The 44,990-nt window shown below is 69.5% G+C and carries 52 protein-coding genes and 1 riboswitch; of the genes, 3 read left to right on the top strand and 49 right to left on the bottom strand.

Features of this window, described 5'->3' with window-relative positions:
- From ACPXBU_RS18960 to thiE, 5 genes are all read right to left on the bottom strand, one after another.
- On the bottom strand, nucleotides 1-736 hold a 736-nt coding region (locus ACPXBU_RS18960), incomplete at its 3' end, for a thiamine phosphate synthase (protein WP_425759020.1).
- A 125-nt stretch (nucleotides 737-861) separates the two neighbouring features.
- Nucleotides 862-1,641, bottom strand: a complete 780-nt coding sequence (locus tag ACPXBU_RS18965; protein WP_393370298.1) for a thiazole synthase — start codon at nucleotides 1,639-1,641, stop codon at nucleotides 862-864.
- Nucleotides 1,638-1,838 (bottom strand): sulfur carrier protein ThiS, encoded by a 201-nt coding sequence (gene thiS, locus ACPXBU_RS18970; protein ID WP_393370297.1) that lies wholly within the window; start codon nucleotides 1,836-1,838, stop codon nucleotides 1,638-1,640. Before thiS ends, ACPXBU_RS18965 begins: the two co-directional genes overlap by 4 nt.
- A complete protein-coding gene (gene thiO, locus ACPXBU_RS18975) occupies nucleotides 1,829-2,989 on the bottom strand; it encodes a glycine oxidase ThiO (protein ID WP_425759008.1) in 1,161 nt (386 codons plus the stop codon). The genes thiS and thiO overlap by 10 nt, the downstream gene beginning before the upstream one ends.
- On the bottom strand, nucleotides 2,983-3,609 hold the full coding sequence (gene thiE / locus ACPXBU_RS18980) for a thiamine phosphate synthase (RefSeq protein ID WP_425759009.1): 627 nt from the start codon (nucleotides 3,607-3,609) through the stop codon (nucleotides 2,983-2,985). Before thiE ends, thiO begins: the two co-directional genes overlap by 7 nt.
- Nucleotides 3,604-3,713, bottom strand: a riboswitch (TPP riboswitch). It overlaps the preceding gene by 6 nt.
- A 311-nt stretch (nucleotides 3,714-4,024) precedes the next feature.
- Between thiE and ACPXBU_RS18985 the strand changes: the two genes are divergently transcribed.
- Nucleotides 4,025-9,868, top strand: a complete 5,844-nt coding sequence (locus ACPXBU_RS18985; RefSeq protein WP_425759010.1) for a ThuA domain-containing protein — start codon at nucleotides 4,025-4,027, stop codon at nucleotides 9,866-9,868.
- 66 nt (nucleotides 9,869-9,934) lie between these two features.
- Nucleotides 9,935-10,480, top strand: coding sequence for a hypothetical protein (locus tag ACPXBU_RS18990; RefSeq protein ID WP_425759011.1), 546 nt, complete (start codon nucleotides 9,935-9,937; stop codon nucleotides 10,478-10,480).
- A 251-nt stretch (nucleotides 10,481-10,731) separates the two neighbouring features.
- Here ACPXBU_RS18990 and ACPXBU_RS18995 read toward each other — a convergent pair whose 3' ends face one another.
- The 3 genes from ACPXBU_RS18995 to ACPXBU_RS19005 are packed head-to-tail and all read right to left on the bottom strand — an operon-like array spanning nucleotide 10,732 to nucleotide 14,056.
- Nucleotides 10,732-11,694, bottom strand: coding sequence for an aldo/keto reductase (locus ACPXBU_RS18995; protein WP_425759012.1), 963 nt, complete (start codon nucleotides 11,692-11,694; stop codon nucleotides 10,732-10,734).
- A gap of 36 nt (nucleotides 11,695-11,730) precedes the next feature.
- A complete protein-coding gene (locus ACPXBU_RS19000; RefSeq protein WP_393370281.1) occupies nucleotides 11,731-13,410 on the bottom strand; it encodes an ABC-F family ATP-binding cassette domain-containing protein in 1,680 nt (559 codons plus the stop codon).
- A 40-nt stretch (nucleotides 13,411-13,450) separates the two neighbouring features.
- Entirely contained in the window at nucleotides 13,451-14,056 is a 606-nt protein-coding gene (locus ACPXBU_RS19005; RefSeq protein WP_393370278.1) for a class I SAM-dependent methyltransferase, read from the bottom strand.
- A gap of 103 nt (nucleotides 14,057-14,159) precedes the next feature.
- Here ACPXBU_RS19005 and ACPXBU_RS19010 point away from each other — a divergent pair, with 103 nt between their 5' ends.
- Nucleotides 14,160-15,230 carry a hypothetical protein gene (locus ACPXBU_RS19010; RefSeq protein ID WP_425759013.1) on the top strand — a complete coding sequence of 357 codons (1,071 nt, stop codon included), beginning with the start codon at nucleotides 14,160-14,162 and terminating at the stop codon, nucleotides 15,228-15,230.
- Between the two features lie 22 nt (nucleotides 15,231-15,252).
- On the opposite strand, the gene truA is transcribed toward ACPXBU_RS19010, so the two are convergent.
- The 41 genes from truA to ACPXBU_RS19215 all read right to left on the bottom strand — a co-directional run bounded on the left by truA (nucleotide 15,253) and on the right by ACPXBU_RS19215 (nucleotide 44,800).
- Nucleotides 15,253-16,083, bottom strand: coding sequence for a tRNA pseudouridine(38-40) synthase TruA (truA, locus tag ACPXBU_RS19015; RefSeq protein WP_425759014.1), 831 nt, complete (start codon nucleotides 16,081-16,083; stop codon nucleotides 15,253-15,255).
- Between the two features lie 69 nt (nucleotides 16,084-16,152).
- Nucleotides 16,153-16,713 (bottom strand): 50S ribosomal protein L17, encoded by a 561-nt coding sequence (gene rplQ / locus ACPXBU_RS19020; protein ID WP_393370270.1) that lies wholly within the window; start codon nucleotides 16,711-16,713, stop codon nucleotides 16,153-16,155.
- Nucleotides 16,714-16,747: 34 nt separating this feature from the next.
- Nucleotides 16,748-17,770, bottom strand: a complete 1,023-nt coding sequence (locus tag ACPXBU_RS19025; RefSeq protein WP_007465227.1) for a DNA-directed RNA polymerase subunit alpha — start codon at nucleotides 17,768-17,770, stop codon at nucleotides 16,748-16,750.
- Between the two features lie 98 nt (nucleotides 17,771-17,868).
- Nucleotides 17,869-18,495, bottom strand: coding sequence for a 30S ribosomal protein S4 (gene rpsD / locus ACPXBU_RS19030; RefSeq protein WP_030489600.1), 627 nt, complete (start codon nucleotides 18,493-18,495; stop codon nucleotides 17,869-17,871).
- A gap of 13 nt (nucleotides 18,496-18,508) precedes the next feature.
- A complete protein-coding gene (gene rpsK, locus ACPXBU_RS19035) occupies nucleotides 18,509-18,916 on the bottom strand; it encodes a 30S ribosomal protein S11 (protein ID WP_030329919.1) in 408 nt (135 codons plus the stop codon).
- 87 nt (nucleotides 18,917-19,003) lie between these two features.
- Nucleotides 19,004-19,384, bottom strand: a complete 381-nt coding sequence (gene rpsM, locus ACPXBU_RS19040) for a 30S ribosomal protein S13 (RefSeq protein WP_088950226.1) — start codon at nucleotides 19,382-19,384, stop codon at nucleotides 19,004-19,006.
- A gap of 267 nt (nucleotides 19,385-19,651) precedes the next feature.
- On the bottom strand, nucleotides 19,652-19,765 hold the full coding sequence (gene rpmJ / locus ACPXBU_RS19045; protein WP_088952025.1) for a 50S ribosomal protein L36: 114 nt from the start codon (nucleotides 19,763-19,765) through the stop codon (nucleotides 19,652-19,654).
- A gap of 89 nt (nucleotides 19,766-19,854) precedes the next feature.
- Nucleotides 19,855-20,076: a translation initiation factor IF-1 gene (gene infA / locus ACPXBU_RS19050; RefSeq protein WP_007073013.1), complete on the bottom strand. Its 222-nt coding sequence runs from the start codon at nucleotides 20,074-20,076 to the stop codon at nucleotides 19,855-19,857.
- A gap of 173 nt (nucleotides 20,077-20,249) precedes the next feature.
- A complete protein-coding gene (locus ACPXBU_RS19055; RefSeq protein WP_425759015.1) occupies nucleotides 20,250-20,411 on the bottom strand; it encodes a hypothetical protein in 162 nt (53 codons plus the stop codon).
- 91 nt (nucleotides 20,412-20,502) lie between these two features.
- A complete protein-coding gene (locus tag ACPXBU_RS19060) occupies nucleotides 20,503-21,054 on the bottom strand; it encodes a DUF1707 SHOCT-like domain-containing protein (RefSeq protein ID WP_393370266.1) in 552 nt (183 codons plus the stop codon).
- Between the two features lie 124 nt (nucleotides 21,055-21,178).
- Nucleotides 21,179-22,030, bottom strand: coding sequence for a type I methionyl aminopeptidase (gene map, locus ACPXBU_RS19065; protein ID WP_393370263.1), 852 nt, complete (start codon nucleotides 22,028-22,030; stop codon nucleotides 21,179-21,181).
- Between the two features lie 87 nt (nucleotides 22,031-22,117).
- Complete coding sequence (locus tag ACPXBU_RS19070; protein WP_007465256.1) at nucleotides 22,118-22,771, bottom strand: adenylate kinase; 654 nt, start codon at nucleotides 22,769-22,771, stop codon at nucleotides 22,118-22,120.
- Nucleotides 22,772-24,100 (bottom strand): preprotein translocase subunit SecY, encoded by a 1,329-nt coding sequence (gene secY, locus ACPXBU_RS19075; RefSeq protein WP_393370260.1) that lies wholly within the window; start codon nucleotides 24,098-24,100, stop codon nucleotides 22,772-22,774.
- A 234-nt stretch (nucleotides 24,101-24,334) separates the two neighbouring features.
- The gene (rplO, locus tag ACPXBU_RS19080; protein WP_088950230.1) at nucleotides 24,335-24,778 is read right to left on the bottom strand and encodes a 50S ribosomal protein L15; all 444 of its coding nucleotides are present in this window, start codon (nucleotides 24,776-24,778) and stop codon (nucleotides 24,335-24,337) included.
- A complete protein-coding gene (gene rpmD, locus ACPXBU_RS19085) occupies nucleotides 24,778-24,960 on the bottom strand; it encodes a 50S ribosomal protein L30 (RefSeq protein WP_007465262.1) in 183 nt (60 codons plus the stop codon). Before rpmD ends, rplO begins: the two co-directional genes overlap by 1 nt.
- A complete protein-coding gene (gene rpsE, locus ACPXBU_RS19090; RefSeq protein WP_007465263.1) occupies nucleotides 24,960-25,574 on the bottom strand; it encodes a 30S ribosomal protein S5 in 615 nt (204 codons plus the stop codon). Before rpsE ends, rpmD begins: the two co-directional genes overlap by 1 nt.
- 33 nt (nucleotides 25,575-25,607) lie before the next feature.
- Nucleotides 25,608-25,997 (bottom strand): 50S ribosomal protein L18, encoded by a 390-nt coding sequence (gene rplR / locus ACPXBU_RS19095; RefSeq protein WP_357080808.1) that lies wholly within the window; start codon nucleotides 25,995-25,997, stop codon nucleotides 25,608-25,610.
- Nucleotides 25,994-26,536, bottom strand: a complete 543-nt coding sequence (rplF, locus tag ACPXBU_RS19100) for a 50S ribosomal protein L6 (RefSeq protein WP_266246314.1) — start codon at nucleotides 26,534-26,536, stop codon at nucleotides 25,994-25,996. Before rplF ends, rplR begins: the two co-directional genes overlap by 4 nt.
- Nucleotides 26,537-26,552: 16 nt before the next feature.
- Entirely contained in the window at nucleotides 26,553-26,960 is a 408-nt protein-coding gene (gene rpsH / locus ACPXBU_RS19105; RefSeq protein WP_007465270.1) for a 30S ribosomal protein S8, read from the bottom strand.
- Between the two features lie 116 nt (nucleotides 26,961-27,076).
- Nucleotides 27,077-27,262 carry a type Z 30S ribosomal protein S14 gene (locus tag ACPXBU_RS19110; protein ID WP_007465272.1) on the bottom strand — a complete coding sequence of 62 codons (186 nt, stop codon included), beginning with the start codon at nucleotides 27,260-27,262 and terminating at the stop codon, nucleotides 27,077-27,079.
- A 1-nt stretch (nucleotide 27,263) separates the two neighbouring features.
- Nucleotides 27,264-27,830, bottom strand: coding sequence for a 50S ribosomal protein L5 (rplE, locus tag ACPXBU_RS19115; RefSeq protein WP_110563094.1), 567 nt, complete (start codon nucleotides 27,828-27,830; stop codon nucleotides 27,264-27,266).
- Nucleotides 27,830-28,150 (bottom strand): 50S ribosomal protein L24, encoded by a 321-nt coding sequence (gene rplX, locus ACPXBU_RS19120; protein ID WP_172899047.1) that lies wholly within the window; start codon nucleotides 28,148-28,150, stop codon nucleotides 27,830-27,832. The genes rplE and rplX overlap by 1 nt, the downstream gene beginning before the upstream one ends.
- The gene (gene rplN, locus ACPXBU_RS19125) at nucleotides 28,147-28,515 is read right to left on the bottom strand and encodes a 50S ribosomal protein L14 (protein ID WP_007465279.1); all 369 of its coding nucleotides are present in this window, start codon (nucleotides 28,513-28,515) and stop codon (nucleotides 28,147-28,149) included. The genes rplX and rplN overlap by 4 nt, the downstream gene beginning before the upstream one ends.
- 97 nt (nucleotides 28,516-28,612) lie before the next feature.
- Nucleotides 28,613-28,891 carry a 30S ribosomal protein S17 gene (gene rpsQ / locus ACPXBU_RS19130; protein WP_030489590.1) on the bottom strand — a complete coding sequence of 93 codons (279 nt, stop codon included), beginning with the start codon at nucleotides 28,889-28,891 and terminating at the stop codon, nucleotides 28,613-28,615.
- Nucleotides 28,888-29,124, bottom strand: a complete 237-nt coding sequence (gene rpmC, locus ACPXBU_RS19135) for a 50S ribosomal protein L29 (protein ID WP_007465283.1) — start codon at nucleotides 29,122-29,124, stop codon at nucleotides 28,888-28,890. The genes rpsQ and rpmC overlap by 4 nt, the downstream gene beginning before the upstream one ends.
- A complete protein-coding gene (rplP, locus tag ACPXBU_RS19140) occupies nucleotides 29,124-29,549 on the bottom strand; it encodes a 50S ribosomal protein L16 (protein ID WP_053653940.1) in 426 nt (141 codons plus the stop codon). Before rplP ends, rpmC begins: the two co-directional genes overlap by 1 nt.
- Nucleotides 29,550-29,552: 3 nt before the next feature.
- Entirely contained in the window at nucleotides 29,553-30,422 is an 870-nt protein-coding gene (rpsC, locus tag ACPXBU_RS19145; RefSeq protein WP_007465294.1) for a 30S ribosomal protein S3, read from the bottom strand.
- Nucleotides 30,422-30,880 (bottom strand): 50S ribosomal protein L22, encoded by a 459-nt coding sequence (gene rplV / locus ACPXBU_RS19150; protein ID WP_007465297.1) that lies wholly within the window; start codon nucleotides 30,878-30,880, stop codon nucleotides 30,422-30,424. Before rplV ends, rpsC begins: the two co-directional genes overlap by 1 nt.
- Before the next feature lie 41 nt (nucleotides 30,881-30,921).
- On the bottom strand, nucleotides 30,922-31,203 hold the full coding sequence (rpsS, locus tag ACPXBU_RS19155; RefSeq protein ID WP_007465299.1) for a 30S ribosomal protein S19: 282 nt from the start codon (nucleotides 31,201-31,203) through the stop codon (nucleotides 30,922-30,924).
- Between the two features lie 12 nt (nucleotides 31,204-31,215).
- Entirely contained in the window at nucleotides 31,216-32,055 is an 840-nt protein-coding gene (rplB, locus tag ACPXBU_RS19160) for a 50S ribosomal protein L2 (protein WP_110563095.1), read from the bottom strand.
- A 12-nt stretch (nucleotides 32,056-32,067) separates the two neighbouring features.
- Nucleotides 32,068-32,370 carry a 50S ribosomal protein L23 gene (gene rplW, locus ACPXBU_RS19165; RefSeq protein ID WP_007465304.1) on the bottom strand — a complete coding sequence of 101 codons (303 nt, stop codon included), beginning with the start codon at nucleotides 32,368-32,370 and terminating at the stop codon, nucleotides 32,068-32,070.
- Nucleotides 32,367-33,017 (bottom strand): 50S ribosomal protein L4, encoded by a 651-nt coding sequence (gene rplD / locus ACPXBU_RS19170; protein WP_110563096.1) that lies wholly within the window; start codon nucleotides 33,015-33,017, stop codon nucleotides 32,367-32,369. The genes rplW and rplD overlap by 4 nt, the downstream gene beginning before the upstream one ends.
- The gene (gene rplC, locus ACPXBU_RS19175; protein WP_184178725.1) at nucleotides 33,014-33,679 is read right to left on the bottom strand and encodes a 50S ribosomal protein L3; all 666 of its coding nucleotides are present in this window, start codon (nucleotides 33,677-33,679) and stop codon (nucleotides 33,014-33,016) included. The genes rplD and rplC overlap by 4 nt, the downstream gene beginning before the upstream one ends.
- A gap of 11 nt (nucleotides 33,680-33,690) precedes the next feature.
- Nucleotides 33,691-33,999 carry a 30S ribosomal protein S10 gene (gene rpsJ, locus ACPXBU_RS19180; RefSeq protein ID WP_007073037.1) on the bottom strand — a complete coding sequence of 103 codons (309 nt, stop codon included), beginning with the start codon at nucleotides 33,997-33,999 and terminating at the stop codon, nucleotides 33,691-33,693.
- A gap of 349 nt (nucleotides 34,000-34,348) precedes the next feature.
- The gene (gene tuf / locus ACPXBU_RS19185) at nucleotides 34,349-35,542 is read right to left on the bottom strand and encodes an elongation factor Tu (protein ID WP_393370254.1); all 1,194 of its coding nucleotides are present in this window, start codon (nucleotides 35,540-35,542) and stop codon (nucleotides 34,349-34,351) included.
- 212 nt (nucleotides 35,543-35,754) lie between these two features.
- Nucleotides 35,755-37,851, bottom strand: a complete 2,097-nt coding sequence (gene fusA, locus ACPXBU_RS19190; protein ID WP_030489584.1) for an elongation factor G — start codon at nucleotides 37,849-37,851, stop codon at nucleotides 35,755-35,757.
- 74 nt (nucleotides 37,852-37,925) lie between these two features.
- On the bottom strand, nucleotides 37,926-38,396 hold the full coding sequence (rpsG, locus tag ACPXBU_RS19195; RefSeq protein WP_030489583.1) for a 30S ribosomal protein S7: 471 nt from the start codon (nucleotides 38,394-38,396) through the stop codon (nucleotides 37,926-37,928).
- A 1-nt stretch (nucleotide 38,397) separates the two neighbouring features.
- Nucleotides 38,398-38,772, bottom strand: a complete 375-nt coding sequence (rpsL, locus tag ACPXBU_RS19200) for a 30S ribosomal protein S12 (RefSeq protein WP_007465318.1) — start codon at nucleotides 38,770-38,772, stop codon at nucleotides 38,398-38,400.
- 509 nt (nucleotides 38,773-39,281) lie between these two features.
- Nucleotides 39,282-39,662, bottom strand: coding sequence for a hypothetical protein (locus ACPXBU_RS19205; protein ID WP_393370466.1), 381 nt, complete (start codon nucleotides 39,660-39,662; stop codon nucleotides 39,282-39,284).
- Between the two features lie 788 nt (nucleotides 39,663-40,450).
- Nucleotides 40,451-40,819 (bottom strand): hypothetical protein, encoded by a 369-nt coding sequence (locus ACPXBU_RS19210; protein ID WP_393370250.1) that lies wholly within the window; start codon nucleotides 40,817-40,819, stop codon nucleotides 40,451-40,453.
- A gap of 93 nt (nucleotides 40,820-40,912) precedes the next feature.
- Nucleotides 40,913-44,800: a DNA-directed RNA polymerase subunit beta' gene (locus ACPXBU_RS19215; protein WP_357253581.1), complete on the bottom strand. Its 3,888-nt coding sequence runs from the start codon at nucleotides 44,798-44,800 to the stop codon at nucleotides 40,913-40,915.
- Between the last annotated feature and the right edge of the window lie 190 nt (nucleotides 44,801-44,990).

Genomic DNA, 44,990 nt, shown 5'->3' on the forward strand with positions numbered 1-44,990 from the left:
CGTTTGTGGTTGCGGTTGAGGGCTGCGGCCGACCGTGCCCACTCCGGGCGGTCAGGCTTGATCCCTGCATGGGCACGGTCGGCCGCAGCCCCGCGCGTGGAGACCTGGGTGAGCCCGCGCCGGGTTTTGGGAGCTTGGGGGTGACCGCCTCGACATAAGCGCTGGTGAGGGCGGTGGCTGTTTCGGTCGGGTCTTTGGCTCGCATCAGTGCGCCCAGCACTGCCACCCCTGCGGCTCCTGCTTGGACGCAGGCGGTTACCTGTTCCGGGGTTTCCACTCCGCCTAGCGCCAGCAGTGGCACGGGGCTGATCCTGATCAGCTTGCGCAGCCCTTCGGTGCCCAGGGGTGGGCCGTAACCCGGTTTCGTTCTGGTGGGGTGGATTGGGGAGACGGTGGCGTAGTGCTCGGTGGTCAGGCGGTTCAGCTCGGTTTCGTCGTGGCAGGAGCGGCCGACCAGGCGGTGGGTCGGCGGCGGGTACGGGCCGGCGGCGGGCAGGTGGACGGCGTCGCCGCCGAGCGGGTCGGGACCGGCCACGACGAGGGTTCCGCCGACGTCGACGAGGATCGCGCGCAGGGCGACGGCGAGGGCGGCGCGCTCGACGCGGGGCAGGTCCTTCTCCCGCAGCACCACCCAGCGCACTCCCCCAGCCACGGCACCCGCGACAACCCGCTCGAGCCCGCCGCGAGCGACACGCCGATCGCTGAGAACGACAACCCCCGACGGCACGGTCCCCAACGAGATCTTGGAAGGAATGTGCCCCTCCAGGGGCGGTTTGCTTCCAAGATCTCCCGGCGGCGGCGCGCCTCCCGGCGGCGGCGCGCCTCCCGGCGGCAGCGCGCCTCCGGGTGGCAGCGGCGCGGTCACAGGTCGGGTCTTCCCTCGTCGGGGGTGGAGGCGAGCGCGTGGAAGCGGCGCTCGATCCGGCCCGCGCCGGCCGCCAGCCGCCCGGCCTCGACCGCGTACCGCATCGCGGTGGCCATCGCCACCGGGTCCGCGGCCCGGGTCACCGCGCTGGCCAGCAGCACCCCGTCGCAGCCCAACTCCATGGCCAGGGCCGCGTCGGAGGCGGTGCCGATGCCGGCGTCGAGGATCACCGGCACGTCGACGCACTGCCGGATGAGCCGGATGTGGTGCGGGTTGCCGACGCCGAGCCCCGAACCGATCGGGGAGCCGGCCGGCATCACCGCGGCACAACCCACGTCGGCGAGTCGGCGGGCGAGCACCGGGTCGTCGCTCGTGTACGGCAGCACGGTGAAGCCGTCGGCGACCAGCTCCTCGGCGGCGCGGAGCAACTCCACCCCGTCGGGCAGCAGGGTCCGCTCGTCGCCGATCACCTCGAGCTTGACCCAGTCGGTGTCGAACGCGTCCCGGGCCAGCCGGGCCACCTTCACCGCCTCGGTCGCGGTGTGGCAGCCGGCGGTGTTGGGCAGCAGCCGTACCCCGCAGCGGTCCAGCAGGTCCAGCAGCCCGCCAGCCGTGCCCGGCGCGGTGTCCACCCGGCGCAGGGCAACTGTGACCAGCTCGGTGCCGGACGCCCGGATCGCCTGCTCCAGCACGTGCAGGTTGGCGGCGCCGCCGGTGCCGAGGATCAGCCGCGAGGTGAACGTCTGCCCACCCAGCTCGAACGACACGCCCCTCACCCGCCCTGCGCCGCGGTGAGCACCTCGACGCGGTCCCCGTCGCGCAGCGCCGTGGTCGCCCAGCCCGCTCGGGGCACCACCTCGCCGTTGACCGCGACGGCCACCCCACGCGGTTGCGGGGCGACGGCACCGACCAGGTCGGCCACCGACATCTCACCCGGGACGCTTCGTCCGGCCCCGTTGACCGTCAACTCCACTGGTCCCCCTTCATCGTCGGTCCGGGCCCGCCGCCGGCAGCCGCGCCGGCGAACCGGTCCGGCCGGAAGGACGCGAGCAGCGGATCGGGTACGCCTGTGCACACCAGGTCGGCGATCAGGTCGGCGGTGACCGGGGTGAGCACGATGCCGTGCCGGTGGTGACCGGTGGCGGCCAGCACGTCCGGTCGGTCGGGCAGCGGCCCGAGGATGGGCGCGTTGTCCGGGGTTCCGGGGCGCAGCCCGGCGACCGCCTCGACCAGGTCGTACTCGGCCAGCTCGGGCAGCAGGTCGACGCCGGCGCGGAGCAGACGTTGCACGGCGCCGGCGGTGACGGTGGTGTCCGAGCGTTCCTCGACAGTCGCGCCGAGCACGACCTCGCCGTCGGGTCGGGGCACCAGGTAGACGGGTTCGCCGTCGGCGTACCCCCGGATCACGTGCCGGAAGCCCGGCGCGACGCCGCCGGGCGCGCGGAGCCGGAGGATCTGGCCCTTCACCGGCCGCACGGGCAGGCCGGTGAGCGCGGCGGCCCCGCAGCCCGTGGCGACCACGGTGATTCGTGCGTCCACGTCGGACAGGTCGGCGACCGCCTGCGGCACCAGCATCGCGCCGGCCCGCCGCGCGGCCGTGCGCAGCGCCGGCACCAGCAGTCGGGGGTCGACCTGGTGGTCGGTGGGCGCGAGCGCGCCGCCGCGCACCCGCGGGGCGAGCGCCGGCTCGCGGTCGCGCAGCTCGCTGGGGCGCAGTGGGGTCACCGGCAGACCCAACCCCTGCTGGTACGCCCAGAGCCGACGCGCCTCGGCCAGGTCGTCGGCGGTCAACCCGACCAGCAGGGTGCCCTCGGTCCGGTAGCCGATGTCGGCGCCTGCCGCTTCGGCCAGCTCGTCGGCGAACGTGGGCCAGCGGGCGGCGGACGCCAGCAGCAGCTCGGTCAGCCGGTGCTCACCGAAGTACGCCTCGGCGACCGGGGCGAGCATGCCGGCGGCCACCGCCGACGCCCCCGAGCCGGGCGCCGGATCGTGCACCACCACCCGCAGCCCACGGGCGGCGCAGCGCCAGGCGATCGCCAGCCCGATCGGCCCCGCCCCGACCACCGCCACGTCCGGCCGGGCCCGGTCGTCCGACGACGCCGACTCCGACCGGCCGGTCAGCACGTCAGGGCCTCGATCAGCGTGGCGGTCGCCCGAGCCGGATCGGCGGCGGCGGACACCGCCCCGACCACCGCCACCCCGTACGCCCCGGCGGCCCGCAGCTCCGGCACCCGGGCCGCGGTCACGCCACCGATCGCGATGACCGGCACGTCGACGGCGTCGGCCACGGCGCGGACCCCGGCCGGCCCGATCGGGTCCGGCAGGCCGGACTTGGTGCTGGTCGGGTGGCAGGGGCCGACGCCCAGGTAGTCGGCTCCCGCCGCGACGGCCTCGTTCGCTGTCTCCGGTGCGCGGGCGGTTGCTCCCAGCACGCCGGTGGGGCCGAGCACCCGACGGGCGGCGGCGACCGGGAGGTCGTGCGCTCCGATGTGCCCGCCGGCCGCGCCCACCGCAAGCGCCACGTGCAGCCGGTCGTTGACCAGGCAGGTCGCGTCGTACGACACGCAGAGCGCCAACACCCGCCGGGCCAGGTCGTACGCCTCGCGGTCGGTGGCGGAGTCCTCGACCCGGACCTGCACCACCAGGTCGGCGCGGGCCACCGCGAGGGCGGCCCGGACCACGGTGAGCGGGTCCCGACCGGGTCGGGTGTCGGTGATCAGATGCAGTCGCCCCAGGGACGGCACGGCAACTCTCCTCCCTGCGCCGGCATTATCCGGATCAGGTTCGACGGTCGGGGGCTGTCAGCCCCCCTCTCAGCCCGGTACACCGGGCTCCCGTGGGTTACTTGCGTGTCACCGTACGACAGATCCGTCGGTCTGCCAAGGCGAGGTTCGGCGGCGGCCGGCGGGTCGGAACGCACCGTATCGAGCTAGATCTGTGGGGTGGTTCCTGCGGTCCTGTTCGGAATGTCGCCTGCCGTTGCAGAACCGTTACCCGCCCGCATCTTGCCGGACATCGAGCCAGTCGAATTAATTTGTTTAGCGATTCGACAAAATGTCGGTGGGGGCACCTTGGCAGGGTGTGACCACCGGCTCCATCAGGGACGGCCTTCGGCGAGCCGACTCCCGCGATCTCCGTCACTACGACACAGGAGGCGGCGTGTCCCGTTCTCGTCGTGCCCGCGTACCAATCACCGCAACCCTCATCTCCCTGGCCCTCGCCTCGACGACCCTGTTCAGCACGCCCGCGCAGGCAGCGCCGGCCGCCGCACAGGTCCCCCCACGGGAGGCAGCGGCCGGAACCCCGGTCACCCAGGTGGCGCCGAAGGCGCCCCAGAAGGCCGCCGACGATCCCTTCTCGGTCCTGGTCTTCTCCAAGACCGCCGGCTTCCGGCACGACTCCATCCCCACCGGTGTCGCCGCCATCCAACAGCTCGGCGCCACAAACGGTTTCACCGTGGACACCTCCGAGGACGGCGCCGCGTTCAGCGACGCCAACCTCGCGAAGTACAAGGCCGTGATCTGGCTCTCCACCACCGGTGACGTCCTCAACGCCGAGCAGCAGGCGGCGTTCGAGCGCTACGTGAAGGCCGGCGGCGGTTACGTCGGCATCCACGCCGCGTCGGACACCGAGTACAGCTGGGCCTGGTACGGCGACCTGGTCGGCGCGTACTTCGCCAACCACCCGCAGAACCAGCAGGCCACGGTCAAGGTGGAAGACCACGCCCACCCGTCCACCGCCGAACTGCCGGACCGCTGGTCCCGGTTCGACGAGTGGTACAACTTCCAGACCAACCCGCGGCCGGACGTGCACGTGCTGGCCAGCCTGGACGAGAAGAGCTACACCCCGGGCGCGGGCGCGATGGGCGCCGACCACCCGACCTCCTGGTGTCAGGACTTCGACGGCGGTCGCTCCTGGTACACCGGCGGTGGGCACACCCGGGAGTCGTACGCCGAGCCCGAGTTCCTGTCCCACCTGCTCGGCGGCATCCGGACCGCGGCCGGTGTCCAGGACGCCGACTGCGGCGCCACGAAGACCTCGAACTTCGAGAAGGTCTCCCTGGACAGCAACACCAGCAACCCGATGGAGCTCGACATCGCCCCCGACGGGCGGGTCTTCTACATCGAGCGCGACGGCCGGGTGCAGATCATCAAGCCGGACACCGGCAACACCGTCACCGCCGTCGACCTGGACGTCTTCACCGGCAACGAGGACGGTCTGATCGGCATCCGGCTCGACCCGGACTTCGCCACGAACAAGTGGGTGTATCTCTACTACGCCCCGAACGACAACGTCACGCGCAACCTGCTGTCCCGGTTCACGGTGACCGGCGACACCATCGACCTGGCCAGCGAGAAGCAGGTCCTGCGGGTCGACACGCAGCGCAACACCTGCTGCCACGCGGGTGGCAGCATGACGTTCGACAGCGCCGGCAACCTCTACCTGGCCACCGGTGACAACACCAACCCGTTCGAGTCGAACGCGTACGCGCCGCTCGACGAGCGGCCGGGCCGCCAGGACTACGACTCGCAGCGCACGTCGGCGAACACCAACGACCTGCGCGGCAAGGTGATCCGGATCCACCCGGAGGACGACGGGACGTACACCGTTCCGACGGGCAACCTCTTCGCTCCGGGCACCGAGAAGACCCGTCCCGAGATCTACGCGATGGGCTTCCGCAACCCGTTCCGGATCGGCACCGACCCGAAGACCGACACGCTGTACGTCGGCGACTACGGGCCGGACGCCAACGCGAACAACCCGGACCGGGGCCCCCGCGGTCTGGTCGAGTGGAACATCGTGACCCCCGGCAACTACGGCTGGCCGTACTGCACGGGGACGAACGAGGCCTACAACGACTACACGTTCCCGTCCGGCCCGAGCGGCGCGAAGTTCGACTGCGCCGCGCCGGTGAACAACTCGCCGAACAACACCGGCCTGACCAACCTCCCCCCTGTCGTCCCGGCCACCGTCGACTACGGCTACGCCGGTGACGCGCGGTACCCGGAGATCGGTGGCGGTGGCGCGCCGATGGGCGGCCCCGCCTACCGGTACGACCCCAACCTCAACTCCACCCGCAAGTGGCCGGCGTACTACGACGGCAAGGCGCTGCTCGGCGAGTGGAACCAGAACAAGATGTACACGATGCAGGTGACCGCCGACGGCAAGTCGCTTGTGGACATCAACCAGTTGCTCACCGGGATGAGCATGATCCGGCCGATGGACTTCGAGTTCGGCCCGGACGGCGCGCTGTACCTGATCGAGTGGGGCAGCGGCTTCGGCGGCAACAACGACAACTCCGGCATCTACCGGATCGACTACACCGCCGGTGACCGCGCGCCGATCGCGGCGGCGTCCGCCAACCCCACCTCGGGTCCGGCACCGCTGGCTGTCACCTTCTCCAGCGCCGGCTCCCGGGACCCGGACGGTGGCGCGCTCACCTACGCCTGGGCCTTCGGCGACGGGCAGACCTCCACCGAGGCGAACCCGACGCACACCTACGCGACGGCGGGCAACTACACCGCCCAGCTCACCGTGACCAACCCGAAGGGCCGTACCGCGGTGGCCAACGTGCCGGTCACCGTGGGCAACACCGCACCGACGGTGACGATCGAGTTCCCGCCGGACGGTGGCTTCTTCAACTGGGGCGACCAGGTCAAGTACACGATCAAGGTGACCGACCCCGAGGACGGGGAGATCGACTGCGCCAAGGTGAACCTCCAGGTGCTGCTCGGTCACGACGAGCACGCCCACCCGCTGGAGCAGCACACCGGCTGCACCGGCACCGTCCAGACGTCGCTCGCCTCCGGGCACGGCGCCGAGGCGAACGTCTTCGCGGTCTTCGAGGCCACCTACACCGACGAGGGTGGTGCCGGCGGCGCCGGTGCGCTCACCGGTCGGCAGATCGAGATCCTGCAGCCCAAGCAGAAGCAGGCCGAGTACTTCACCGCCACCGGGCGGACGCCGGTGAGCACCGGCGGCGGAGACGCCGGCGTGCAGCGTGAGGCCGGGGCCGACACCGCGGGTGGCGGCCAGAGCATCGCGTTCATCGAGGACGGTGACTGGTGGTCGGTCGCTCCGGCGGACCTGACCAACATCACCGAGATCCGGTTCCGGGCCGCCTCGGCCGCCGCAGGCGGTCGGATCGAGGTCCACGCGGGTGCTGTCGACGGACCGGTGGTCGCCACGGCAGTCGTGCCGTCGACCGGTGCGTGGCAGACGTACACGGACGTGAGCGCGCCGGTCACCGGTGCCGCGAGCGGCTCGCTGTTCTTCGTGGCCCGCGACCCGAACGGCGGAACGGGTTCGCTGTTCAACGTCAACTGGATGGACTTCGTCGGCCGCGGTGTCACCGAGAACGCGCCGCCGGCGGTCAGTGCCTCGGCCACCCCGGCCACCGGCACCGCGCCGGTCACCGTCGCCTTCGACGGCACGGCCACCGACGCCGAGGGCAACACCCCGCTGACGTACGCCTGGGACTTCGGTGACGGCGGCTCGGCGACCACCCTGGACGCCAGCCACACCTACACCAACCCGGGCACCTTCACGGCCACCCTCACGGTGACCGACAGCTTGGGCGCCAAGGCGTACGCCACGGTGCCGGTGCGGGTGGACGCTCCGGACACGTCCTGCTTCGGGGCGCGCTCGGACGACTTCAACGGCAACAGCCTCGACAAGGCCCGCTGGACCAGCGTGATCCGGGAGAACCAGCTCTACTCGCAGAGTGGCGGCGCGCTGCGGCTGCCCACCGGCGTGGGTGACCTCTACGGGGCTCGCAACGACGCCACGAACCTGGTGCTCCAGGCGGCGCCGACCGGCGCCTGGGAGATGACCACGAAGGTCACCCTCCCGGTGACGGCCAACTACCAGCAGGCCGGCCTGCTGGTGTACGGCGACGACGACAACTACGCCAAGGTCGACCTGCTGTACAACGGCAGCCGGCGGGTGGAGTTCATCCGGGAGACGGCCGCCACGCCGCGCAACGAGGCCGCCGACGCCACCAACGCACCGGCGGGTGACACCGTGTACCTGCGGATCACCAGCGACGGGACGAACCTGACCGCGTCCGCCTCGGGCGACGGGCAGACCTTCACCCCGGTCGGCCGTTCGGCCGCGCTCGCCGGCATCACCAACCCGCGGATCGGCGTCTTCGCCCTCAACGGAGGCACCGAGGCGCCTGTTGTCGACGCCGCGTTCGACTCGTTCCAGGTCACGCCGGACGCTCCGGCCGGCCCGGTCGACCCGTCGGACGAGTTCACCGGCAGCTCGCTGGACAAGTGCCGGTGGGACGCCATCACGCGGGAGGACCCGGCCGGTTACCGGGTCGCCGATGGCGCGCTGCGGATCGACGTGCCCAACGGTGACATCTACGGCACCGACAACACCGGGCCGAAGAACTTCATCCTCCAGACCGCGCCGTCCGGCGACTGGACCCTGGAGACGAAGGTCGACGGCAGCCTGCTGAACGAGCAGTACCAGCAGGCCGGTCTGCTCGTGCAGGCGGACGACGACAACTACGTGAAGTTCGACTTCATCGCGGACAACCAGGCCGGCCAGGCGGTGACGCGGCGGATCGAGTTCCGCAGCGAGATCGCCGGGGTGGTGCAGAACCCGCAGCCCGAGGCCACCAGCCTGACCTCGGCGGTGTGGCACCTGCGGCTGGCCCGCACGGGCAACACGTTCACCGCGTCGTACTCGGCGGACGGGACGACCTGGACCGCGTTGGAGGCACTTACCAACAGCGCGGTCGGGGCCACCCCGAAGGTCGGGCTGTTCACCCTCGGCGCCAACCAGACGGCGTCGAAGACCGCCTCGTTCGACTACTTCCGGCTCAGCACGGAGGTGGCCGACGAGACCGCGCCGGTCACCACCGCGGCGGTTTCCGGCACCCCGACCGACGGGTGGTACACCGGGCCGGTGACGGTCACGCTCACCGGCGCCGACGAGGCTGGCGGTAGCGGTCTCGCCGGTACGGAGTACCAGCTGGACGGGGCGACCGCCTGGACGGCGTACACCGCACCCGTGGCCATCAGCGGTGACGGCGAGCACACGCTGCGGTTCCGCTCGACCGACAAGGCCGGCAACGTGGAGGAGACGAAGACCGTCTCCGCCAAGATCGACGCCACCGCGCCGGTGACCACTGCGACGTTCGCTCCGGCGAACGACGCCGGCTGGCACAACGGGACGATCCCGGTCGTGCTGACCTCGACCGACGCCGGTTCCGGCGTGAAGACGGTGGAGTGGTCGCTGGACGGTGGCACCTGGACGCCGTACACGACTCCGGTCGAGGTGACCGGTGACGGGCAGCACGAGCTGCTGTTCCGCTCGACCGACAAGGCGGGCAACGCCGAGACGCTCAAGTCGGCAGTGCTGCGCATCGACGGCACCAAGCCGACGCTGCTGGTGTCCGGGATCGCCGACGGCCAGCTCTACGGAGACAGCCAGGACGTTCGGGTGTCCTGGCAGGCCGTCGACCCGACCTCGGGCATCGCGACTGTGGTCGGCACGTTGGACGGCCAGGCGTACACGAGCGGCACCCTGCAGGCCATGTACGAGCTGCCGCTCGGCCTGCACGAGCTGACCGTGACCGCGACCGACAAGGCGGGCAACCAGACCACCTCGGCGGTCCGGTTCTTCGTCACCACCTCGTTCCGGGACATGCAGAACCTGCTGGACCGGTTCAAGGCGACGGGTCGACTGTCGGCCAAGGCGCACAAGCAGTTGACGGCGAAGCTCGACGCGGCCCGTCAGGCCGAGGCGGCCGGCAACGACAGCAAGGCGATCAAGCAGTTGACCGCGTTCCGCACGCTCGCCGCCGACGCCACCCTGGTGGCCGAGGCGGAGGTCCGGGACGTCCTCGTCCGGGACACCGACGCGATGATCGTTCGTCTCGGCGGCGCGGCCAGCAAGGCCGGCGTCAAGGCGAACGACGGCGAACCGGTCAAGGGCACCGGGCGGCTCGGTGGCGACGCCACCCGGCTGGCACCCGGTCGCCAGCTCTGATCCGACGAGGCCCCTCCCCGACGCTTCGGCGTCGGGGAGGGGCCTCCCTCATTCGTAGTCGAGGAGATGTCCGTGACGGTTATCCGCAAGGTGTTGGCCGCCGTGTTCGCCGGCCTGGCCCTGACCCTGCTCTCCGCCGCCCCGGCGGCCGCCCGGGCCGACAAACTCAAGCTGACGGTGGCCGGCGACGGGGCGGAGGGGGTCACCATCCAGGCCACCTACGCCGATGGCCGGCGGCTCGACCGGGTGGTGCGCCTGGTGCTCACCGCCACCGGCCCGGACGGGCAGAAGGTCGGGCCGGTGCAGTTGGAGCCGCAGCCCGAGGGGCAGGGCTTCTACAGCAGCGGACCGGTGCTCAGCGCCGGCACCTGGAAGGTGCAGGTGGACTCCCCCGCTCCCCTGCCGGGCAAGGCCACCGCCACGGTGCAGGCCCGTGCCGCGCAGTCTCCGCCGGTGCCCAAGCCGGTGGCGGTCAACAAGCCGGCCGACGGCGGTAGCGGGGCGGGTGCCGGCTGGTGGCCGTTCGCGGCGGCCGGCCTCGTGCTGGTCGCCGCGGCGATGGGGGCGGCCATGCTGTTCGGCCGCCGCCGCACCAACACGCCGAACGACTGACCGACGAACACACCAGCGCCACAACCGGGCCGGGCCGCGACAAGCGGCCCGGCCCGTCGCGGTCCAAGCGGCCCGTGATCGACTCGGCCCGAGCGGCCCGTCGCCGCCCAAACGGCCCGTGATCGACTCGGCGTCCTTGAAGTCGGGCCTTCCAAGGCCGCAGGTGACCCCGACTTCAAGGAACGCGAGTGGATCACCGAGCGGCGCACGCGGCCCTCCCGGACCAGGCCAGCGCACGCGCCGTACCTCGGTCAGAGGATGGCGCGCAGCGCCGCCAGGTCCTCGTCGCTCGGCTCCCAGGTGCCGGCGGCGGCGTTGGCGCGTACCTGCTCGGGCGTGGTGGCGCCGGCGATCACCGAGGTCACCGCCGGCTGGGCGGCCAGCCCACCGATCGCCACCTGGAGCATGGTCAGACCCCGCTCGGCCGCGTACGCCTCGATCGCCTCGATGGTGTCCCAGTCGGCCGCGGCGAGCCGCTCCGCGTACCGGCCACCGCCGGACAGCCGGCTGCCGGCCGGCGGCTGCGCCTCGCGCTTGTACTTGCCGGTGAGCAGCCCGTTGGCGAGTGGGAAGAACGGCAGCATGCCGAGGCCGAACCGCTCGCAGGCCGGGATGATCTCGGTCTCCACCGAGCGCTCCAGCAGGCTGTAGTGGTTCTGCGCGCTGATGAAGCGGGCCCGGCCGTTGGACGAGGCGACCCAGTCCGCGTCGGCGATCTGCCAGCCGGCGAAGTTGGAGTTGCCCAGGTAGCGCACCTTGCCGTCGCGGACCAGATCGTCCAGGGCGGCGAGGGTCTCGTCGATCGGGGTGCCCGGGTCGGGCTCGTGCATCTGGTAGAGGTCGATGTGGTCGGTGCCGAGCCGGCGCAGCGACGCCTCCACCGCGCGGGCGATGTAGCGCCGCGAACCGCGGGCCCCGAAGTCCGGCCCGTTGAGGCCGAACATGTCCATGCCGAACTTGGTGGCCACCACCACGTCGTCGCGGCGCCCCTTGAGGGCCTGCCCGAGCAACTCCTCGGAGCCGCCCTGCGGCTCGCCGTAGATGTCGGCGGTGTCGAACAGGGTGATCCCGGCATCCAGTGCGGCGTCCACCACGGCGCGCGTGCCGTCGAGGTCCAGCTTCCGGCCGAAGTTGTTGCAGCCGATGCCGACCACGGACACCACGAGCCCGGAGTCGCCCAGCCGGCGATAGGTCATGTCAGTCACGCGATCCACCCTATGCCGGTCGGCCGCAGCGGACCCACGGACCGGTCAGCCCACGTCCCAGACCGGCTCCGGGGTCTCCACCACCTCGCTGTCGCCGCGGAACAGCACGAACCGGTCGAAGGATCGGGTGAACCAGCGGTCGTGGGTGACGGCGATGACCGTCCCCTCGAACGCGTTCAGGCCCGCTTCGAGGGCCTCCGCGCTGGCCAGGTCGAGGTTGTCGGTGGGCTCGTCGAGCAGCAGCAGCGTCGCCCCGGACAGTTCCAGCAGCAGCACCAGGAACCGGGCCTGCTGACCGCCGGAGAGCGTGCCGAAGCGCTGGTCGCCCTGCGCGGCCAGCTCGTAGCGGCTGAGCACCCCCATCGCCGCCTGCCGGTCCATCCCGGTGCGGTGCTCGTCGCCCCGCCAGAGGATCTCGACGAGCGTCTTCGACATCAGCTCCGGCCGGTCGTGGGTCTGGGAGAAGTGCCCGGGGCGGACCCGGGCGCCCAGCCGTACCGTGCCGTCGTGCGCCACCGGCGCGAGCGCGCCGGCCCCGTCGACCGGCCCGTTGGCCGGGTCGGGGTCGGTGCCACCCCGGGCCAGCAGCCGCAGGAAGTGCGACTTGCCGGTGCCGTTGGCGCCGAGAACCGCCACCCGATCGCCGTACCAGATCTCCAGGTCGAAGGGGTAGGTCAGGCCGTCGAGTTCGAGCTGCTCGCAGATGACCGAGCGCTTGCCGGTCCGCCCGCCGCTGAGCCGCATCCGGATGTCCTGGTCCTTCGGGGGTACGGGCGGCGGCCCGGCCTCCTCGAACTTGCGCAGCCGGGTCTGCGCGGCCTGGTAGCGCGAGGCCAACCCGTCGTTGTACGCCGCCTTCTGCTTGTACATCAGCATCAGCTCGCGCAGTTTCTGGTGTTCCTCGTCCCAGCGCCGACGCAGCTCGTCGAGGCGGGCGTGCCGGGCCACCCGCGCGGAGTGCCAGCTCGCGAAGCCGCCCGGGTGCACCCAGGCGCTGCCACCTTCGACGGCCACCACCCGGTCGGCGCTCTGGGCCAGCAACTCCCGGTCGTGCGAGACGTAGAGAACCGACTTGGTCGACTCGCGCAGTCGCGCCTCCAGCCAGCGTTTGCCGGGCACGTCGAGGAAGTTGTCCGGCTCGTCGAGCAGCAGCACCTCGTCCGGGCCGCGCAGCAGCAACTCCAACGCGAAGCGCTTCTGCTGGCCGCCGGAGAGGGTACGCACCGGCCGGTCCCGGACGGCGTCCCAGGGCTTGCCGAGCACGATTGTCGCGACGGTGTCGAAGAGCACCTCCGCGTCGTACCCACCGGTTTCGCCCCAGGCGCCGAGCGCGTCGGCGTACGCCAGCTGGGCCTTGCCCGCGGCGTTGCTGAACTTGCCGTGCGCCTCGGCCGCCCGCATGGCCGCCTCGGTCTCGCCGAGCCGGCGGCCGGCGGCCCGCAGCGGCGGCGGGGCCAGGGACAACGCCAGGTCGGCGAGCGTCGACTCGTCGCCGATCATGCCGATGAACTGCCGCATCACGCCGAGGCCACCGGACCGGGCGACCGTGCCGGTGCGCACCGGCAGGTCACCGGCGACCATCCGCAACAGTGTCGTCTTTCCCGCGCCGTTCGGACCGACCAGGGCGACCTTGCTGCCTTCACCCACCCGGAACGACACGTCGGCGAAGAGTTCCCGACCGTCGGGCAGGATGTGCCCGACCGCTGCCACATCCACGTATCCCACGCCGGGATCCTGCCCCAGTGAGGGCGGGAGGGACATCCAATTACCGGGTGACCCGCAGCACCCGGAAGCCCTTCTGGCTGGCGTACCGCTCGACCTGCCAGCTCTGCTCGGTGAGCCAGCGTTGCAGCGAGTCGCCACCGAGGTGGCGGGCGACGACAAGCCAGCCGACGCCGTCCGGTGCGAGTCGGGGCAGCCAGCGCAGCAGCAGCTCGTGCAGCTCGTCCTTGCCGATCCGGATGGGTGGGTTGGACCAGATCTGGGCGAACCGGGTGTCCGCCGGCACCTCGTCCGGGGCGCGAACCCGGATTCGGTCGGCGGCGTCGACCCGGGCCGCGTTGGCCGCGGTCAGCTCGCGGGCGCGGGCGTTGACGTCGACCGCCCAGACCGTGCTCGCCGGTGCCAGGTCGGCCAGCACGCACGCGATCGGGCCGAACCCGCAGCCGAGGTCGAGCAGGTCACCGGCGGTGTCGGCGGCGGGCAACTCGGCCTTGCGCAGGAGTACGCCGGTGCCCGGGTCGAGGCGGCTGGCGGAGAAGACGCCGCCGGCCGAGACGAGCCGGTAGTCGCGGTCGGCGACGGAGAACTCGACCTCGCGCGGCGGAGCGTCGCTGGCGGGCTGAGCGGTGAAGTAGTGGTCGCCGGTCACGCCGGCAATTCTCGCACCGGCCCGGGCCGACCATGACGCGACCCACGCGCACATTTCCCCGATATTACCCCCTAAAGGGACATTCGCTCTTACTCTGGGCGACATGGTGTATCGGTACGAGTCCGATGAGGACGCTTTCGAGGAGTACCCGGAGCCCGGGTCCGACCTGTCGGTGTTCGGCGCCGGTCCGCCCCCGCCGGCCGGGCCCTCTCCGTCCCGCTTCCCCGCGCCGTCGCTGCCCCGGGCGAACCAGCTCGCACTGCCGTCGACGCAACCACCGCCGACGCGTGCCGACATTCCGCCGGCTCCGCCCCGCAGCCAGGTCTACACCTCCGCCACCGCCTCGGAGCCCGGTGCCCGCCGTGGCAGCGGCCGGCTGTGGCAGGTGCTGATCGGCGGCGCGGCCGTCCTGGTGCTGCTCGCACTCTGCGGCCTCGGCGCCGCCGCGCTGCTCGACGAGCGCGACGGGCAACCGGCGGCCGAACCGACATACCAGCCGAACGCCACGCCGACGTCCGCCACGCCGGAACGGCTCGCCCTCGACTCCCGGGAATCCGACCAGGCCCCGCTCACCGCCAAGGAACTCTTCCCCGGCAAGGAGCTGAAACTCACCTCCGGCCAGCCGAGCTACCAGGTGCTCAAGACACAGTCCAGCGGAAGCTGCGCCGTCGCCACCACCGGCGAGGTCGCCGAACTGCTGGCCCTCCTCGGCTGCAACCAGGTCGTCCGGGCCACCCTGCGTACGCCCGACGGCGCCCACCTGGTCACCGCCGGATTGTTCAACCTCACCGACCGGGCCAGCGCGGAACGGGCCCGGGACCGGATCCGCCCACTCCTCGACGAGCGGCAGGGCCGCTTCCGTGGCCTCACCGCCGGCGACGGCGACGGCACCGACGTGCTGGCCAGCGCCCCCGCACGGGTCGGCTGGCAGGTGCGCGGTCACTACCTGGCGTACGCGCTCGTCGTCCGCGCGGACGGGGCGGCGATCAAGGCCGGCGACACCGCGGTCCGCGAGATCCTGTTCGACATGATCGACCTGCACCTCAGCCGGGGCGTCCTGCAACAGCGGGCCGACGGCGGCACCGCCGCCCAGCCGACACCGGAACCCACCACCGCCCAGCCCACACCGGAACCCACAGGCGGCAGCGGCGACGGCGACCTGCCCGGGGAGTGAGCCCCCGCCGCGCCGTCGGCCCTCAGCCCTCGATCGGGACCCGCAGTCGACGGGTGAGGTCGGCCCGGCGGGCGTACTCGGACGGATCGGCGGGGTAGCCGACGGCGACCAGGGTCAGCCCGCGCGCGGGAGCCACCGTCACCTCGCTGGAACGGTCCTGTCGGGTGAGCAGGCTGCCCGGCCACTCGACCGGGCGGCGACCGTCCCCGGCCACCAGCATCGCCCCCACCAGACTGCGCACCATCGCCTGGCAGAACGCGTCGGCCTGCACGGTGGCGACCAGGATGCCGTCCGGATCACGGCGCCAGTCCAGCCTCGTCACCTCGCGCAACGTGGTCGCGTTCTCCTTGCGCCGGCAGTACGCGGCGAAGTCGTGCTCGCCGACCAGGCCGGCCGCGGCGGCGTTCAGCGCGGCCAGGTCGAGCGGCTTCGGCCAGGCCAGCACCTCGTGCCGGCGTAGCGGCTCCGCGCCGAAGGGCGCATCGGTCACCCGGTACTCGTAGCGCCGGAAGGTCGCCGAGAAGCGGGCGTCGAAGTCGGCCGGCACGTCGGTCATCGCGCGGACACGCACGTCGGTCGGGAGCAGCCGGGCCAGGCGTCGCAACAGCCGCCCCTCGTGCTGCCGCCACACGTCGACAGGCAGGTCCAGGTGGCAGACCTGCCCGGTGGCGTGGACTCCCGCGTCGGTTCGCCCGGCGACCGTCAGGCCGGTGACCGTGCCGGCACCGAGGACCAGGTCCAGGGTCTCGACGAGCACACCCGCGACGGTGCGCCGGGTCGGCTGGGCGGCCCAACCGGAGAAGCCCGTGCCGTCGTACGAGACGTCCAGCCGCAGCCGGATCCGCTCGTCCACCTCGTACCTCCTGTTACGGATCGAGCCCGGCACCCCGTGAGGGGTGCCGGGCCCGAACGACGCCCGAAATCAGGCCTTGTTCTCCTCGGTGGCGAGGTCGCTGTCCTCGCGCGCCGCAGCGGTGTCACCGGACGCCGACACCGGCGCCTCGGAGTCCTGGTCGGCCGAGGCCGACTGCGGAGCCTCGTCGGCCGGGGCGAGCGCCTCGACCTTGTCCTGCTGCGCGGCCTTGCGGGCGGCGGTCTTCTTGTTCACCTTGGGCTCGGCGACCTGAAGCTCTTCCACCAGCTCGATGATGGCCATCGGCGCGTTGTCACCCTTGCGCGGACCGGTCTTCACGATCCGGGTGTAACCGCCGGGGCGGTTGGAGTACCGGGGCGCGATCTGGTCGAACAGGGCGTAGACGACGTCCTTGTCCTTGACGACACCCAGCACCCGCCGCCGCGAGGCGAGGTCACCGCGCTTGGCCTTGGTGATGAGCTGCTCGGCCAGCGGGCGCAGCCGCCGGGCCTTCGTCTCGGTGGTCTGGATCTTGCCGTGCTGGAACAGCGCGGTCGCCAGGTTGGCGAGCATCAGCCGCTCGTGCGAGGGGCTGCCGCCGAGGCGGGGGCCCTTGGTGGGCGTGGGCATTTTTGGTGCTCCTCAGTTGTGGCGGCAGCGCGGACTAGAGCTGCTCGGTCTCGCGGTAGTCGTCGGTGTCGTAGTCGGCCTCGCCGAAGGTGTCCACGACGTGCGCCGGGTCGAAGTTCGGAGCCGAGTCCTTCAGCCCGAGACCCATCCCGGCGAGCTTCATCTTGACCTCGTCGATCGACTTCTGACCGAAGTTGCGAATGTCGAGGAGGTCGGCCTCGGTACGCCCGATGAGCTCACCAACGGAGTTGATGCCCTCGCGCTTGAGGCAGTTGTAGGAGCGGACGGTGAGGTCCAGCTCCTCGATCGGCAGGGCCAGGTCCGCCGCCAGCTGGGCGTCCTGCGGGGACGGCCCGATGTCGATGCCCTCGGCGGTCTCGTCCAGCTCCCGGGCGAGCCCGAACAGCTCCACGAGCGTCGAACCGGCGGAGGCCAGCGCGGTACGCGGACCCATCGACGGCTTGGTCTCGACGTCGATGATCAGCCGGTCGAAGTCGGTGCGCTGCTCGACACGGGTCGCCTCGACGCGGTAGGTCACCTTCAGCACCGGCGAGTAGATCGAGTCGACCGGGATCCGGCCGATCTCCGCGCCGGACTGCTTGTTCTGCGCCGCCGTCACGTAGCCCCGGCCCCGCTCGACGGTCAGCTCCATGTCGAGCCGGCCCTTGCCGTTGAGGGTGGCGAGCTTGAGATCCGGGTTGTGCACCGAGACGCCGGCCGGCGGCTGGATGTCGCCCGCGGTCACGTCGCCCGGGCCCTGCTTGCGCAGGTACATGCTGACCGGCTCGTCGTGCTCGGAGCTGACGCACAGCTCCTTGATGTTCATGACGAGCTCGACCACGTCCTCCTTGACACCGGGGATCGTGGTGAACTCGTGCAGGACACCGTCGATCTTGATCGAGGTGACGGCCGCGCCCGGGATCGACGACAGCAGCGTACGCCGCAGCGAGTTACCCAGGGTGTAGCCGAAGCCCGGCTCGAGCGGCTCGATGGCGAACCGCGACCGGGTCTCGTTGATCGACTCCTCGGAGAGGGAGGGTCGCTGGCTGATGAGCATCTTTTCTCTTCTCTTCCGGGGCGCCCGCTATTTGACGCCCACGACACAAACTGTTCCGGTGGCCCGCCCCGAAGGACGGGCCACCGAACGAGCTCGGACTACTTGGAGTAGAGCTCGACGATCAGCTGTTCCTGGACCTGCGTGTCGATGACCTGCCGGGCCGGGAGGGAGTGCACGAGCACCTTCATCTGGCTCGGGATGGCCTCAAGCCACGCCGGAACCGTCTTCGAGCCGGCCTGGGCCTGCGCGACGATGAACGGGGTGAGCTCCTTGCTCTTGCCCCGAACCTCGATGATGTCGTGCTCCTTGACGCGGTACGACGGGATGTCGACCTTCTTGCCGTTCACCGTGAAGTGACCGTGCTTGACCAGCTGGCGGGCCATGTCCCGCGAGTGGGCGTAGCCGGCCCGGTAAACGACGTTGTCCAGCCGCGACTCGAGGATCTGCAGGAGGACCTCACCGGTCTTCGCCTGCTTGCCAACGGCTTCCTCGTAGTAACCGCGGAACTGCTTTTCCAGCACGCCGTAGACACGACGGGCCTTCTGCTTCTCGCGGAGCTGGAGCAGGTACTCCGTCTCCTTCGTGCGGCCGCGGCCGTGCTGCCCGGGCGGGAACGGCCGGGACTCGAACGGGCACTTCGGACCATCGCACTTGCTGCCCTTGAGGAACAGCTTCATCTTCTCCCGCCGGCAACGGCGGCAGTCTGCACCGGTGTAACGAGCCATCTCTCTCTACCTCTCAGACCCGGCGACGCTTCGGCGGACGGCACCCGTTGTGCGGCTGCGGGGTGACGTCGGCGATCTGCCCGACCTCGAGGCCCACGGCCTGCAGCGAACGGATGGCGGTTTCCCGGCCGGAGCCGGGGCCCTTGACGAACACGTCGACCTTGCGCATGCCGTGCTCCATGGCGCGACGCGCGGCAGCCTCGGCGGCCAGCTGCGCGGCGAACGGAGTCGACTTGCGGGAGCCCTTGAAGCCCACCTGGCCAGCGGAGGCCCAGGAGATGACCGCACCGGTCGGGTCCGTGATGGACACGATGGTGTTGTTGAACGTGCTCTTGATGTGCGCCTGCCCGTGGGCGACGTTCTTGCGTTCCTTGCGCCGGACCTTCTTGACAGCGGCTCCGGCACGAGCCTTCGGTGGCATAAGTCTGTGCGCTCCTAGTTGACTTTCCGGATTGGGTTGCGGCCTGACCCACCTCGGTGGCGGCCGACCCCGTCATCCGGTCAAGAACTACTTCTTGCCGGGCTTCTTCTTGCCGGCGACGGTCCGCTTCGGGCCCTTGCGGGTCCGTGCGTTGGTCTTGGTCCGCTGGCCACGCACGGGCAGGCCCCGGCGGTGCCGGATGCCGGCGTAGCAGCCGATCTCAACCTTGCGGCGGATGTCAGCGGCGACCTCGCGGCGCAGGTCGCCTTCAACCTTGTAGTTGCCCTCAATGTGGTCGCGGAGCTGCACGAGCTCCTCGTCCGTGAGGTCCCGAGCGCGCTTGTCCGGCGAGATGCCGGTAGCGGCGAGTGTCTCCTGGGCGCGGGTGCGACCGAGCCCGAAGATGTAGGTGAGCGCGATTTCCATCCGCTTCTCGCGGGGGAGATCCACGCCGACTAGACGTGCCATGTGCGGGCGTACTCCTCGTGATGTGTGGCGGAGGTGTGGACCCGTCCCGTCCCGCTACCGGCCGTCCCGTCTTTCCGACGCGGTGAGCGCCGGCGACCGGGATCGGTCGCTGCCCGAGCGGGCCCCGGCCTCCGACCGGGGGTCAGCCACGAAGGAGTACGACTCGCGTACCGCTCGCGGCTGGGACGAGCATGTGTGATGTGTGTGTCGCTGAGGATCCGCCTGGACCAACGCCACCCGGCCGGTGTTACGGCCGGACGGGCTGAGTCAGCCCTGGCGCTGCTTGTGGCGCGGGTCGCTGCAGATGACCATGACCCGGCCGTGCCGGCGGATAACCCGGCACTTCTGGCAGATCCTCTTGACGCTCGGCTTGACCTTCACGGTTGCCTTACTTCCCATCTGGCCCGGGGCCGCGGTGCGCGACGCCGGACGTCGAAGACGGACACGGGACTTCCCGGCCGCCGTCAGGACTACTTGTAGCGGTAGACGATGCGCCCGCGGGTCAGGTCGTACGGCGAGAGTTCGACGACGACCCGGTCCTCCGGAAGGATGCGGATGTAGTGCTGCCGCATCTTGCCGCTGATGTGAGCCAACACCTTGTGGCCGTTCGCGAGCTCCACCCGGAACATGGCGTTCGGCAGGGGCTCGATGACCCGACCCTCGATCTCAATGGCTCCGTCTTTTTTCGGCATGTCCTCCGCTGTCCTGACGTCGATTGCTCCGGGCGGCCCACAACGTCTTACACGGAAATCTGATCAGAATCAGAAGACCGCGCCAGCCGCGGCTCCAGGTCCCACCGAAGCGCAGGGTGGGCATGCCGGAGTGGACGCTGTGCGCCGATCTGAAAGTGTACGCCGGCCTGCGGTCACCCGCCAAACCGGCCACCCACCAACCGCGCGCCGCCCCACCGGACCCCACCCCCACCCCCGGTCCAGACCCACCCCACCCCGCCCCCGCCGCCGTTGCCGCCGCCGTTGCCGCCGCCGTCGATGCCGCCGTTGCCGCCGTTGCCGCCACCGTTGATCATGAGGTTATTGCCACGACACGCCGGGAGCGGTGGCAATAACCTCATGATCAACAGGGTGGGGGGGCGGGGTGGGGTTGGGGTTGGGTGGGGTTCAGGGGGTTGGTGGGGTGTCTTCTGGTTTGATGGCGCGCTTTGCTTTTTTGCGCTCTCGGCGGCGTTGGCGCTTGATGGCCTCACGCTGGGGCTCCTTCGCGGCCAGCCCGGAAACCGTACGGATCACCAGCACCGCACCCCAGGGCCCCGCCACCCAACCCGGCCAGAAGTAGAGCAGATCCTGGCTGAGCAGCGACGTCATCGCCCAGATGGTCACCACGATGGCGATCACCCGCAGGTACGGGAACCACACCTCAGCCAACCAGCGGGCCGTGACGCCCCTGGTGAAGGCCGGAGCGAGCTGGTCGTCCAGCGGGCCCACGGTCTGCCCGCCGGCCATCGCCAGGCCCGACATCTGCGCCGGCGCCACCGGGGGCAGGTCGGTGAGCAGGGCCTCCAGCTCGGCGTACGTGCGCGCCGCGTAGGCCCGCTGCACCCGCTCGTCGTACTCGTGCAGGTCCAACCGGCCCTCGCCGAGGGCGACCCGCAGCCGGTCGGCAACCACCTCACGGTCCGCGTCCGCGGCCCGCATCTCGTCGCGCCCGTCCATGCCGGCAAGCATGCCACCGCCGCGCCAGTCCCGTCCGACCCGGGAACCCGGTCGATCATGACGTTATAGCCACCGTTCCCGGCGTGTCATGACGACAACCTCATGATCAACGCGCGGCGGGGGGTTAGGGGGTGGTGGAGGCGGCGGGTTGGCGGGCGGTCACCAGGTCGCCCAGTCGGGCGCGGCCTCCGTCGAAGGCCGTGAGCACCCAGACGCCGTCGGGCAGCAGCGCCATCGAGTGCTCGACGTGCGCCGCGATCGAGCCGTCCCGGGTGACGACCGTCCAGCCGTCGGCCAACTCGACGGTACGCGGGGACGCCATCGTGATCATCGGCTCGATGGCCAACGCCATGCCGGGCACCAGACGCGGGCCCTTGCCCGGCCGGCCGTGGTTGAGCACGTGCGGGTCCTGGTGCATCTCGGTGCCGATGCCGTGCCCGCCGTAGCCGTCGACGATGCCGTACCGGCCGCCCTTGCGAACCGCGCTCTCCACCGCGTGCGAGATGTCGGTGAGCCGGCCCTTGCCGCTGGCCGCGCCACGGGCGGCGGCGGCGATGCCGGCCCACATGGCGTCCTCGGCGACGTCGGCCATCTTCAGCAGTGCCGGGTCGACGTCGCCGACCCCGACGGTGATGGCGGAGTCGCCGTGCCAGCCGTCCAGCACCGCACCGCAGTCGATGGAGATCAGATCACCGGCCTGAAGCACCTGCTTCGGCGACGGGATCGCGTGCACGATCTGCTCGTTGACCGAGGAGCAGATCGACGCCGGGAACCCGTGGTAGCCCTTGAACGACGGCACGCCACCCGCCTCGCGGATGGTCGATTCGGCGATGGCGTCCAGATCGGCGGTGCTCACACCGGGGGCGACAGCCTCCCGCATCCGGCGGAGCGCCTCGGCGACCACCAGACCGGCGGCGCGCATCTTCTCGATCTGGTCAGGGGTCTTCAGCTGGATGTCCAGCTGGGGACGACGCATGGAGCGATTACCTTTCGTTGCCGAAGAGCGGGGCACGTCTCGCGTACCCCGCTGTTCGCACTCTATCCGCCGTGGTCGGGCGGGACCTCAGCCGCCGTACGACCGCAGTGCGTCGATGGCCCGGGTGGTGACGTCCTCCACCGGGCCGGTGGCGTCGATCCCGACCAGCTTGCCCTGAGCGCCGTAGTAGTCGACCAGGGGTGCGGTCTTCTCGCTGTACTCACGAAGCCGGGTGGCGATCGTCTCGGGCTTGTCGTCGTCGCGCTGGAACAGCTCGGCGCCACACCTGTCGCAGATGCCGGGCCGGGTGGTGGCGTCGAACTCGACGTGCCAGATCTTGCCGCAGCCGCGGCAGGTACGCCGACCGGACAGCCGCCGGATCACCTCGTCGTCGTCGACAACCAGTTCCAGGACCAGATCCAGCGCGGTGCCCAGGTCGGCGAGGAGCTTGTCCAGGGCGGCCGCCTGCGGAGTGGTCCGCGGGAAGCCGTCGAGCAGGAAGCCCTCGCTGGCGTCGGGCTCGGCCAGCCGGTCCCGGACCATGTTGATGGTGACCTCGTCCGGAACCAGCTCGCCTGCGTCCATGTAGCGCTTCGCCTCGACACCGAGCGGCGTGCCCTGGGTGACGTTCGAGCGGAAGATGTCTCCGGTCGAGATCTTGGGTACCGACAGGTGCGCAGCGACGAACTCAGCCTGCGTGCCCTTACCCGCACCCGGCGGGCCAACCAGAACGAGTCTCATCTACCGCAGGAACCCTTCGTAGTTCCGCTGCATGAGTTGGCTCTCGATCTGCTTCACGGTCTCCAGACCGACGCCGACCATGATGAGCACAGCGGTGCCACCGAACGGGAAGTTCTGGTACTGCTGGCTGTCCAGCCAGATGAAGAAGAAGTTCGGCAGGATCGAGATGACGCCGAGGTAGAGCGCGCCCGGCAGGGTGATCCGGCTGAGGATGAAGTCCAGGTAGTCGGCCGTCGGCTTGCCCGGCCGGATGCCCGGCACGAACCCGCCGTACTTCTTCATGTTGTCCGCGACCTCGGTCGGGTTGAACGTGATCGAGACGTAGAAGTACGTGAAGAAGATGATCAGCAGGAAGTAGACCGAGATGTAGATCGGGCTGTTCGGAGCGACCAGGTTGTTCTGGATCCACGCCTGGACCTTGCCCGGATCGTTCTGGTCGAAGAACTGCAGGGCCAACTGCGGCAGGTAGAGCAGGGACGAGCCGAAGATGACCGGGATCACACCCGCCTGGTTGACCTTCAGCGGGATGTAGGTCGAGGTGCCGCCGTACATCCGCCGGCCGATCATCCGCTTGGCGTACTGCACCGGGATCCGGCGCTGCGCCTGCTCGATGAAGGTGACCGCGGTGATGACCACCAGAACCAGCGCGATGACCAGGGTGAACTTGCCCCAACCCTTGGCGGTCAGGATCTGCCCACCCTCACCGGGCAGCCGGGCCGCGATGGAGGTGAAGATCAGAACGGACATGCCGTTGCCGACGCCCCGGTCGGTGATCAGCTCGCCGAGCCACATGACCATGCCGGTGCCGGCAGTCATGGTGATCACCAGGATGGACAGGGTCAGCCAGTCCGGGATGCCGGTGCCGGTCGGGATGATCGGGAACTGGTCGCACTTGTTCTGGAACAGCTGCCCGGAGCGGGCCAGGGCCACGAAGGCCGAGGCCTGGAGCACACCGAGGCCGAGCGTCAGGTAGCGCGTGTACTGCGTGATCTTCGCCTGGCCGGCCTGGCCCTCCTTGCGGAGCTGCTCCAGCCGCGGGATCACGACGGTCAGCAGCTGCAGGATGATCGACGCGGTGATGTAGGGCATGATGCCCAGCGCGAAGACCGAGAGCTGGAGCAGCGCTCCGCCGGAGAAGAGGTTGAGCAGATTCAGCGGGCCCGTCGTGTCGCCCGAGATGGAGTCGAGGCACTTCTGCACGTTGCCGTACGAGACGCCCGGGCTGGGGAGCGTCGCACCCAGCCGGTAGACCGCGATGATGCCTACTGTGAACAGCAGCTTCTTGCGCAGGTCAGGCGTACGGAACGCACTGAGAAAGGCGGACAGCAACTTCTTCCTCCTGCGCGAGGCGGGCCGCCGGTGAACCCTGGCGGGTGGGTGTGGATCACGAGCGAGTGCCCGCAATCCATGGCTGGGATGGGACTCTAACAGTCCGACCCCGGTCCGGGCAGATGCGCCCGACTACATAAATCGATTCCGATGTTACCGGGCGCGTGAGAGCCCAGGCAGACCATGGCGCCCGCCAGTTGCGCACAACTGGGCGGGCGCCATGGGCGGTACGCCTTACAGCTCGGTGGCGGAGCCACCGGCGGCGGCGATCTTCTCCTTGGCCGACGCACTGAACGCGTGCGCAGACACCTGGAGCGCCACTCCGCCGAGGTCCCCGGTGCCGAGGACCTTGACCGGGTGACCCTTGCGGACCGCGCCGGACTCGACGAGCTCCAGCGGGCCGACCTGACCACCATTCGGGAACAGCTCAGCGAGCCGGTCCAGGTTTACCACCTGGAAGACGACCTTGAACTTGTTCTTGAAGCCCTTCATCTTCGGCAGGCGCATGTGGATGGGCATCTGCCCACCCTCGAACGCCGCCGAGATGTTCTTCCGGGCCTTGGAACCCTTGGTACCGCGACCAGCGGTCTTGCCCTTGGAACCCTCACCGCGACCCACACGGGTCTTCGCGGTCTTGGAACCGGGCGCCGGGCGCAGGTGATGCACCTTGATCGTCATTACTCGACCTCCTCGACCTTCACGAGGTGGCTCACAGTGAAGATCATGCCGCGGATCTCGGGCCGGTCCTCCTTGACCACCACGTCGTTGATCCGCTTGAGACCGAGCGAACGCAGCGACTCACGCTGGTTGTGCTTGGTCCCGATACCGGACCGGAGCTGGGTGACCTTCAGACGTGCCATCAGCGCGCCACCCCCGCACGCGACGCCAGCATGGCGGCCGGCGCGACGTCCTCCACCGGCAGACCACGACGCGCCGCGACCTGCTCGGGGGACTCAAGCCCCTTCAGGGCCGCCACGGTGGCGTGCACGATGTTGATCGGGTTCGACGAGCCGAGGCTCTTCGAGAGCACGTCGTGGATCCCGGCGCACTCCAGCACGGCGCGCACCGGACCGCCGGCGATGACACCCGTACCGGCAGAGGCCGGCTTGAGCAGCACGACGCCAGCGGCGTCCTCACCCGTCACCGGGTGCGGGATCGACTGACCGATCCGCGGGACCTTGAAGAAGTGCTTCTTGGCCTCCTCGACACCCTTGGCGATGGCCGCGGGCACCTCCTTGGCCTTTCCGTAGCCCACGCCGACCGTGCCGTCGCCGTCGCCCACGATCACCAGGGCGGTGAAGCTGAAGCGACGACCACCCTTCACGACCTTGGCGACGCGGTTGATCGCGACGACCCGCTCAAGGTGCGGGGTCTTCTCGACGGGCGCGTTTCCGCGGCCGCCCTCACGGCGGTTGTCGCGGCGACCACCCTCGTTGCCACCGGACCCGCCGCCACGGCGCTGTTGACCTGGCATCAGCAGCCTTCCTTATCTCTCGTGACGGGGTTGTTAGAACTCGAGCCCGGCTTCGCGGGCGGCGTCGGCAAGCGCGGCGACTCGCCCCGCGTACCGGTTACCGCCGCGGTCGAAGACGACCTTGGAGACGCCGGCGGCCTTGGCCCGCTCGGCGAGCAGTGCGCCCACCTTGCCGGCGAGGGCGCTCTTGTCGCCCTCCGTACCGCGCAGCGAGGCGTCCAGGGTCGACGCCGACGCCAGGGTGTGGCCCTTGGTGTCGTCGACGATCTGGGCGACCATGTGCCGCAGCGAACGGGTGACGACCAGGCGCGGACGCTCGGACGTACCGCTGACGTTCTTGCGGACGCGGAAGTGTCGACGCGCACGCCCAACGGCGCGCTTGGCGGCGACACCGCGGCGGCGCTTGAGCAGCGTGGCGCTCACTTCTTACCTGCCTTTCCGGCCTTGCGGCGGATGACCTCGCCCTGGTACTTGACGCCCTTGCCCTTGTACGGCTCCGGCGGGCGGATCTTCCGGATGTTGGCGGCGACCTCACCGACCTGCTGCTTGTCGATGCCAGCCACGTGGAACAGGGTCGGCCGCTCCACCGTGAAGGTGATGCCCGCCGGGGCGGGAACGACCACCGGGTGCGAGAACCCGAGCGCGAACTCGAGGTCCGAGCCCTTGGCGGTGACCCGGTAACCGGTGCCGGCGATCTCCAGGCTCTTGCGGTAGCCCTCGGTGACCCCGACGATCATGTTGGCAACCAGCGTACGGCTCAGGCCGTGGAGCTCCTTGGCCTTGCGCTCGTCGTTCGGCCGGTTGACGTTGAGCTGCCCATCCTCGGCCCGCTCGACCGTGATCGGCTCGGCGAGGGTGTGCTCAAGCTGGCCCTTGGGGCCCTTGACCTTGACGGTCTGCCCGTCGATCGTGATGTCGACGCCGGCTGGTACCGGGATCGACTTACGTCCAATTCGCGACATTTCTACCAGTCTCCCGTTACCAGACGAAGGCGAGGACTTCCCCGCCAACACTCCGCTTGCGGGCCTGCCGGTCGGTCAGCAGCCCCTGGGACGTCGAAATGATCGCCACGCCCAGCCCACCGAGCACCCGCGGGAGCCCGTCCGACTTGGCGTACACCCGGAGACCGGGCTTGGACACGCGCTTGATGCCGGCCAGGCTCCGCTCGCGGTTCTGGCCGTACTTCAGCTCGACGACCAGTCGCTTGCCGACGGCACCCTCCTCGGGCTCCTCGACCGACCAGGTGGCGATGTAACCCTCGGCCTTCAGGACCTCGGCGATGTTCGCCTTGATCTTGGAGTAGGGCATCTTCACCTGATCGTGGTACGCCTGGTTGGCGTTACGCAGACGCGTGAGCATGTCTGCGATCGGGTCGGTCATCGTCATGGATTTCGTCAGCCTTTCTCGCCGGGGTTCCCGGGGCATCAGCCCCGGGCCTACGGCGAAGAGCAATACCTAATCGGTGCAGGAGTTCCCGGCCGACGGCCGGGACGCGGTCGCCCTTACCAGGAAGCCTTGGACACGCCCGGCAGCTCACCGCGGTGAGCCATCTCCCGGATGCAGACCCGGCAGAGCCCGAACTTGCGGTAGACCGCCTTCGGACGCCCGCACCGCTGGCAGCGGGTGTACGCGCGAACCGAGAACTTCGGCTTCGCGGCCGCCTTGATGATCAGCGCCTTCTTGGCCATCTCAGTTCTCCTTGAACGGGAAGCCCAGGAGCTTGAGCAGCGCCCGGCCCTCGTCGTCGGTCGTGGCGGTCGTGACCACCGTGATGTCCATGCCCCGCTGGCGATCGATCCGGTCCTGGTCGATCTCGTGGAACACCGACTGCTCGGTCAGACCGAACGTGTAGTTGCCGTGCCCGTCCAGCTTGCGCCCGTCCAGGCCGCGGAAGTCGCGGATACGCGGCAGCGAGATGGACAGCAGCCGGTCCAGGAACTCCCACATCCGGTCGCCGCGAAGGGTCACCTTCGCACCGATCGGCATGCCCTCGCGCAGCTTGAACTGCGCGATGGACTTGGTCGCCCGCCGCACCTGCGGCTTCTGGCCGGTGATCGTGGCGAGGTCGCGGACCGCGCCGTCGATCAGCTTGGCGTCGCGAGCAGCCTCGCCGACACCCATGTTGACGACGATCTTGACCAGCCGCGGCACCTGCATGGGGTTGCCGTAGCTGCGCTGCTCGCGCAGCTGGGCCACGATCTCGTTGCGGTACCGCTCCTTGAGGCGCGGCAGGGTCTTTTCGGTAGCCGTGGTCATCACAGGTCCTTACCGGTGCTACGCGCGATGCGGACCTTCTGGCCGTTGTCGTCGATCCGGTAACCGACGCGGGTCGGCTTGCCGTCGGAGTCCAGGACCTGCACGTTCGAGACGTGGATCGGGGCCTCCTGAGTGACGATGCCGCCGGTCTTGGCGCCACGCTGGGTGGTGCTGATGCGGGTGTGCTTCTTGACCCGGTTCACGCCCTCGACCAGGACCTTGTCCTGCCGCGGGTAGGCCTGAATGACCTTGCCCTTGGCACCCTTGTCCTTGCCGGCGATGACGACGACCGTGTCGCCCTTCTTGACCTTCACGGTCACAACACCTCCGGCGCGAGGGAAATAATCTTCATGAACCGCTTGTCCCGCAGCTCCCGACCCACCGGGCCGAAGATGCGGGTACCACGCGGGTCCCCGCCGTCCTTGATGATGACGGCGGCGTTCTCGTCGAAGCGGATGTACGAGCCGTCCGGCCGACGCCTCTCCTTGGCCGTGCGAACGACGACCGCCTTGACGACGTCGCCCTTCTTCACACCGGCACCCGGGATGGCGTCCTTGACCGTGGCCACGATGACGTCGCCGATGCTCGCGTAGCGCCGACCCGAGCCACCGAGAACCCGGATGCACAGGATCTCCCGGGCACCCGTGTTGTCGGCGACGCGCAGTCGCGACTCCTGCTGAATCACGTCTATCTCCTATGTCTGCCGGTTCTCCGGCCGCCGTAGCGGCCGGAGCCTGGCGGAACCTACGCCCGACGCAACGCCGGGCGAGCTCGAGCCTTCGCTACTTGGCCTTTTCCAGGATCTCCACGATCCGCCAACGCTTGGTGGCGCTCAGCGGCCGGGTCTCCATGATGAGAACCCGGTCACCGGTGCCAGCGGCGTTCTGCTCGTCGTGCACCTTCAGCTTGGCCGTACGGCGCATGATCTTGCCGTACAGCGCGTGCCGAACCCGGTCCTCGACCTCGACGACGACGGTCTTGTCCATCTTGTCGCTGATCACCAGGCCCTCGCGGACCTTGCGGCGCGACCGCGCGGCGGCGGTGGCGGTCTCTTCGGTCATGATGCAGTCACCTCAGTCGGCGCGGCCGAGAGCCCCAGCTCGCGCTCACGCATGATCGTGTAGATCCGGGCGATCTCCCGACGGATGACCTGCAACCGCCGGTTGTTGTCCAGCTGCCCGGTTGCGGCCTGCACGCGGAGGTTGAACAGCTCCGCCTTGGCCTCCCGCAGCTTCGTGACCAGCTCCTCTTCGGAGAGCTCACGCAGCTCGGTCGCCTTAACGCCCGCTGCCATCAGGATTCACCCACTTCGCGCGTAACAATGCGGCACTTCATCGGGAGCTTGTGGATCGCGCGACGCATGGCCTCTCGCGCGGTCTGCTCGTTGGGGAAGGACATCTCGAAGAGAACCCGCCCCGGCTTGACGTTGGCGACCCACCACTCGGGCGAACCCTTACCGGAACCCATCCGGGTCTCGGCAGGCTTCTTGGTGAGGGCCTGGTCCGGGAAGATCGTGATCCAGACCTTGCCACCACGCTTGATGTGGCGAGTCATCGCGATACGTGCCGACTCGATCTGCCGGTTCGTCACGTACGCCGGCTCGAGAGCCTGGATCCCGAACTCGCCGAACACCACCCGGTTACCACCCTTGGACGCGCCACTGCGGTCCGGGTGGTGCGGCTTGCGGAAGCCCTTCGGGGGCTTGCGCGGCATCAGCATCTGTCAGCCCTCCTGCTGCGTTTCTGCCGGAGCAGCCGCGGCGGCGACAGCTGCGCTGTCCACCGGCTCGCCGCTCGGCGTCTCGGCCTGCTGCGCGATGGTGGTCGCAGCAGCCCGCCCGGCCTCGGTGCCACCGGCCGTGGTGCCGGACGAACCCGACCGACCACGACGCGGACGCTCGGGACGGTCGCCACGCTCACCACGACGCGGGCGGGACGGACCGGCCTCGGCCGGAGCCTCCCGGCCCGGGACGGCGTCGCCCTTGTAGATCCAGACCTTCACACCGATCCGACCGAACGTGGTACGGGCCTCGAAGAAGCCGTACTCGATGTTGGCCCGCAGCGTGTGCAGCGGAACCCGGCCCTCACGGTAGAACTCGGTCCGGCTCATCTCGGCGCCGCCGAGGCGGCCCGAGACCTGAACCCGGATGCCCTTGCAGACCGGGTTCTTCATCGCCGACTGCATGGCCTTGCGCATCGCCCGACGGAAGCTGACCCGGCTGGACAGCTGCTCGGCCACGCCCTGCGCGACCAGCTGAGCGTCCGACTCGGGGTTCTTCACCTCGATGATGTTCAGCTGAACCTGCTTGCCGGTGAGCTTCTCGAGCTCGCCGCGAATCCGGTCGGCCTCCGCACCCTTACGGCCGATGACAATGCCCGGCCGGGCGGTGTGGATGTCGACCCGGACCCGGTCGCGGGTGCGCTCGATGTCGACCTTGGAGATGCCGGCACGCTCGAGGCCCTTGGACATCATGCGGCGAATCTTCACATCTTCGCCGATGTAGTCCTTGTAGAGCTTGTCCGCGAACCAGCGGGACTTCCAGTCGGTCGAGATGCCGAGCCGGAACCCAGTGGGGTGAACCTTCTGACCCATTACTCGGCGTCCTCCGTCTTGCTCTGCGCTTCGGCCGGTGCGGCCTCCGTGGCCGGGGCGGCCTTCTTCGCCGCGGCCTTCCTCGGCGCTGCCGGCGCGACCGCTTCGACCGCCACAGTGATGTGGCAGGTGCGCTTGCGGATTCGGTACGCCCGACCCTGCGCCCGCGGCTGGAACCGCTTCATCGTCGGGCCCTCGTCCACGAAGGCCTCGCTGACGAGCAGCGCGTCGGGGTCCAGCCGCTCGTTGTTCTCCGCGTTGGCGATCGCGCTAGCGAGCACCTTGTACACCTGCTCGCTCGCAGCCTGCGGCGCGAACTGCAGCACCGTGAGCGCCTCCTTCGCGGGCAGGCCGCGGACGAGGTTGACCACCCGGCGCGCCTTCATCGGCGAGATGCGCACGTGCCGCGCAACCGCCCGCGCGCCCGGAAGCACCGGAGCGTCGCCCTTTCCTGGCATCGCTGTAACCCCTTGTTCCCTCTATCCGTATGCCCGCGGCGTCAGCGCCGACGGCTCTTCCGGTCGTCCTTCTCGTGACCCTTGAAAGTGCGGGTCAGCGCGAACTCGCCGAGCTTGTGCCCGACCATCGCCTCGGTCACGAACACCGGGACGTGCTTGCGTCCGTCATGAACGGCGATCGTGTGCCCCAGCATCTCGGGGATGATCGTCGAACGCCGCGACCAGGTCTTGATCACGTTCTTGGAGCCCTTGTCGTTCTGAACTTCCACCTTCTTGAGCAGGTGGTCGTCGACGAACGGGCCCTTCTTCAGGCTGCGAGGCATGTCTTATCTCCCTCAGCCGCGCTTACGCGTGGCGTAGCGACGGCGGACGATCAGCCGGTCACTCGGCTGGCCCTTACGGCGGGTGCGGCCCTCGGGCTTACCCTGCGGGTTGACCGGGTGGCGACCACCGGAGGTCTTACCCTCACCACCACCGTGCGGGTGGTCGACCGGGTTCATGGCGACACCACGGACGGTCGGGCGCTTGCCCTTCCACCGCATCCGGCCGGCCTTGCCCCAGTTGATGTTCGACTGGTCGGCGTTGCCGATCTCGCCGACGCTGGCGCGGCAGCGGACGTCCACCCGCCGGATCTCGCCGGACGGCATACGAAGGGTCGCGTACGCGCCCTCGCGGCCGAGCAGCTGGATACCGACACCGGCGGACCGGGCCAACTTGGCCCCGCCACCCGGACGCAGCTCCACGTTGTGGATCGTGGTACCGACCGGGATGTTGCGCAGCGGCAGGTTGTTGCCGGGCTTGATGTCGGCGCCCGGACCGGACTCGACGCGGTCGCCCTGCTTCAGGTCCTTCGGCGCGATGATGTACCGCTTCTCGCCGTCGGCGTAGTGCAGCAGCGCGATGCGCGCCGTGCGGTTCGGGTCGTACTCGATGTGAGCGACCTTCGCCGGCACGCCGTCCTTGTCGACCCGCTTGAAGTCGATCAGACGGTACTGGCGCTTGTGACCGCCGCCGTGGTGCCGCGTGGTGATCCGGCCGTGGGCGTTACGCCCGCCCTTCTTCGGCAGCGGAACCAGCAGCGACTTCTCCGGCGTGGACCGGGTGATCTCGGCGAAGTCAGCGACACTCGAGCCACGTCGGCCCGGCGTCGTCGGCTTGTACTTACGGATAGCCATTGTCTACACCCCTCAGCTGACCGGGCCGCCGAAGGCCTCGATGCGGTCACCGTCAGCCAGCTTCACGATCGCCCGCTTGGTCGCCTTGCGCTGACCGAAGCCGGTCTTGGTGCGCTTGCGCTTACCCTGGCGGTTGAGCGTGTTGACCGTCAGGACGCGGACGTTGAAGATCTGCTGGATAGCGATCTTGATCTCGGTCTTGTTCGCGTCCGGGTGCACCAGGAAGGTGTACCAGTTCCGGTTCAGCTCGCTGTAGCTCTTCTCCGAGACGACCGGCGCCACGATGATGTCGCGCGGGTCGGCGATCGTGCTCACTTGCCACCCTCCTCGGTGGTCTCGGCGGGCACGCCCAGGAACTCGTCCAGGGCGTCCTTGGTGAAGACCACGTCGTCGGCCACCAGCACGTCGTACGTGTTCAGCTGGCCGGACTCGATCAGGTGCACGCGCGGCTCATTGCGCAGCGACACCCAGTTCAGCTCGTCGGTGCTGCTCAGCACGACCAGGACCCGACGGGCCTCGGTGAGCTTGGTCAGCGTGGCCAGGGCCGCCTTGGTCGACGGCTTCTCGCCCGAGACGAACGCCTCGACGACGTGCACCTGCCCGGCGCGGGCCCGGTCGGAGAGGGCACCCCGCAGAGCGGCGGCCTTCATCTTCTTCGGGGTCCGCTGGCTGTAGTCGCGCGGCACGGGACCGTGCACGACGCCACCGCCGGCGAACTGCGGCGCGCGGATCGAGCCCTGCCGGGCGCGACCGGTGCCCTTCTGCTTGTACGGCTTCTTGCCGCCACCAGCAACCTCGGCGCGGGTCTTGGTCTTGTGCGTGCCCTGTCGGGCCGCCGCGAGCTGGGCCACCACGACCTGGTGCATCAGCGCGACGTTGGCCTGCACGTCGAAGATGTCCGCCGGCAGCTCGACAGAGCTGCTGGTGGTGCCTTCGACGGTGCGCACGTCAACGGTGGTCACTTGGCCGCACCGCCCTTCTTCACCTTGATCTTGGCCGCGGTACGGACCAGAACCAGCGCGCCCTTGGGGCCAGGAATGGCGCCCCGGACGAGCAGGAGGTTGTTCTCGGTGTCGACCGCCTGGACGGTCAGGTTCTGCACGGTGTAGCGAACGCCACCCATCCGGCCGGCCATCCGGGTGCCCTTGAAGACACGACCCGGGGTGGCGCAGGCGCCGATGGAACCGGGCGAGCGGTGCTTGCGCTCGACACCGTGGCTGCTGCCCAGACCGTGGAAGCCGTGCCGCTTCATCGCGCCGGCGAAGCCCTTGCCCTTGGTCTTGCCGGTGACGTCGATGGTGACGCCGGCCGGGAACTCCTCGACAGTGACTTCCTGGCCGAGCGAGTATTCCCCCGCGTCCGTGGTGCGCAGCTCGACGATGTGCCGGCGCGGCGCCACGTCCGCCTTGGCGTAGTGCCCGCTGATCGGCTTCTTGACCTTGCGCGGGTCGATGGTGCCGTAGGCCAGCTGGACCGCGGAGTAACCGTCCTTCTCGGCGCTACGAACCTGGCTGATGACGCACGGGCCGGCCTCGACCACGGTCACGGGAACAACGCGGTTGTTGTCCCAGACCTGGGTCATGCCGAGCTTGGCGCCCAGGATCCCCTTGACTTGCCTGTCCATTTGTCCGGTCCCTACAGCTTGATCTCGATGTCGACGCCAGCCGGCAGGTCGAGGCGCATGAGCGAGTCGACCGTCTTCGGGGTCGGGTCGATGATGTCGATCAGCCGCTTGTGCGTGCGCATCTCGAAGTGCTCGCGCGAGTCCTTGTACTTGTGCGGCGAGCGGATAACGCAGAAACGGTTGATCTCCGTGGGCAGCGGCACCGGGCCCGCGACCTGCGCCCCGGTGCGCGTCACCGTCTCGACGATCTTCCGAGCCGAGGAGTCGACGACCTCGTGGTCATAGGCCTTGAGCCGGATGCGGATCTTCTGTCCCGCCATGGTGGCTTCTGTTCCTTCTCTCGATGCCGCTGTGTTGCGGGCGCCTGTGCCGGCTGGCACAGGCCCACTTCGCCGACCCCCGCGGTCGGGCGTGTCGCGCCCTCGGGCCGGGCTCCGCCCCGTGGTTCCGGAGTGGTGCTGACCGCGCGGTGGGTCAAGGCGCCGATCGCATTACCGCGACCTGAACGCCGTGCGAGGGTGGTTGGCGACTGGGCCGCCAACCACCCTACGCTCGACTGCCTCGTCACCCGGAGGTTCAGCAAAGCCGAACACAGGCGACGAACTGTCGTTACGCAACCTGACTAGTATGCCGCACGACCGGCGGCGGGTCTAATCGGGGTTACCTAGTTCACTTGATGATCTTGGTGACGAACCCGGCGCCGACGGTACGGCCACCCTCGCGGATCGCGAACTTGAGGTTCTCCTCCATGGCGATGGGCTGGATCAGCTTCACCGACATGGACGTGTTGTCACCCGGCATGACCATCTCGGTGCCCTCGGGGAGGGTGACGACACCGGTGACGTCCGTGGTCCGGAAGTAGAACTGCGGGCGGTAGTTCTGGAAGAACGGGGTGTGCCGGCCGCCCTCCTCCTTGGAGAGGATGTAGACCGTCGCCTCGAACTCCGTGTGCGGGGTGTTCGAGCCCGGCTTCACGACGACCATGCCGCGCTCGACCTCGTCGCGCTTGGTGCCACGCAGCAGCAGGCCGACGTTCTCGCCTGCGCGGGCGTCGTCCAGGGTCTTCCGGAACATCTCGATCGCGGTGACCTTGGTCTTGAAGCTCTTCTCCTTGATACCGACGAGCTCAACATCCTCGTTCGGCAGGAGAACGCCGCGCTCCACGCGACCGGTGACGACGGTGCCACGACCGGTGATCGTGAAGACGTCCTCAACCGGCATCAGGAACGGCATGTCGACCTCGCGCTCCGGCTGCGGGATCGAGGTGTCGACAGCGGTCATCAGGTCCAGCAGCTTGCCGGTCCACTCGGGGTCACCCTCGAGGGCCTTCAGCGCCGAAACCCGAACGACCGGCAGGTCGTCACCCGGGTACTCCTGCGAGGAGAGCAGCTCACGGACCTCGAGCTCGACGAGCTCCAGGAGCTCCTCGTCATCGACCATGTCGCTCTTGTTGAGCGCCACGACGATGTACGGCACACCAACCTGACGGGCCAGCAGCACGTGCTCGCGGGTCTGCGGCATCGGGCCGTCGGTCGCCGCGACCACCAGGATCGCGCCGTCCATCTGCGCGGCACCGGTGATCATGTTCTTGATGTAGTCGGCGTGCCCAGGGCAGTCGACGTGCGCGTAGTGCCGCGACTCGGTCTGGTACTCGACGTGCGCGATCGAGATCGTGATGCCGCGGGCCTTCTCCTCCGGCGCCTTGTCGATCTCGTCGAACGGCGTGTAGGGGTTCAGGTCCGGGTACTGGTCGTGCAGGACCTTGGTGATGGCCGCCGTCAGCGTCGTCTTACCGTGGTCGATGTGACCAATGGTGCCGATGTTGACGTGCGGCTTAGTCCGCTCGAACTTAGCCTTCGCCACTGGTGTCCTCCTGTGGACTTCTTGGTTCGTACGCCCGGCGCGCCGGTCGGCGCTTAGGACTCTGTCGACAGCCTTTCCGACCAGACGGTCGGAGAGCCTTTGTGGGTTCTGCGGCGATGAAGCCTACAGGCCCGGTCTCACGCGATCCGATCGTGGTGGCCGCGGGCGGGTTGAACCTCCCGCGACCAACCACGAATCACCTGCTCAGGGCGTTACTCGCCCGTTGCCTTGGCGATGATCTCCTTCGCGACGCTCTGCGGAACCTCGGCGTAGGAGTCGAACTGCATGCTGTAGCTAGCCCGGCCCTGGGTCTTCGACCGCAGGTCGCCGACGTAGCCGAACATCTCCGACAACGGCACCAGAGCCCTGACGATGCGGGCGCCACTGCGCTCCTCCATCGCCTGGATGATGCCGCGGCGGGAGTTGAGGTCACCGATGACGTCACCCATGTTCTCCTCAGGAGTGGTGACTTCAACGGCCATCATCGGCTCGAGCAACGCGGGATCGGCCTTGCGGGCCGCGTCCTTCATCACCATCGAGCCGGCGATCTTGAATGCCATTTCCGACGAGTCGACCTCGTGGTACTGGCCGTCCAACAGCGTCAGCTTGACACCGACGAGCGGGAAGCCCGCCAGGATGCCGTACTGCAGCGCGTCCTGCGCACCGGCGTCCACCGACGGGATGAACTCCCGGGGGATCCGGCCGCCGCTGACGGCGTTCGCGAACTCGTAGGTCGGCGAGTCGTTGTCCAGCGGCAGCGGCTCGACGCTCACGATCACGCGGGCGTACTGGCCGGAACCACCGGTCTGCTTCTTGTGGGTGTACTCGACCTTGTCCACCTTGCGGCGGATGGTCTCGCGGTACGCCACCTGCGGCTTGCCGACGTTGGCCTCGACGTTGAACTCGCGGCGCATCCGGTCGACCAGGATGTCCAGGTGCAGCTCACCCATGCCGGAGATGACCGTCTGACCGGTCTCCTCGTCCAGCTGGACGCGGAAGGTCGGGTCCTCCTCGGCCAGGCGCTGGATAGCGGTGCCCAGCTTCTCCTGGTCGGACTTGGTCTTCGGCTCGATCGCCACCGAGATGACCGGCTCCGGGAAGGTCATCGACTCCAGGATCACCGGGTTCGCCGGGTCGGAGAGAGTGTCGCCGGTCGTGGTCTGCTTGAGACCCTGGACGGCGATGATGTCGCCGGCCTGCGCCGATGGACGCTCTTCCCGCTTGTTGGCGTGCATCTGGTAGATCTTGCCGATCCGCTCCTTGCGGTCCTTGGTGGAGTTGACCACCTGGGAACCGGAATCGAGCGTGCCGGAGTAGACCCGCACGTAGGTGAGCTTGCCCAGGTGCTTGTCAGTCTGGATCTTGAAGGCCAGGCCGGAGAACGGCTCCGAGTTGGACGGCTTCCGAAGCAGCGGGGTCTCGCCGTCGGTGGCCGTACCCTCGATCGCCGGAACGTCCAGCGGCGACGGCAGGAAGTCGACCACGGCGTCGAGCATGGGCTGGACGCCCTTGTTCTTGAACGCCGAGCCGCACAGCACCGGGTTGGCCTTGCCGGCGATGGTGGCACGCCGGATGGCGGCCTTGATCTCCTCGACGGAGATCTCCTCGCCTTCCAGGTACTTCTCCATCACCGCGTCGTCGACGTCGGCCAGGGTCTCCATCAGCTTCTCGCGCCACTCGGCCGCGGAGTCGGCCAGCTCGGCCGGGATCTCCTCAACCGCGTAGTCCTCACCCTTCTGGGTCTCCCCACGCCAGGTGAGCGCGCGCATGCCGATCAGGTCGACGACACCGATGTGGTCACCCTCGAGCCCGATCGGGATCTGGAGCACCAGCGGGGTGGCGTTCAGCCGGTCGATCATCATCTGCACGCAGCGGAAGAAGTCGGCGCCGGTCCGGTCGAGCTTGTTGACGAAGCACATACGCGGGACGTTGTACTTGTCGGCCTGCCGCCAGACGTTCTCCGTCTGCGGCTCCACGCCGGCGACACCGTCGTAAACCGCGACCGCACCATCCAGGACCCGCAGCGACCGCTCGACCTCGACCGTGAAGTCGACGTGACCGGGCGTGTCGATGATCTGGATCGTGTGGTCTTTCCACTCACACTTGGTAGCAGCGGAGGTGATGGTGATACCACGCTCCTGCTCCTGCTCCATCCAGTCCATGACGGCAGCGCCCTCGTGAACCTCACCGATCTTGTACGTGATGCCGGTGTAGAACAGGATTCGCTCGGTGGTCGTGGTCTTACCGGCATCGATGTGCGCCATGATGCCGATGTTGCGTACCTTGGCGAGCGCGTCTGCGGCGGCCACTTCAATCCCTACTTATCGTCGTCTCGACTCAACTGGTGGCGGTTCCGGCGCCCGGAGGCGCCGGAACCAGGGTGTTACCAGCGGTAGTGCGCGAAGGCCTTGTTCGACTCGGCCATCTTGTGCGTGTCCTCGCGCCGCTTGACGGCGGCACCGAGGCCGTTGCTCGCGTCCAGCAGCTCGTTCATGAGCCGCTCGACCATGGTCTTCTCGCGCCGGGCGCGAGAGTAGGTGACCAGCCAGCGCAGGCCCAGGGTGGTCGCCCGGGTCGGGCGGACCTCGACCGGCACCTGGTAGGTGGCGCCACCGACACGACGGCTGCGCACCTCGAGGGTCGGCTTGACGTTGTCCATCGCCCGCTTGAGGGTGACGACCGGGTCGGTGCCGGACTTCTCGCGGCAGCCCTCGAGGGCCGCGTACACGATGGTCTCGGCGAGCTGGCGCTTGCCGCGCAGCAGGATCTTGTTCACCAGCTGGGTGACCAGCGGCGAGTTGTACACCGGGTCAGCGACCAGTGGCCGCCGCGGAGCGGGTCCCTTACGCGGCATGTCAGCTCTTCTCCTTCTTCGCGCCGTAACGGCTGCGCGCCTGCTTGCGGTTACGGACACCCTGGGTGTCGAGCGAACCGCGAACGATCTTGTAACGCACGCCGGGGAGGTCCTTCACCCGGCCACCGCGCACGAGCACGATCGAGTGCTCCTGGAGGTTGTGACCGACGCCGGGGATGTAGGCGGTCACCTCGATCTGGCTGCTGAGCTTCACGCGAGCGACCTTGCGCAGCGCCGAGTTCGGCTTCTTCGGGGTGGTGGTGTACACGCGGGTGCACACGCCGCGCCGCTGAGGGGAACCCTTCAGCGCCGGGGTCTTGGTCTTGGTCGTCTTCGCCTGGCGGCCCTTTCGGACCAGCTGCTGGATCGTGGGCACCGGGTTTCTCCGCTCCCTTCGGCCGCTTCCGCGACCGCGCCGTCTGCTCGTTAGCCGGCCTGATGACCGGCTCTCCTACATTCCGACCAGGGCCACCTCACGGAGGCCCCGGCACCCGCGGTCGGGCGTGTCGCCTCTCCGCGGCCCCGTTGCGGACGCTTGCGCGTGCCATCGGGTTTGTGTCACCGGCACGCGAGTCGCCCCGCCCCGGATCTTTGGTCTGTCGTGCCCGCCGCCCGGAAGCCGGAAACAGCGCACGCACGAGTTGCCCGGGCATGCCCGGGCACAAGGGGAAAGAGTACCTACCACAACCGCCCAGGTCAAAACGGAAGGGCCCGGCGGACTGTCACACACCCGCCGGCCGTATCTCGTCCTGCCCCGTCGCCCGCGATGGGCACCTACAGACACAAGTGTACCGGCTTCCCCGCGGGACCACCCGTCGGCCCCGGGCCGGGCGGCGACAGGCGGGGAGAGAACGGGTCAGGCGCGGGAGCGGACGGTGACCAGCCTCAGGTGAGGGCGAGCAGCAGCGCCACGCCGAGGCCCAGGAGGCTGATCAGGGCCCCCGCCGCGCCACAGCTGATCCCGGCCACCGCGAGCCCTCGGCCGGTGAACCGGACCGCCGGGGGCGCGACGGGCCGGCGGATCTGCCGCCGGCCGAGCAGACCGGCGACAACGGCCGCCACACCGGCCAGCACCCCGAGCACGGCGAACGCCCCGGAGGCCCAGGCCCCGCCCTCGTTGGCGAAGGCCACCCCGAAGCAGATCACCAGCAACGACACCAGGACCGACGCGATCCCGGCCACCAGGGCACCGATGGCCAGCCCCGACGTGACCGGGGCCACCTCCAGGTGCACGACCCCGAACGGGGTGCCCGGCACCGCCTCCACCCGTTTCGGCGGCCGATGCTCGGCGTCGCTGGGTGGGGGAACCGGACGGCCCGCCATTCCCGCCCAGGCGGGCGCGTGACCGGACGACGGCGGACCCCAACCCCCCGGCACACCGGGCCCAGACTGGGGCGGACCCCAACCCCCCGGCACACCGGGCCCAGACTGGGGCGGACCCCAACCCCCCGGCACACCGGGCCCATGGGGCGGGTCCCAACCCGGGGCGCTGGGCCCAGACTGCGGCGGCGGGCCCCAACCCGGCAAACCAGGCGGGGACTGCGGGGGACCCCAACCCGGCACACCCGGCCCAGACTGCGGCGGATCCCAACCCGGCGGCACACCGGGCCCCGACGACGGCGGGCCCCAGCCAGGTGCGCCAGGCCCAGACTGCGGCGGGCCCCACCCGTATGGAGCGGCAGACCCGGGCTGCGGCTGATCCCAACCCGGCGGTGTCGAGGTGGGCGTTCCGGAGCCCGGGTACGGCTCACCGGAACCGGGCGGACCTGTCGTACCCCAGCCGGGGTGCGGCGCGCCCGGCGTCGACGCGGGTGGCGGCGGCTCGCCGCTCGGTGCCGGTCGCACCCAGCCGGCGGGCTCGGACGGAGGCAGCTCGGACGGAGGCAGCTCAGACGGAGGCAGCTCGGCCGGAGCCGGCTGGCCGGCCGGCTCGTCCGCAGGGGGCCGCGCCGGATCCGTCACGAGGTCCTCCTGTCGAAAGGCCGCCACGCCACACGGCGGACACCGGCCAGGCTACCGCCGCAGGTGCCGGCGCCAACGCCGGGCGCGGCCGCTCAGTCCATGTTCGCCGGGTAGTCGTGACCCAACGGCGCACCGGCCAACCGCACCACGCCGATCACCACCAGGGCGACCACGCTGACCGCGACCAGCACCAGGCCGGTCCAGGCCATCCGCTCCCCCCGGCGCAGCCAGCTGCCGCCGGTCAGGAAACCCCCCGAGGAGTACGCCTCACGGCGGGCCTGCCGGGCCAGTTGCAGCGCCACCGTCGCCGGCACCACCCCGCCGATGAACAACCCGGTCAGCATGCCGAGCAGCCCGAGGGCGAAAACCGCCCGGGCCTTCGTGGCGCGGGCCGGATCCGGGTCCAACGGGTGGCGCAGGCCCTGCTGCGCGACGGACACCTGCCCGGGTGCGGTCGTCATCCCTCCATCATGCCGAACCCGGACCGGGGGTGGGTGGTCCGGACACGACGAGGCCCCCGGCGGATACCGGGGGCCTCGTCGTGTGCGTGGTGTTTAGCGGTACGACCCGAAGTCGAAGTCGTCCAGCGGCACAGCCTGCCCGCTGGCCGGCCCGAAGCCGTAGTCGGTCTCCGGGTACCCGGTCATCGAGTAGACCTTGGCCTTGGCCTCCTCGGTCGGCTCGACCCGGACGTTGCGGTACTTGCTGATGCCCGTACCGGCCGGGATGAGCTTTCCGATGATCACGTTCTCCTTGAGGCCGACCAGCGAGTCGCTGCGCGAGTTGATCGCAGCGTCGGTCAGCACCCGGGTGGTCTCCTGGAAGGAGGCCGCCGAGAGCCAGGAGTCGGTGGCCAGCGAGGCCTTGGTGATACCCATCAGCACCGGACGACCGGCGGCGGGCTCGCCGCCCTCCGAGACGAGTCGGCGGTTCTCCGACTCGAACAGCGCCCGGTCGACGAGCACGCCCGGCAGGAACTCGGTCGAGCCGGAGTCGATGACCGTCACCCGCTTGAGCATCTGGCGGATGATGATCTCGATGTGCTTGTCGTGGATGAGCACACCCTGCGAGCGGTAGACCTCCTGGACCTCACTGGTCAGGTGGACCTGGACCGCCCGCGGACCCATGATCCGCAGAAGCTCGTGCGGGTCGATGGTGCCCTCGGTCAGCTTCTCGCCGACCGCGACGTGACCGCCGTCGTGGGTACGGAGCTTGACGCGCTTCGAGATCTTGTCGTAGACGATCTCTTCGCTGCCGTCGTCCGGCACCACGATGATCTTGCGCGAGCGCTCGCCGTCCTCGATCCGGATCCGACCCGGGGTGTCGGCGATGGGCGCCTTACCCTTCGGGACCCGAGCCTCGAAGATTTCCTGCACACGAGGCAGACCCTGGGTGATGTCCTCACCCGCGACACCACCGGTGTGGAAGGTACGCATCGTCAGCTGCGTACCGGGCTCACCGATGGACTGGGCGGCGATGATGCCGACCGCCTCGCCGATGTCGACCGACTTGCCGGTCGGCAGCGACCGGCCGTAGCAGGCCGCGCAGACGCCCAGCTTGGACTCACAGGTGAGCACGCTGCGCACCCGGACCGTCTCCACGCCGGCGGCGACGATCTTGTCGACCCCGATGGAGTTGATGTCCTGACCGCGCTCGGCGACCACGGTGCCGTCCGGCCCCTTGATGTCGTCGGCCAGGGTCCGGGCGTGCACGCTGGTCTCGGCGTGGGTGTGGACGACGAGCTTGCCGTCGAGCTTCTCGCCGATCTGCATCGGGATCGCCCGGTCGGTGCCGCAGTCCTCTTCACGGATGATGACGTCCTGCGAGACGTCCACCAGACGACGGGTCAGGTAACCCGAGTCGGCGGTCCGCAGCGCGGTGTCGGCGAGACCCTTACGGGCACCGTGCGTGGAGATGAAGTACTCCAGCACGGACAGACCCTCCCGGTAGCTGGCCTTGATCGGCCGCGGGATGATCTCGCCCTTCGGGTTGGCCACCAGACCACGGATCGCCGCGATCTGCCGGAGCTGGAGCAGGTTACCGCGGGCACCCGAGTTGATCATCTTCCACAGTGGGTTCTCCTGCGGCAGCGCGGTGTCCATCTCCTTGGCGACCTCGTTGGTCGCCTTGGTCCAGATCGTGATGAGCTCGCCGCGACGCTCCTCGGCGGTCATCAGACCACGCTGGTACTGCTTGTCGATCTGGTCGGCTTCCTTCTCGTACTTCGCCAGGATCTCCGCCTTACGCGGCGGAGCGATGACGTCCTCCATGCCGATCGTCACGCCGGACCAGGTGGCCCAGTGGAAACCGGCCTCCTTGAGCCCGTCCAGGGTGGCGGCCAGCGCCACCTTGGGGAAGCGCTCGGCGAGGTCGTTGACGATCGCGGAGAGCTGACCCTTGCGGATCTCGTAGTTCACGAAGCGGTAGCCCTGCGGCAGCGTCTCGTTGAACAGCACCCGACCCAGCGTGGTCTCCACGGTCAGCGGGTCACCCTCGACCCAGCCCTCCGGGGCGGTCCACGCCTCGGCGCCGGCGCCGTTGTCGACACCGACCACGCCACGCAGGCGGATCTTCACAGGCGCCTGCAGGTGCAGCTCGCCGTTGTCGAAGGCCATCCGCGTCTCGGCGTCCGAGCTGAACGCCCGGCCCTCGCCCTTCTCACCGGCGGTGAGGTGGGTGAGGTGGTACAGGCCGATGACCATGTCCTGGGTGGGCATGGTGACCGGCTTGCCGTCGGCCGGCTTGAGGATGTTGTTCGACGACAGCATCAGGATCCGCGCCTCGGCCTGGGCCTCGGCGGACAGCGGCACGTGCACCGCCATCTGGTCACCGTCGAAGTCGGCGTTGAACGCGGTGCAGACCAGCGGGTGGATCTGGATGGCCTTGCCCTCGACCAGCTGCGGCTCGAAGGCCTGGATGCCCAGGCGGTGCAGGGTCGGCGCGCGGTTCAGCAGCACCGGGTGCTCGCCGATGACCTCTTCCAGCACGTCCCACACGACCGGGCGCTGACGCTCGACCATCCGCTTGGCGGACTTGATGTTCTGTGCGTGGTTGAGGTCGACCAGCCGCTTCATCACGAACGGCTTGAACAGCTCCAGCGCCATCTGCTTGGGCAGACCGCACTGGTGCAGCTTGAGCTTCGGGCCGACCACGATGACCGAACGGCCGGAGTAGTCGACGCGCTTGCCCAGCAGGTTCTGGCGGAACCGGCCCTGCTTGCCCTTGAGCATGTCGGACAGCGACTTGAGCGGGCGGTTACCCGGGCCGGTGACCGGCCGGCCGCGACGGCCGTTGTCGAACAGCGCGTCGACGGCCTCCTGGAGCATCCGCTTCTCGTTGTTGACGATGATCTCGGGTGCGCCGAGGTCGATCAGTCGCTTGAGGCGGTTGTTCCGGTTGATCACGCGGCGGTACAGGTCGTTCAGGTCCGAGGTCGCGAACCGGCCACCGTCGAGCTGCACCATCGGGCGCAGGTCCGGCGGGATGACCGGGACGCAGTCGAGCACCATGCCGAGCGGCGAGTTGCGGGTGTTCAGGAACGCCGCGACGACCTTGAGCCGCTTGAGCGCCCGGATCTTCCGCTGGCCCTTGCCCGACCGGATGGTCTCCCGCAGGCTCTCGGCCTCGGCGTCGAGGTCCATGTTCTGGACGAGCGCCTTGATGGCCTCCGCGCCCATGGAACCGGTGAAGTACTCACCGAACCGGTCGCGCAGCTCGCGGTAGAGCAGCTCGTCGGTGACCAGCTGCTTCGGCTCCAGCTTGCGGAAGGTGTCCAGCACCTCGTCCAGGCGGTCGATCTCGCGCTGGGCCCGGTCGCGGATCTGGCGCATCTCGCGCTCTCCGCCCTCCTTGACCTTGCGCCGGACGTCCGCCTTGGCACCCTCGGCCTCCAGCTCGGCCAGGTCGGCCTCGAGCTTGGCGGCCCGCTTCTCGATCTCCGAGTCGCGGCTGTTCTCGGACTGCCGCTTCTCGGCCAGGATCTCGTTCTCGATCGTCGAGAGGTCACGGTGACGCGACTCCGCGTCCACGCTCGTCACGACGTACGAGGCGAAGTAGATGATCTTCTCGAGGTCCTTGGGGGCGAGGTCCAGCAGGTAGCCCAGCCGGCTCGGCACGCCCTTGAAGTACCAGATGTGGGTCACCGGAGCGGCGAGCTCGATGTGCCCCATCCGCTCACGACGGACCTTGGAGCGAGTCACCTCGACGCCGCAGCGCTCACAGATGATGCCCTTGAACCGGACGCGCTTGTACTTACCGCAGTAGCACTCCCAGTCCCGCTGCGGACCGAAGATCTTCTCGCAGAAGAGCCCGTCCTTTTCCGGCTTCAGGGTGCGGTAGTTGATCGTCTCAGGCTTCTTGACCTCGCCGTGCGACCACTGACGGATGTCGTCGGCGGTGGCGAGACCAATGCGCAGCTCGTCGAAGAAGTTGACGTCGAGCACTATGTCCCCTATGTCGTCGTCTGTACTGCTAATTCTCGGGTGGGGTCGGGGGGCGGCGCGCCCGCCCCCCCCCCCGCACCACCACCCCGCCGCCCCCCCGCCGCCGCCTCGGCCGGTCCGCGCCCCCCACCGCCACTAGAGGGGTGAGGACGCCCCCCTCGAACAGCCACAGCAGCCAGCGATGACTGAT

Source organism: Micromonospora sp. DT231 (assembly GCF_049847025.1).
Taxonomy (GTDB): Bacteria; Actinomycetota; Actinomycetes; order Mycobacteriales; family Micromonosporaceae; genus Micromonospora.

Bases quoted from the DNA above. Each gene is read 5' to 3' on its own strand.
- rpsS (WP_007465299.1), bottom strand. From the start codon at position 31,203: ATGCCTCGCAGCCTGAAGAAGGGCCCGTTCGTCGACGACCACCTGCTC.
- ACPXBU_RS18990 (WP_425759011.1), top strand. From the start codon at position 9,935: ATGTCCGTGACGGTTATCCGCAAGGTGTTGGCCGCCGTGTTCGCCGGC.
- rplQ (WP_393370270.1), bottom strand. From the start codon at position 16,713: ATGCCCACGCCCACCAAGGGCCCCCGCCTCGGCGGCAGCCCCTCGCAC.
- rplF (WP_266246314.1), bottom strand. From the start codon at position 26,536: ATGTCGCGAATTGGACGTAAGTCGATCCCGGTACCAGCCGGCGTCGAC.
- rpsQ (WP_030489590.1), bottom strand. From the start codon at position 28,891: ATGACCGAAGAGACCGCCACCGCCGCCGCGCGGTCGCGCCGCAAGGTC.
- ACPXBU_RS19025 (WP_007465227.1), bottom strand. From the start codon at position 17,770: ATGCTCATCAGCCAGCGACCCTCCCTCTCCGAGGAGTCGATCAACGAG.
- ACPXBU_RS19070 (WP_007465256.1), bottom strand. From the start codon at position 22,771: ATGAGACTCGTTCTGGTTGGCCCGCCGGGTGCGGGTAAGGGCACGCAG.
- rpsH (WP_007465270.1), bottom strand. From the start codon at position 26,960: ATGACGATGACCGACCCGATCGCAGACATGCTCACGCGTCTGCGTAAC.
- rplP (WP_053653940.1), bottom strand. From the start codon at position 29,549: ATGCTGATGCCGCGCAAGCCCCCGAAGGGCTTCCGCAAGCCGCACCAC.
- map (WP_393370263.1), bottom strand. From the start codon at position 22,030: ATGCGTCGTCCCCAGCTGGACATCCAGCTGAAGACCCCTGACCAGATC.
- rplE (WP_110563094.1), bottom strand. From the start codon at position 27,830: ATGACCACGGCTACCGAAAAGACCCTGCCGCGCCTCAAGGAGCGGTAC.
- rpsM (WP_088950226.1), bottom strand. From the start codon at position 19,384: ATGGCACGTCTAGTCGGCGTGGATCTCCCCCGCGAGAAGCGGATGGAA.
- rplO (WP_088950230.1), bottom strand. From the start codon at position 24,778: ATGACGATCAAGGTGCATCACCTGCGCCCGGCGCCCGGTTCCAAGACC.
- rpmD (WP_007465262.1), bottom strand. From the start codon at position 24,960: ATGGCACGTCTGAAGGTCACCCAGCTCCGGTCCGGTATCGGGACCAAG.
- ACPXBU_RS19055 (WP_425759015.1), bottom strand. From the start codon at position 20,411: ATGATCAACGGTGGCGGCAACGGCGGCAACGGCGGCATCGACGGCGGC.
- ACPXBU_RS19110 (WP_007465272.1), bottom strand. From the start codon at position 27,262: ATGGCCAAGAAGGCGCTGATCATCAAGGCGGCCGCGAAGCCGAAGTTC.
- rpsG (WP_030489583.1), bottom strand. From the start codon at position 38,396: ATGCCGCGTAAGGGACCCGCTCCGCGGCGGCCACTGGTCGCTGACCCG.
- rpsE (WP_007465263.1), bottom strand. From the start codon at position 25,574: ATGCCAGGTCAACAGCGCCGTGGCGGCGGGTCCGGTGGCAACGAGGGT.
- rpmC (WP_007465283.1), bottom strand. From the start codon at position 29,124: ATGGCAGCGGGCGTTAAGGCGACCGAGCTGCGTGAGCTCTCCGAAGAG.
- rplV (WP_007465297.1), bottom strand. From the start codon at position 30,880: ATGCCAGGAAAGGGCGACGCTCCGGTGCTTCCGGGCGCGCGGGCGGTT.
- ACPXBU_RS19210 (WP_393370250.1), bottom strand. From the start codon at position 40,819: ATGACGACCGCACCCGGGCAGGTGTCCGTCGCGCAGCAGGGCCTGCGC.
- rplC (WP_184178725.1), bottom strand. From the start codon at position 33,679: ATGGACAGGCAAGTCAAGGGGATCCTGGGCGCCAAGCTCGGCATGACC.
- rpsD (WP_030489600.1), bottom strand. From the start codon at position 18,495: ATGGCTCGTTACACCGGTGCAGACTGCCGCCGTTGCCGGCGGGAGAAG.
- rplB (WP_110563095.1), bottom strand. From the start codon at position 32,055: ATGGCTATCCGTAAGTACAAGCCGACGACGCCGGGCCGACGTGGCTCG.
- rpsK (WP_030329919.1), bottom strand. From the start codon at position 18,916: ATGCCACCGAAGGCTCGTGCCGGAGCCGCTGTCAAGAAGGTCCGGCGC.
- infA (WP_007073013.1), bottom strand. From the start codon at position 20,076: ATGCCGAAAAAAGACGGAGCCATTGAGATCGAGGGTCGGGTCATCGAG.
- ACPXBU_RS19010 (WP_425759013.1), top strand. From the start codon at position 14,160: ATGGTGTATCGGTACGAGTCCGATGAGGACGCTTTCGAGGAGTACCCG.
- rpsJ (WP_007073037.1), bottom strand. From the start codon at position 33,999: ATGGCGGGACAGAAGATCCGCATCCGGCTCAAGGCCTATGACCACGAG.
- ACPXBU_RS19060 (WP_393370266.1), bottom strand. From the start codon at position 21,054: ATGGACGGGCGCGACGAGATGCGGGCCGCGGACGCGGACCGTGAGGTG.
- rpsC (WP_007465294.1), bottom strand. From the start codon at position 30,422: ATGGGTCAGAAGGTTCACCCCACTGGGTTCCGGCTCGGCATCTCGACC.